The organism is Acinetobacter sp. YH01024 (assembly GCF_013420195.1).
Classification (GTDB): domain Bacteria; phylum Pseudomonadota; class Gammaproteobacteria; order Pseudomonadales; family Moraxellaceae; genus Acinetobacter; species Acinetobacter amyesii.
Genome location: NZ_VOYQ01000007.1, coordinates 1 through 57,671 on the forward strand (window position 1 = coordinate 1; position 57,671 = coordinate 57,671).

At 42.7% G+C, this 57,671-nt stretch carries 48 protein-coding genes and 1 riboswitch (1 of these 49 running past the window's edge); of the genes, 32 read left to right on the forward strand and 16 right to left on the reverse strand.

Annotated features, from left to right (window positions below; genetic code table 11):
• Both FTT88_RS05055 and FTT88_RS05060 read left to right on the forward strand, forming a co-directional pair.
• Positions 1–417: transposase (locus FTT88_RS05055; RefSeq protein WP_138742541.1), on the forward strand; the 417-nt coding region annotated here is incomplete at its 5' end.
• A gap of 737 nt (positions 418–1,154) precedes the next feature.
• Positions 1,155–2,477, forward strand: coding sequence for an ISNCY family transposase (locus FTT88_RS05060; RefSeq protein WP_180173724.1), 1,323 nt, complete (start codon positions 1,155–1,157; stop codon positions 2,475–2,477).
• Between the two features lie 37 nt (positions 2,478–2,514).
• Here the strand turns inward: FTT88_RS05060 and FTT88_RS05065 are convergent, their stop codons facing one another.
• Both FTT88_RS05065 and FTT88_RS05070 read right to left on the reverse strand, forming a co-directional pair.
• A complete protein-coding gene (locus tag FTT88_RS05065) occupies positions 2,515–2,718 on the reverse strand; it encodes a DUF3565 domain-containing protein (protein WP_180113664.1) in 204 nt (67 codons plus the stop codon).
• A gap of 125 nt (positions 2,719–2,843) precedes the next feature.
• On the reverse strand, positions 2,844–3,746 hold the full coding sequence (locus tag FTT88_RS05070) for a sensor domain-containing diguanylate cyclase (RefSeq protein ID WP_180025891.1): 903 nt from the start codon (positions 3,744–3,746) through the stop codon (positions 2,844–2,846).
• A gap of 326 nt (positions 3,747–4,072) precedes the next feature.
• Here FTT88_RS05070 and gshB point away from each other — a divergent pair, with 326 nt between their 5' ends.
• From gshB to lpxC, 8 genes are all read left to right on the forward strand, one after another.
• Positions 4,073–5,017 carry a glutathione synthase gene (gshB, locus tag FTT88_RS05075; protein ID WP_078190578.1) on the forward strand — a complete coding sequence of 315 codons (945 nt, stop codon included), beginning with the start codon at positions 4,073–4,075 and terminating at the stop codon, positions 5,015–5,017.
• 303 nt (positions 5,018–5,320) lie between these two features.
• The gene (gene murG / locus FTT88_RS05080) at positions 5,321–6,418 is read left to right on the forward strand and encodes an undecaprenyldiphospho-muramoylpentapeptide beta-N-acetylglucosaminyltransferase (RefSeq protein WP_180063030.1); all 1,098 of its coding nucleotides are present in this window, start codon (positions 5,321–5,323) and stop codon (positions 6,416–6,418) included.
• A gap of 14 nt (positions 6,419–6,432) precedes the next feature.
• On the forward strand, positions 6,433–7,881 hold the full coding sequence (gene murC, locus FTT88_RS05085; RefSeq protein ID WP_078190576.1) for a UDP-N-acetylmuramate--L-alanine ligase: 1,449 nt from the start codon (positions 6,433–6,435) through the stop codon (positions 7,879–7,881).
• Between the two features lie 59 nt (positions 7,882–7,940).
• Positions 7,941–8,870, forward strand: a complete 930-nt coding sequence (locus tag FTT88_RS05090; protein WP_180008768.1) for a D-alanine--D-alanine ligase — start codon at positions 7,941–7,943, stop codon at positions 8,868–8,870.
• A 2-nt stretch (positions 8,871–8,872) separates the two neighbouring features.
• Positions 8,873–9,727, forward strand: coding sequence for a cell division protein FtsQ/DivIB (locus FTT88_RS05095; protein ID WP_180173725.1), 855 nt, complete (start codon positions 8,873–8,875; stop codon positions 9,725–9,727).
• Between the two features lie 68 nt (positions 9,728–9,795).
• The gene (ftsA, locus tag FTT88_RS05100; protein ID WP_078190573.1) at positions 9,796–11,058 is read left to right on the forward strand and encodes a cell division protein FtsA; all 1,263 of its coding nucleotides are present in this window, start codon (positions 9,796–9,798) and stop codon (positions 11,056–11,058) included.
• Between the two features lie 159 nt (positions 11,059–11,217).
• Entirely contained in the window at positions 11,218–12,408 is a 1,191-nt protein-coding gene (gene ftsZ, locus FTT88_RS05105; RefSeq protein ID WP_168379400.1) for a cell division protein FtsZ, read from the forward strand.
• A 125-nt stretch (positions 12,409–12,533) separates the two neighbouring features.
• Entirely contained in the window at positions 12,534–13,436 is a 903-nt protein-coding gene (lpxC, locus tag FTT88_RS05110) for a UDP-3-O-acyl-N-acetylglucosamine deacetylase (protein ID WP_180063028.1), read from the forward strand.
• Between the two features lie 97 nt (positions 13,437–13,533).
• Here lpxC and FTT88_RS05115 read toward each other — a convergent pair whose 3' ends face one another.
• A complete protein-coding gene (locus tag FTT88_RS05115) occupies positions 13,534–13,974 on the reverse strand; it encodes a DciA family protein (protein WP_111884464.1) in 441 nt (146 codons plus the stop codon).
• A 106-nt stretch (positions 13,975–14,080) separates the two neighbouring features.
• On the opposite strand from FTT88_RS05115, the gene FTT88_RS05120 reads away from it, so the two are divergent.
• The 3 genes from FTT88_RS05120 to FTT88_RS05130 all read left to right on the forward strand — a co-directional run bounded on the left by FTT88_RS05120 (position 14,081) and on the right by FTT88_RS05130 (position 19,745).
• Positions 14,081–14,776, forward strand: a complete 696-nt coding sequence (locus FTT88_RS05120) for a M23 family metallopeptidase (protein WP_078193213.1) — start codon at positions 14,081–14,083, stop codon at positions 14,774–14,776.
• A 281-nt stretch (positions 14,777–15,057) separates the two neighbouring features.
• A complete protein-coding gene (aceE, locus tag FTT88_RS05125) occupies positions 15,058–17,760 on the forward strand; it encodes a pyruvate dehydrogenase (acetyl-transferring), homodimeric type (RefSeq protein ID WP_180173726.1) in 2,703 nt (900 codons plus the stop codon).
• Positions 17,761–17,762: 2 nt separating this feature from the next.
• Positions 17,763–19,745 carry a 2-oxo acid dehydrogenase subunit E2 gene (locus FTT88_RS05130; RefSeq protein WP_180173727.1) on the forward strand — a complete coding sequence of 661 codons (1,983 nt, stop codon included), beginning with the start codon at positions 17,763–17,765 and terminating at the stop codon, positions 19,743–19,745.
• A gap of 48 nt (positions 19,746–19,793) precedes the next feature.
• On the opposite strand, the gene FTT88_RS05135 is transcribed toward FTT88_RS05130, so the two are convergent.
• Complete coding sequence (locus FTT88_RS05135) at positions 19,794–20,501, reverse strand: methyltransferase type 11 (RefSeq protein ID WP_180054188.1); 708 nt, start codon at positions 20,499–20,501, stop codon at positions 19,794–19,796.
• Positions 20,502–20,559: 58 nt separating this feature from the next.
• A riboswitch (yybP-ykoY riboswitch) is annotated at positions 20,560–20,702 on the forward strand.
• A gap of 74 nt (positions 20,703–20,776) precedes the next feature.
• On the opposite strand from FTT88_RS05135, the gene FTT88_RS05140 reads away from it, so the two are divergent.
• The 7 genes from FTT88_RS05140 to recJ all read left to right on the forward strand — a co-directional run bounded on the left by FTT88_RS05140 (position 20,777) and on the right by recJ (position 28,328).
• Positions 20,777–21,355 carry a TMEM165/GDT1 family protein gene (locus FTT88_RS05140; RefSeq protein WP_078190565.1) on the forward strand — a complete coding sequence of 193 codons (579 nt, stop codon included), beginning with the start codon at positions 20,777–20,779 and terminating at the stop codon, positions 21,353–21,355.
• 194 nt (positions 21,356–21,549) lie between these two features.
• The gene (locus tag FTT88_RS05145) at positions 21,550–22,347 is read left to right on the forward strand and encodes an MBL fold metallo-hydrolase (RefSeq protein WP_078190564.1); all 798 of its coding nucleotides are present in this window, start codon (positions 21,550–21,552) and stop codon (positions 22,345–22,347) included.
• Between the two features lie 99 nt (positions 22,348–22,446).
• Entirely contained in the window at positions 22,447–22,812 is a 366-nt protein-coding gene (locus tag FTT88_RS05150; protein WP_168379406.1) for a YkgJ family cysteine cluster protein, read from the forward strand.
• 220 nt (positions 22,813–23,032) lie between these two features.
• Positions 23,033–24,499, forward strand: a complete 1,467-nt coding sequence (gene guaB, locus FTT88_RS05155) for an IMP dehydrogenase (protein WP_078190562.1) — start codon at positions 23,033–23,035, stop codon at positions 24,497–24,499.
• Between the two features lie 118 nt (positions 24,500–24,617).
• A complete protein-coding gene (glmM, locus tag FTT88_RS05160; protein WP_111884469.1) occupies positions 24,618–25,949 on the forward strand; it encodes a phosphoglucosamine mutase in 1,332 nt (443 codons plus the stop codon).
• A gap of 18 nt (positions 25,950–25,967) precedes the next feature.
• Positions 25,968–26,624, forward strand: a complete 657-nt coding sequence (gene pdxH, locus FTT88_RS05165) for a pyridoxamine 5'-phosphate oxidase (RefSeq protein ID WP_180121049.1) — start codon at positions 25,968–25,970, stop codon at positions 26,622–26,624.
• Positions 26,625–28,328 (forward strand): single-stranded-DNA-specific exonuclease RecJ, encoded by a 1,704-nt coding sequence (gene recJ, locus FTT88_RS05170; protein WP_180084431.1) that lies wholly within the window; start codon positions 26,625–26,627, stop codon positions 28,326–28,328.
• A gap of 71 nt (positions 28,329–28,399) precedes the next feature.
• On the opposite strand, the gene FTT88_RS05175 is transcribed toward recJ, so the two are convergent.
• Both FTT88_RS05175 and FTT88_RS05180 read right to left on the reverse strand, forming a co-directional pair.
• The gene (locus tag FTT88_RS05175) at positions 28,400–29,185 is read right to left on the reverse strand and encodes a putative porin (RefSeq protein WP_067761595.1); all 786 of its coding nucleotides are present in this window, start codon (positions 29,183–29,185) and stop codon (positions 28,400–28,402) included.
• A gap of 326 nt (positions 29,186–29,511) precedes the next feature.
• Positions 29,512–30,330 (reverse strand): putative porin, encoded by an 819-nt coding sequence (locus FTT88_RS05180; RefSeq protein ID WP_180022756.1) that lies wholly within the window; start codon positions 30,328–30,330, stop codon positions 29,512–29,514.
• A gap of 181 nt (positions 30,331–30,511) precedes the next feature.
• On the opposite strand from FTT88_RS05180, the gene prfB reads away from it, so the two are divergent.
• The 5 genes from prfB to FTT88_RS05205 all read left to right on the forward strand — a co-directional run bounded on the left by prfB (position 30,512) and on the right by FTT88_RS05205 (position 35,591).
• Positions 30,512–31,607 (forward strand): peptide chain release factor 2 gene (gene prfB, locus FTT88_RS05185; protein ID WP_111884474.1). Its coding sequence is split into 2 segments (ribosomal slippage): positions 30,512–30,583 and positions 30,585–31,607, totalling 1,095 coding nucleotides; the frame shifts between segments, so codons are not numbered across the junction.
• A 154-nt stretch (positions 31,608–31,761) separates the two neighbouring features.
• On the forward strand, positions 31,762–32,061 hold the full coding sequence (locus tag FTT88_RS05190; protein WP_078190555.1) for a helix-turn-helix transcriptional regulator: 300 nt from the start codon (positions 31,762–31,764) through the stop codon (positions 32,059–32,061).
• Positions 32,062–32,098: 37 nt separating this feature from the next.
• A complete protein-coding gene (locus FTT88_RS05195) occupies positions 32,099–33,187 on the forward strand; it encodes an alkene reductase (RefSeq protein WP_111884475.1) in 1,089 nt (362 codons plus the stop codon).
• Between the two features lie 87 nt (positions 33,188–33,274).
• Positions 33,275–34,555, forward strand: coding sequence for a 3-deoxy-D-manno-octulosonic acid transferase (locus FTT88_RS05200; protein WP_180105517.1), 1,281 nt, complete (start codon positions 33,275–33,277; stop codon positions 34,553–34,555).
• Between the two features lie 325 nt (positions 34,556–34,880).
• Positions 34,881–35,591, forward strand: a complete 711-nt coding sequence (locus tag FTT88_RS05205) for a 16S rRNA (uracil(1498)-N(3))-methyltransferase (RefSeq protein WP_180105516.1) — start codon at positions 34,881–34,883, stop codon at positions 35,589–35,591.
• Here FTT88_RS05205 and FTT88_RS05210 read toward each other — a convergent pair.
• Together FTT88_RS05210 and FTT88_RS05215 are read right to left on the reverse strand one after the other, a co-directional pair.
• Positions 35,577–36,548 carry a mechanosensitive ion channel family protein gene (locus FTT88_RS05210; RefSeq protein ID WP_078193200.1) on the reverse strand — a complete coding sequence of 324 codons (972 nt, stop codon included), beginning with the start codon at positions 36,546–36,548 and terminating at the stop codon, positions 35,577–35,579. The genes FTT88_RS05205 and FTT88_RS05210 overlap by 15 nt on opposite strands.
• Positions 36,549–36,671: 123 nt before the next feature.
• Complete coding sequence (locus FTT88_RS05215) at positions 36,672–37,250, reverse strand: DUF805 domain-containing protein (RefSeq protein WP_168379414.1); 579 nt, start codon at positions 37,248–37,250, stop codon at positions 36,672–36,674.
• 284 nt (positions 37,251–37,534) lie between these two features.
• Here FTT88_RS05215 and acs point away from each other — a divergent pair, with 284 nt between their 5' ends.
• Both acs and FTT88_RS05225 read left to right on the forward strand, forming a co-directional pair.
• The gene (gene acs / locus FTT88_RS05220) at positions 37,535–39,478 is read left to right on the forward strand and encodes an acetate--CoA ligase (protein WP_180173728.1); all 1,944 of its coding nucleotides are present in this window, start codon (positions 37,535–37,537) and stop codon (positions 39,476–39,478) included.
• 305 nt (positions 39,479–39,783) lie between these two features.
• Complete coding sequence (locus FTT88_RS05225; RefSeq protein ID WP_180173729.1) at positions 39,784–40,962, forward strand: acyl-CoA dehydrogenase family protein; 1,179 nt, start codon at positions 39,784–39,786, stop codon at positions 40,960–40,962.
• A 70-nt stretch (positions 40,963–41,032) separates the two neighbouring features.
• Here FTT88_RS05225 and FTT88_RS05230 read toward each other — a convergent pair whose 3' ends face one another.
• The 4 genes from FTT88_RS05230 to msuE form a co-directional block, all read right to left on the reverse strand.
• Complete coding sequence (locus FTT88_RS05230) at positions 41,033–41,647, reverse strand: riboflavin synthase subunit alpha (protein WP_180002709.1); 615 nt, start codon at positions 41,645–41,647, stop codon at positions 41,033–41,035.
• Positions 41,648–41,771: 124 nt separating this feature from the next.
• Complete coding sequence (locus FTT88_RS05235; RefSeq protein WP_180173730.1) at positions 41,772–43,190, reverse strand: deoxyribodipyrimidine photo-lyase; 1,419 nt, start codon at positions 43,188–43,190, stop codon at positions 41,772–41,774.
• Between the two features lie 493 nt (positions 43,191–43,683).
• Positions 43,684–44,790, reverse strand: coding sequence for a dimethylsulfone monooxygenase SfnG (gene sfnG, locus FTT88_RS05240; RefSeq protein WP_180002713.1), 1,107 nt, complete (start codon positions 44,788–44,790; stop codon positions 43,684–43,686).
• A 39-nt stretch (positions 44,791–44,829) separates the two neighbouring features.
• The gene (gene msuE / locus FTT88_RS05245) at positions 44,830–45,561 is read right to left on the reverse strand and encodes an FMN reductase (protein WP_078190544.1); all 732 of its coding nucleotides are present in this window, start codon (positions 45,559–45,561) and stop codon (positions 44,830–44,832) included.
• Between the two features lie 374 nt (positions 45,562–45,935).
• Between msuE and FTT88_RS05250 the strand changes: the two genes are divergently transcribed.
• Positions 45,936–46,586 carry a response regulator transcription factor gene (locus tag FTT88_RS05250; protein ID WP_078190543.1) on the forward strand — a complete coding sequence of 217 codons (651 nt, stop codon included), beginning with the start codon at positions 45,936–45,938 and terminating at the stop codon, positions 46,584–46,586.
• A 426-nt stretch (positions 46,587–47,012) separates the two neighbouring features.
• On the opposite strand, the gene FTT88_RS05255 is transcribed toward FTT88_RS05250, so the two are convergent.
• Both FTT88_RS05255 and FTT88_RS05260 read right to left on the reverse strand, forming a co-directional pair.
• Positions 47,013–47,762, reverse strand: a complete 750-nt coding sequence (locus FTT88_RS05255) for a hypothetical protein (protein ID WP_171525947.1) — start codon at positions 47,760–47,762, stop codon at positions 47,013–47,015.
• Between the two features lie 447 nt (positions 47,763–48,209).
• Positions 48,210–51,698, reverse strand: coding sequence for a PAS domain-containing hybrid sensor histidine kinase/response regulator (locus FTT88_RS05260; RefSeq protein ID WP_168379420.1), 3,489 nt, complete (start codon positions 51,696–51,698; stop codon positions 48,210–48,212).
• Positions 51,699–51,879: 181 nt separating this feature from the next.
• Between FTT88_RS05260 and FTT88_RS05265 the strand changes: the two genes are divergently transcribed.
• Together FTT88_RS05265 and FTT88_RS05270 are read left to right on the forward strand one after the other, a co-directional pair.
• On the forward strand, positions 51,880–52,212 hold the full coding sequence (locus FTT88_RS05265; RefSeq protein WP_078190540.1) for a DUF485 domain-containing protein: 333 nt from the start codon (positions 51,880–51,882) through the stop codon (positions 52,210–52,212).
• A gap of 1 nt (position 52,213) precedes the next feature.
• The gene (locus FTT88_RS05270; protein WP_180002715.1) at positions 52,214–53,929 is read left to right on the forward strand and encodes a cation acetate symporter; all 1,716 of its coding nucleotides are present in this window, start codon (positions 52,214–52,216) and stop codon (positions 53,927–53,929) included.
• A gap of 88 nt (positions 53,930–54,017) precedes the next feature.
• Here the strand turns inward: FTT88_RS05270 and FTT88_RS05275 are convergent, their stop codons facing one another.
• On the reverse strand, positions 54,018–54,392 hold the full coding sequence (locus FTT88_RS05275; RefSeq protein ID WP_180008801.1) for a hypothetical protein: 375 nt from the start codon (positions 54,390–54,392) through the stop codon (positions 54,018–54,020).
• Between the two features lie 253 nt (positions 54,393–54,645).
• Here FTT88_RS05275 and FTT88_RS05280 point away from each other — a divergent pair, with 253 nt between their 5' ends.
• A complete protein-coding gene (locus tag FTT88_RS05280) occupies positions 54,646–55,341 on the forward strand; it encodes an ion channel (protein ID WP_168379423.1) in 696 nt (231 codons plus the stop codon).
• 58 nt (positions 55,342–55,399) lie between these two features.
• Here FTT88_RS05280 and omp33-36 read toward each other — a convergent pair whose 3' ends face one another.
• Positions 55,400–56,299 carry a porin Omp33-36 gene (omp33-36, locus tag FTT88_RS05285; protein WP_180059333.1) on the reverse strand — a complete coding sequence of 300 codons (900 nt, stop codon included), beginning with the start codon at positions 56,297–56,299 and terminating at the stop codon, positions 55,400–55,402.
• Positions 56,300–57,397: 1,098 nt separating this feature from the next.
• Here omp33-36 and FTT88_RS05290 point away from each other — a divergent pair.
• A protein-coding gene (locus tag FTT88_RS05290) for a diguanylate cyclase (RefSeq protein WP_180173731.1) crosses the window boundary here: on the forward strand, positions 57,398–57,671 show its start. Its footprint extends 1,433 nt past the window's final position; only the first 274 of its 1,707 coding nucleotides appear in the window; it begins with the start codon at positions 57,398–57,400; its stop codon lies off the right edge, out of view.

Genomic DNA, 57,671 nt, shown 5'->3' on the forward strand with positions numbered 1-57,671 from the left:
CATGCCCTAAAAAGAAAAGCCCCAGTGTTAAGAAGAATTGAATATAGAGATCAGCAAAGTGGCAAGCACTTTAGCTTTCTCAGCAATAACTTTCATTTAGCCGCCTCCACCATTGCGGCGATTTATAAAGATCGTTGGAAAGTTGAGCTGTTCTTTAAGGCGATTAAGCAGAATCTCAAATTAAAAGCGTTTCTAGGTCGCAGCAGGAACGCAATTCAGACACAAATCTGGATTGCGATGATCGCCTATTTATTGGTGAGTTTCGCTCAACATTTAGGAAAAACAGGTTGGACAGTTCAACGTTTACTCAGAATAATTCAAGTGAATTTGTTTGAAAGAAGAACTTTAAAAGCTTTATTTTCACCCGATAAAATACCCATAAAACAAGAGGAAGCTCAAATGAGCTTCCTCTTGTGAAAAATTGTGGGACAGCAGTGGCTTACAGCTCCCTTTTTTGATTTCGCATAAGGTGTATTATGTTAATTTTAGGAACGCTACAAGATAGATTAGACTCGATTTTTTCTCTTTTTGAGATATAAATAACAAATCAACAGAAAACTAAGCCAAAATAAGTAGTCCAAAATAAAGTAGTGAAGAAGGAACTCATCTAAATCCCAAAAAATAAATAACACGCTTATATTGTTACCAGGTGAAGTGAAATCTCCATCAATTAAGAATGGCTTTGTTGCACAAAGATTTCATAACTATATGATTTTAAAAGTTTTGATTATTTTTTGATCTAAAATTAAATTTATTTAAATCAGATGCTTACATATTTATGCAACAAAGCCATTAAAACTTAACAAAAACCTGAACTTGTAAAATAATCTAAATATCAATTACTTAATTCTCAGAAAAATATTATTATTATTGTGTTATTAATGTTTAATATTTGTGGTTTGTATGTTTTGGATTCTTATAGCAGTTCTAGTTTTGATTAGTACACTATTAATTATTTCTATATTAAAGGAATATCTTAAAAATCCTTTCAGATAAATGACTCAATTTTAATCTATTTAACATAATGGCGATTATACGAAGTACACTTGTAAGCCCAAAGTAGAAATGTCCGGTTTCTCCAAAGTAAAAATGTCCGCTTTTAGAATATGCACTTTTGCAATTTTCTTAGCGGACGGTTTGATATGTTGGTGTCTATGTCGGATAAAGAACTTAAACGATTGTCGGTCTTGCAGGAAATCTGTGATCAACGCATAACCCAGTCCCAAGCTGCTCAGCTACTTCATATTTCAGAGCGTCAGATCAGACGTTTATTGCAAAAATACAAAGCTCAAGGCCCAGCTGCATTAGCCCATGCCGGTCGTGGTCAAATCAGCAATTCCAGGCTTCCTGAAGAGCTCAGACTCAAGTGCCTCAATATTGTTTCTGATCAACTGCATGGTTTCGGACCCACTTTAGCGCATGAAAAGCTCACCACCGTTCATGGCTTTGATATTTCAGTGGAAACACTGCGTTCCTGGATGATTGCAGCCGATTTATGGATTCCTCGCGCCAAGCGTCTGAAACGCCCGTATCAGCCTCGTTATAACCGGGACTGTTATGGTGAACTGATCCAAATCGATGGCTCACACCATGACTGGTTTGAAGGTCGAGCCCCTAAATGCTGTCTGCTGGTATTTATCGATGATGCCACAGGCAAATTACAGCATTTACGCTTCTGTGAGTCAGAATCAACTTTTGACTATATGATTTCAACACGTTTATATGTCGAACAGCACGGTAAGCCTTTAGCGTTTTACAGCGACAAACATTCAGTCTTTAGAGTGAATCAAAGCAGCAAGAAAGACACCAAGATTACCCAGTTTGGACGTGTACTCAGCACCCTGAATATCGATATCATCTTCGCCAATTCACCGCAGGCCAAAGGCCGTGTAGAACGGGCCAACAGAACCCTTCAGGACCGTCTGATCAAGGAGATGCGCCTGAAAGGCATCTGTTCGATTGAGCAAGCGAATGCCTGGCTACCCTGCTTCATTGAGCAGTTCAATCAGAAGTTCGCCAAGATGGCTTTTAATCCTAAGAATCTACATCGGCCTATCACTGAAACAGCCGAAGAGTTAGATGATATTTTTACTTGGCGTGAACCCCGCAGAGTCACGAATAGCCTGACGATTACTTATGATAAATGCGTATATCTCTTGGAAAACACCGAAGAAAATCAGAGGTTGATCGGTAAGTATCTTGAGTTCCTGGAATACCCGGATGGTACTGTAGCCATCATGCATAATAGCCGAAAGATCAATTACAGCCTCTTCGATAAATTAAGTCAGCTGAATCAGCGAGAGATTGTTGAGAATAAACGGTTAGGTTCAGTCCTGGCGCATATTCAACAGCAGCATGAAGAACTAGAAAAACAGAATAAACGTTCCCGGGCCAAGAAAAGTATGCCAAGTCGTAAAGCTCAGAAAGCTGTTGTTGAACAAAGAAACTTAAATCCTGTGCTTGACTCTTGTGGTTAAAAACAGGACATTTTAAATGGTTTATCGCATAGACATTTTAATTGGTGAATAACATCTCTTCATCACACTTCTTACATTCCAACATTACCCCTAACTTTTCGTTCCGTCCTTGCTCAGTGATAACCCAAGGACGGTTTTGCCAAGGCGGATCATGCCGGACATGCTGTGTATGGCCACAAGCTAAAATAGCATACCAATGATTTTCATCATCCAAGGCAAAATCAACAATGGCTTGCTGCATATCGGACACCTATCTAAACTGAACTTATGTTGAAAAGGGGAGAGAGCTCATGCTGAGCAATCACAACGGCTTGAATATCAAATTGCTAAATAGACTGTGAAATTTGGTTTATTTCTGCCGCACGCTTACGCCGCGACAATTCTATTTTTCCCGCCATGTTTGGCTTTATACAGCGCTAGATCAGCACGCTTAATTGTATCTTCGTAGGTACAATCTTCAGGCATGATGGTTGTTACTCCTATGCTCACGGTGACATGGGCGTTATCTATTGAAAACCGACTTAATTCTTTTCTGGAATGTTCATGAATCCGTTTGGCAAATTGAATGGCTTGTTCACAGCCCGTGTTGGGTAATGCGACCACAAACTCATCTCCACCTAAGCGGCAGGCGCAATCAGTCTTGCGCAGCGTTAAACGAAGAATATCTGCGACTGCTCGGATTGCCTCATCACCGACATGATGACCTTTGCTGTCGTTGATTTTTTTGAGGTTATCAAGATCGAACATCAAAATCGAGGTCTGTATGGAATGTCGTAGGTATGACTCATAATGTAATGCTAAGTCATGCTCTAATTTTCTTCGATTGAAAAGACCGGTTAACTGATCCGTATGGCTGAGTTCCTTCAGCTTAATTTCCAAGTTGTGACGCGCTGAAATATTACTTGCGACCCAAAGCACAACGTCTTCTTCATCTACTGAAAAACTGAGGGCTTGGATGCGCACCTCAAACCAAATGGGCTCTTCAGGACCATAATCGGGCAGACCTTTTACATCCCTATTGCTCAATTCGTACTCTTCGATGAGTAGATTTCCTGACGCTAGAGCTTGGTCGATCAGTTGCATAAACAAGTTGGCTTTATCTGGCTTGATCACATCTGAAATATAGGTACCAACAAGACCGGAACCATCGTGGTAATAGCGATTATCGCGCCCACCAAAAACCGCAACGTATTTTCTACTACGCGATATGACAAAAGCAGGGTCTGGCAAAGCATCAAGAATGATAGCCATCTGCTCAATGTTGATCATTAATTAATTCTATTTCTTTATTTACAATAATTAACACAATAGCTAAAAAAATAAAAAGCACGTGTTTTTTCACCAAAAATAATGATGGGCGAGATGTAGATGTGATGAATATCTGTCTCAATTGCTTGGCGTCGATTTACACAGGCCTAACGCCATAATGCTTTCATGGCTTATTTCCATTATTAAGATAAAGCCGATGATAGAAATGTTTTGAATTATCGCCTGCATCACACGAATCCATACATACACATGCAAAATCAGAATAAACAAAAGAAAAATCTCGGCTATACTCATTCATAAATTAATAATGAACAGAGCACTGAATAATGCGTGTACTTGTTGTGATGGATCCCATCGAAAATGTAAACCTAAAAAAAGATACCTCAATGGCCATGCTGTGGGCAGCAGCACGTCGTGGACATGAGCTAGGCTATGCATTACAGCAAGATTTATATATCGATCAAGGCAAAGCCTTTGGTTTGATTTCTCCGCTAAAAGTTTTTGAAGATTACAACCACTATTACGAACTCGGCGAAAAACAAAAAGAATCAATTGCAGCTTATGACGTGGTTTTGATGCGTAAAGATCCGCCGTTTGATATGAACTTTGTCTACACCACCTATATTTTGGAACAGGCTGAACGCGAAGGCGCATGGATTATTAACAAGCCACAAAGCCTACGTGACTGCAATGAAAAATTGTTTGCGACGCAATTCCCTGAACTTCAAGTACCGACCTTAGTGACCTCGCAGCAAAGCCTGATTCGTGAATTTTTGCAAGAACACGGCGATGTGATTGTGAAGCCATTAGACGGCATGGGCGGTATGGGCATTTTCCGTTTATACCAAGATGGCGTTAATATTGGTTCAACCATTGAAATCCTGACCAATAACGGCACACAGCCGATTATGGCGCAGCGTTACATCCCAGAAATTGTGGATGGCGACAAGCGCATCTTGATGATCAATGGCGAACCCGTACCGTATTGTTTGGCGCGTATTCCGCAAAATGGCGAAGTGCGTGGCAACTTGGCGGCAGGTGGTTTGGGCGAGGCGCGTCCATTGACCGAAAATGATAAAGCCATTGCAGCCAAAGTTGGGCCATTCCTTCGTGAAAAAGGGTTAGTGTTTGTTGGTCTGGATGTGATTGGTAATTACGTGACTGAAATTAATGTCACCAGTCCAACCTGCGTACGTGAAATTGATGCGCAATTTGGCACCTCGATTGCCGATGATTTATTTGATGTCCTTGAGGCAGGTTTAAAAGCTTAATTTTGCACTAGATTTAAAAGAGTCCTTCACGGGCTCTTTTTTTGTCCTGCGCTAAGGGGAGGGGAGCTAAAAAAGCAAAAAAACTGTAAGTGAATGCAATTAAAGTGAAAAATTGTCTGATTTTTTTTCAATTCTCATAGATTAATAATAAAACTAGTTTAAACTTTTAAAATAGTAGAAAAAAACAATCATACGCCTGTTGAAAAAAAGTAAATTACCTTTCACGGTCATGCGTTTGTGATTACAATTGTTTGCTTAAAATCGAATATCATTAGCCTCTTTTTAGAATTGAAGAATTAGACAGTGACCGAAGTAACGCAAGTAAAGCCGAAACATGTCATGATGATGGCTGCCGGAACCGGTGGTCACGTCTTTCCAGCGCTCGCTGTTGCCAAAGAGTTGCAACAACAAGGCTGTGAAGTTTCTTGGCTCGCAACGCCAACAGGCATGGAAAATCGCCTGCTTAAAAATCATAATATTCCAATTTATCAAATTGATATCCAAGGCGTACGCGGCAATGGAGTCGTGCGTAAGCTGATGGCACCGTTTAAAATTCTCAAAGCTACTTTGAGTGCCATGCGTTATATGAAACAACTCAAAGTCGATGCAGTTGCAGGCTTTGGGGGGTATGTGGCTGGGCCTGGTGGTCTTGCTGCACGCGCACTCGGTATTCCTGTGATTATTCATGAACAAAATGCTGTGGCTGGTTTTACCAATACGCAATTATCGCGTGTGGCGAAAACGGTGTGTCAGGCATTTCCAAATACTTTTCCAGCTCAAGATAAAATCGTGACCACAGGCAATCCTGTACGGAAGGAAATTACAGAAATTTTAAATCCGTCATGGCGTTACCAAGAGCGTGAAAAAGCTGGGTTGCCATTACGTATTTTAATTGTGGGTGGTTCACTCGGTGCGCGTGCTTTAAATGAATGTGTGCCAGCTGCCTTACAGCAATTAGAACAGCCCCTGAGTGTATATCACCAGTGTGGTCAAAATAATGCTGAAAGCACATTGGCTCGTTATGCAAATGCACCTGAACATATGCAAGTTGAAGTTCAGCCGTTTATTGAAGATATGGCAGCAGCCTATTCTGCAGCGGATTTGATTATCTGCCGTGCTGGTGCGCTAACCGTCACTGAAATTGCGACAGCGGGTGTAGCAGCCGTGTTTGTTCCTCTGCCAAGTGCAGTGGATGACCATCAAACTGCAAATGCCGGATTCTTGGCCAATATCAATGCTGCAAAAATTTGCCCACAAGCGGACATGACCGCAGAAAGTTTAACAGCGTTGTTGAAGCCGCTGATGAATCGCCAACGACTTATGGAAATGGCGGTTAAGGCTCGACAACAGGCACAACCCGATGCGACACAGCACGTGGTTGGTTTAATTCAAGATTTGTAAAATTCGAGTAATCTATGTCTCCATCAACGCCTGCCGATCAAGCGAAAAAGCTCATTAAAGTGCCAGAAATGCGCCGTATTAAACACATCCATTTTATTGGGATTGGTGGTGCGGGCATGTGCGGTATTGCCGAAGTATTGAAAAACCAAGGCTATAAAGTTTCAGGTTCAGATATTAAAGCGTCGAAAACCACGGCTCAGCTTGAAGAAAACGGCATTCAAGTTTTCATCGGTCATGCTGCTGAAAATATTCAAGGCGCCAATGTAATCGTGGTATCAACAGCTATTGATTCTGAAAACCCAGAAGTGAAAGCGGCGATTGAAACCCGTACACCTGTCGTGCGTCGTGCAGAAATGTTGGGTGAATTAATGCGTTACCGTCATGGTATTGCCGTTGCGGGGACGCATGGTAAAACCACGACAACCAGTCTGGTGACCTGCATGTTGGCAGAAGAAAATCTGGACCCAACTTATGTCATTGGTGGTTTGTTAAATCGTACTGGTGTGAATGCTGCATTGGGTGCAAGTCGTTATATCGTGGCAGAAGCGGACGAGTCAGATGCGTCATTCCTGCATTTACAGCCGATGGCAACGATTGTCACTAATATCGACGCGGACCATATGGATACCTATGGCGGTAGCTTCGATGTATTGAAAGATACCTTCGTACAATTCTTACAGCGCCTTCCATTTTACGGTTTAGCTGTGATGTGTGGTGATGATGCCAACATCCGTGAAATTATGCCGCGTATTGGTCGTCCTGTCGTGACGTATGGTTTCAATGAAGACAACGACATTCGTGCCGTTGATGTGGCTCAAGAAGGCATGCAATCACACTTTACAGTTTTGCGTAAAGACCGTGAGCCGTTACGTTTAACCATTAACTTGCCGGGTCTTCATAACATCTTAAATGCCTTGGCAGCGATTGGTATTGCAACGGATGAAGGCGTTTCTGATGCTGCGATTGCACGTGCCTTAGAAAGCTTCAGTGGCGTAGGTCGTCGTTTCCAAGTCCAAGGCGAATTTGAAGTTGAAGATGGCTTGGTGAAATTGGTCGATGACTATGGTCACCATCCAAAAGAAGTGGAAGCGACCATTAAAGCAGCACGTGCAAGTCATCCAGATCGTCGTTTGGTGATGATGTTCCAGCCACATCGTTTTAGCCGTACGCGTGACTGTTTTGATGACTTCGTCGATGTCTTGTCTCAAGTCGATCAACTGTTGTTATTAGAAGTTTATCCTGCAGGTGAAAAACCAATTGTCGGTGCGGATAGTCGTGCGTTGGCTCGAAGCATTCGTCTCCGTGGTGAGGTTGAGCCGATTCTCATCGATCCAGTAGAAGGCAACTTACAAGCAGTAATGAAAAAAGTGTTACAAGCAAATGACTTGTTATTAACACAGGGCGCAGGTAATGTTGGAGCAATCTCAATCGAACTTGCTCAAAACAATCTCTATGTAAAATGATCACCGCTGGGTGATCCAAAGTTTGTTTAGACCGTAGATAAAAGTTTAAGGATATAAACGTGTCAAATGCTTCAAAATTCGGCAAAGTTGCCGTGTTATTAGGTGGGAAATCTGCCGAACGTGAGGTTTCTCTCGATAGTGGTAAAGCTGTACTTGAAGCATTGGTGCGTTCGGGTGTAAATGCCGAAGCATTTGATCCGCAGCAACGCAGTGTGACTGAGTTGGTGGCTTATGACCGTGCATTTATCGTACTTCATGGCCGTGGTGGTGAAGATGGTCAAATTCAGGGTACTTTGGAATGGTTAAACATTCCGTACACTGGAACGGGCGTTCAAGGCTCAGCGATTGGTATGGATAAAGTCAAAACTAAACAAGTTTGGCAAGGTTCAGAACTACCGACAGCACCTTATCGTATTGTCAGCAAAGATTCAGATTTACAAGAAATTGTAGATTCAATTGGTTTGCCATTTATCATTAAGCCGGTGCATGAAGGCTCAAGCATTGGTATGAGCAAAGTTGAAAAAATTGAAGACTTTGCAACCGCAATTGCAAAAGCGACCCAGCATGATGCAGTTGTGATGGCTGAAAAATGGATTACCGGACGTGAATTTACCATTGTGATTTTAAATGGTCAGGCATTACCTGTGATTCGTTTAGAACCGCCTGCAGATGTGGCTTTTTACGATTACGAAGCGAAATATAACCGTAACGATGTGCAATATGGTATTCCATGTGGCTTGACTGAAGATGAAGAAAAGCGTCTACAAGCTTTATCTTTACGCGCTTTCCAAGCGGTAGGTGCGAGTGGTTGGGGTCGTATTGACGCGATGCAGGATGCCGAAGGAAACTTCTGGTTACTTGAGGTAAATACTGTTCCGGGTATGACCAGTCATTCTCTAGTACCAAAAGCTGCTAATGCTGTAGGTTATAGTTTTGAAGATCTTTGTGTTGCAATTTTGGAACAAACCCTGACAGGTGCGGCACACTAATTATGGCTCAACTTCCTGCGTCTATGCGCCGTAAACGTGCAGCAACGACATCGATACATGACAAACCACCGACACGTAAGGAAAAGCTTACCAATGTGGGTGGATGGCTGTTGTTGTTTATTGCATGTATGGTCTTGATTGCCGGAATTTGGGGGCTATATAAAGTCATGACGGATGCACGTGTGGCTGAACTTGATGTGGTGGGTGTGCGGAGCGCCCAAGAAAAACAACAAGTGATGTCATACGTTTCACCGATGATGACTCAAAATTATTTTACCTCTGATTTACGTGTCATTCGTGACCGTACTTTAGAAATCTCTTGGGTCGATCGCGTGGTGGTATCGCGTGCTTGGCCAAATGCAATTCGTGTACGGGTGATGCCGCGTCAAGCGATTGCACGATGGGGAACTGGGCGACTGTTAAGCGACAGTGGTGATGTATTTGCCGAATTAACTCCGACCAATCATCAGAATTTGCCGTTATTGCATGGGCCGACGAGTCAGTCCAAAATGATGATGCGTCGCTATAATGAAATTAATCAATTATTTATACCTGTTGGCATTCGTTTAAAAGAATTATATTTAACAGAACGAATGACTTGGTTTATGCAGTTTGATTCAGGCTTACGTGTGATTGTCGATCAGGATCAGACCATGAGTAAGTTGCAGCGTTTAAGTTATCTCGCACACAGTGACTTAAAACCTGTTTGGCCACGAATTTCTGCCATCGATTTGCGCTACCGAAATGGTTTAGCGATTCAATGGAAAAACTCTGTGCCAGCAAAGTCGGTAAATGGTCAGTTTGTTGTAACCAGTGATGACATAGGCATTGCGAATGCAGCGCCGGTAAAGCCATAATGATCGGCTTTATAAGTAGAGGCTTTAAGCCATAAATTAAACAAACATGTGAATGGTAGTAGTAAATAATGAATGAAGCTGTTCCCTCGGTTGTTGCGATTGACATTGGGACACACAAAGTTTCAGTTTTGATTGGTAAGGTACACGCGCCAGACAATATCCAAGTGGTAGGGATGGCGACCGCTCGTAACCGCGGCATGAATAAAGGGAAAATTGTCAGTCTCGATAAAGTTGTTACCGCAATTAAAAATGCAGTGCAGGAAGCGGAAGATATGGCGGAATGTCGTGTACATTCTGCGTGGATTTCCATTCCAAGTGCTGAACTAAAAAGTTTTTATGCCTCTGGTCGCACTCCAATTGAAAATAATGACCATGCGATTACCACCAATGAAGTGGTGCGTGCATTAGAACTGGCCAAAGCCAGTCATTTAACGTCTGACCACTATTTGGTGAGTGCTGTACCTTTAGGTTTTGAACTAGATGATGAACCTGAGTGGGTATTAAACCCGATTCGCATGTCAGCACGGAGTATGACAGGGCATTATCATTTGATGATGTTGCCCATCAGCACCATGCAGAATTTGGATCGTGCATTAAAAGGCGCCAATATTGGTGTTGAACGCATGGTCATTTCATCATTAGCAACAGCTGAAGCCAGTTTGCTTAAAGATGAAAAAGAATATGGTGTGTGCTTGGTTGATATTGGTGCAGGTACGACCAATATCGCGGTGTATTTAGATGGTCGCTTGGCGATGACACACACCTTGCAACGTGGCGGCGAGCATGTAACACGTGATATTGCTGCTGTATTGCAAACCACAACAGAAGAAGCTGAACGCATTAAGCTGTTGTATGGTTGTGTTGACCTGAAAGTGGTTAAACCTGAAAGTATGATTCAGTTCCAAGGGATTGATGGTCCACAAACCATTAGCCGAATTGAACTGACCGAAATTATTATTGCGCGCTATGAAGAAATCTTTAATCAAGTGCGTAATGAATTGGTCGATCATGGTGCGATTCATGGTTTATACCATGGTGTTGTACTCACAGGTGATGCCTGCCAAATTGAAGGGATGGTGACATTTGCACGTCGGATTTTAGGTGTCTCTGCACACTTAGGTAATCCACCTATGCAAGTATATGCCGATGATCAACAGCAAGCCGCTTTACGTCGTTCACAATACGCGACTGCCGCAGGTCTGTTAATTTTCAGTCAAAGCGAAACACAAGATACGATCGTTGAGCCAGAAGATACGGAAAAACTTTCAGTATTGAATCGGGTAAAACGGGCATGGTCGGGCTTCAATGACACCTTGAAGTCGATCTTTTAAGTTGAAATATTTGGGAATATTGTTGGGAAGTTGTACGGATTATTGCTTGTACTTGACAAGCTGGAACTTGGACAGCATTCTAAAAAACAATTTTTATTAAGATCAAGGCAGTATACGGGCTGAAGTGTCTGCCAATTATGGATTAGGAATTTTTTAGGCATGGCCTCATTTGAATTTTTAGAAGATGATCAAAGCGACAGCAACGGTCAAGCCCGTTTCACAGTATTCGGTGTAGGTGGTGCTGGCGGTAACGCTGTGCAACACATGTTGGAATCAGATATCGAGGGTGTGAAATTTGTTTGTGCCAATACAGACAAACAAGCACTCGATCGCATGAATGCACAATTTAAAATCCAACTGGGTGAGCAAAGTACCCGTGGTTTGGGTGCAGGTGCAAATCCACAAGTGGGTCAAACTGCTGCTGAAGAAAGCCGTGAGTTGATTCGCCAACACCTTGAAGGTACGGACATGGTGTTCGTGACTGCAGGTATGGGTGGTGGTACAGGTACCGGTGCTGCGCCAGTTGTTGCTGAAATTGCCAAAGAAATGGGTATCTTAACTGTAGGTGTGGTGACGACTCCGTTTAACTTTGAAGGTAAACGTCGTCAGCAATCTGCTGAGAAAGGTATTGAAGCACTTGAGCAACATGTTGATTCTCTGATTATTATTCCGAACCAACGTCTACTTAAAGTATTCCGCGATATTTCAATGAAAGATGCTTATAAAAAGGCAGACGATGTATTGTTAAATGCGGTACGTAGTATCTTTGATCTTGTCGTGCGTCCGGGTCATATCAACCTTGACTTCGCCGATTTGAAAACTGCCATGAGTACACGTGGTTACGCAATGATGGGTGCAGGTTCTGGTCGTGGTGAAAACCGTGCGCGTCAAGCCGCTGAGCAAGCGATCCGTAGCCCGTTGTTAGATAACGTGACCATCATGAATGCAAAAGGCATTTTGATTAACGTTACAGGTGGCGATGACGTAACTTTCGGTGAAATTGAAGAAATCACTGATGTGGTGAACCAAATTGTGGATCTTGATGAAGGTCAAGTGTTCTACGGTACGGTATTTGATCCAGATGCACGTGATGAAATTAGTGTAACGGTGATCGCAACGGGTTTAACTCGTAATTCTGCCGATTCTGCTGAGCCAGTGAAACGCCCTGTCGCACAAGCAACGCGTACAGTCGCTTCTGCACAAGCACCTGTAGATGAAGATGATGTACCAGCGATTCAACGTCAGCACAATGAAGCAGCTGCTCCGGCGGCTGCGGCGGCGTCAGCATCGAATTCACGCCCTACGCCAATGAGTATTCAAGACTACTTGAAAAATCAGCAACGTAAATAAAACAAATTCAATGACTTAAGTGTCTATTGATTACAAAAGGTAGCTGATCAGCTACCTTTTTGTTTTTTATCAATGGCTAAATATGCTAACGTATAGCGGTTTTGTGAACTGATGATAGAAGACACATGTTGAAACAACGTACCCTGAAACGCATCGTGAAAGCGAGTGGCATCGGACTGCATAGTGGGCAAAAAGTGATGATTAACTTTGTGCCACATCATGCCGATGGGGGCATTGTGTTTCGTCGTATCGACTTAAATCCACCGATTGATATTCCAGCTGATGCTATGCTGATTCAAGAAGCATTCATGTGTTCTAACTTGGTGCAAGAAAACGCCAAGGTGGGCACAATTGAGCACATTATGAGTGCGATTGCTGGTTTAGGGATTGATAACCTGATTGTGGAAGTGTCGGCATCTGAAGTGCCAATTATGGATGGGAGTGCCGGCCCGTTCATTTATTTGCTTATGCAAGGTGAACTACAAGAACAAAATGCACCTAAAAAATTCATAAAAATACGCAAACCTGTCGAAGCACTGATCGATGATAAACGTGCTGCCTTCCAACCCCATGACGGTTTCCAATTAAATTTTACGATTGATTTTGACCATCCTGCATTTAAGAAAGAATTTCAGTCGGCAACAATCGACTTTTCAACCGAAACATTTGTCTATGAAGTTAGTGAAGCGCGGACTTTTGGCTTTATGAAAGATTTGGACTACCTAAAAGCTAATAATTTGGCTTTAGGGGCGAGTCTCGAAAATGCCATTGGTGTAGATGACAATGGTGTGGTCAATGAAGAGGGCTTACGCTTCTCGGATGAGTTTGTTCGTCACAAAATATTAGATGCTGTGGGTGATTTATACTTGCTCGGTCATCAAATTATTGCGAAATATGATGCCTATAAGTCAGGTCATGCATTAAATAATCAGTTATTACGCAATGTCAAAAGTGATCCAGATAGCTATGAAATTGTAACATTTGATGACATTAATGATTGCCCAATTAGTTATGTGAATGTGACATAAGTCATTGTCTTATAATGGTGATGTTATATTGTATCATTTGTAAGTGTTAAGTCCGTCACATTCTGAGCATTCAAATTTGTCTGTTATAACTGGGTGGTTACTTTTTATTGCTTGCCAAACGCAGCATTGCTTGGCTAAGCTTAGGGTCGCTCACAAAGTCAGCAGCATTACGGAGTAAATCCTGAGTTTCTGTACTGAGGGTTCTTGAAATTTTTTCAGGGGAATGGGGTGTTGGAGACGGAGTTCTCAGACGGACTTGAATCTTGTGCAAATCCTTGAATTCGTATATTTGTGATAACTGTGCAATATATTGCTTTTGTAAATAGGCCAACTGACTTATCAGTGCCTGATTTTCTCCAGTTAATATAAGTACACCATTTATATAACAAACGACTTGCCATTGATCCGGTTGGGGCAATAGCGGTTGGACAATTTTCGTAAGCTTCTGCCATGCAGCAACTTGCGTTGAGAGAAACGAAAAGTTTCCTGTTTTTATGTGTTTTCTTGTTGGTTGAAAGACGTTGACAGGTTCTGACATACATATTTCCTACATGTTTATGTCTTAATCTTATGCGCTCCTTTTGGCTGATATCAAGGACGAAATCACACAAGGAACAAAAGAGAACAGTTTATAGAGGTTTTTTATGCATTTACGACGTATTTTATTGGCGTTTTCATTGGCTGCTTCGGCCGCTTCAGTCGCTTTTGCAGATTTAGTTGAATTAAATCAAGCAGATTCATCATCAGATCGTATTGAACAGTTAACTCGCACTTTGTCTCAAGGTGCTTACTCTGAAAGCAATGATATTGATATTCCAGCAGAAACTAAGTTGAATGTTAAAATTCGTGAAAAATCAATTGAGCTCAACAATGCGACAATCGCAAAAAAATACGGTTCAAGCAATTCCTCTAAAAACTATTCAGCAAGTTCAAATAATCCATATTCATGGTTAATTGCCCACCCACTTCCAGACATGAAGCGTGTAAGTTCAAACTATGGTGGTCGTACCATGGGTGGCCGTGCAGAAAATCATTCAGGTTTAGATCTTTCTGCGGCTAGTGGCACACCTATTTATGCAACGGGTCCAGGCATTGTAACAAAGTCAGGTTGGGGCACAGGTTATGGTCAATATGTTGAAATCAACCATGGTAATGGTTACCTGACACGTTATGCACATGCATCACGCTTAATTGCACGTGTAGGCGACCGTGTTGCTGCGGGTGAGCATATTGCTAACGTTGGTTGTACTGGTCGTTGTACTGGCCCACATTTGCATTACGAAGTAGTGAAAGATGGTCAACGCAAAAACCCATCGACGTATTTAGCGATGTTGCCATAAGCGCATACAACATCTGTATACGAAGCCATTGTCTGAACCTCTACAGACAATGGCTTTTTTATTTATCGCTAATAACTATAAAATTATCATTCTAAAAAATATTGTCTGTATGAAATATGGCGAAAATTGACCCAAAAATGTAAATTTGTGTAATTGTTAATCAATAAGTATTTAGTAAATAAATAATAGAGCTATTTCGTATTCATCTGTGGCGATAACTGAGCCTAGCCAAAATATGGTACTAATAGAGCCATATATTTAGCACATAGGATAGGTGAAGTATGGCGTTTTATGGCGATACAGATGCGCAAGAAACCCAAGAATGGCAGGACGCATTTGATTCAGTTTTACAGCACATGGGAACTGACCGCGCTGCATTTTTGCTTGAAAAACTCTATCAACAAGCGATTGCTAAGCACGTTCCCATTCAGCGACTAAATACTCCTTACTTAAATACCATTTCAGTTGAAGAACAACCGCCTATGCCGGGTGATTCGGATATGGAGCGCCGTATTCGTGCGCTGATCCGCTGGAATGCCTTAGCGATGGTACTGCGTGCCAATAAAACAGGTGACGATTTAGGTGGTCACTTGGCAAGTTTTGCATCATCTGCCACTTTATATGACGTGGGTTTTAACCACTTCTTCCGTGCCAATAGCGACAGCTTTGGCGGTGACATGATCTATTATCAAGGTCACTGTGCGCCAGGTATCTATGCACGTTCGTTCTTAGAAGGTCGTTTGACTGAAGAACATTTAAATAATTTCCGTCGTGAAGTTGGCGGTAAAGGTTTACCTTCATACCCACATCCGTACTTGATGCCAGATTATTGGCAGTTCCCAACCGTATCGATGGGTCTAGGCCCGATCATGTCGATCTATCAAGCACACATTCAAAAGTACTTGATGAACCGTGGCCTGATCAAAGAAGAAAACCGTAAAGTTTGGGCTTACCTCGGTGATGGTGAGATGGATGAGCCTGAAAGTACAGGTGCCATTTCACTTGCAGGCCGTGAAAAGCTAGACAACCTGATTTGGGTCGTGAACTGTAACTTACAGCGTCTAGATGGCCCAGTTCGTGGTAACGGTAAAATTATTCAAGAACTTGAATCATTGTTCCGTGGTGCAGGCTGGCGTGTGATTAAAGTGGTATGGGGTCGTCATTGGGATCCGCTACTGGCAAAAGATGATACAGGTGCCTTAAAAGCTGTGATGGAAGAAGCAGTTGATGGTGACTTCCAGCGCTACCAAGTGAAAGGCGGTGCGTATACGCGTGCGCATTTCTTTGGTAAATATCCTGAAGCTGAAGAGTTGGTTCGCAACTTAAGCGATGAAGATATTGATAACCTGAACCGTGGTGGTCATGACCCATTCAAAGTGTATGCGGCTTATGCCGAAGCGATGAAGGAAACAGGTCAGCCAACAGTTATCTTGGCAAAAACAGTCAAAGGTTATGGTTTGTCGGAAGAGATTGAAGCAGTCAACAAGACGCATCAAATCAAGAAAATGCAGCTTGAGTCGTTGAAATACGTGCGTAACCGTTTCAACTTGCCATTTACCGATGAACAGCTTGAAGAAGTGCCATTCTATCGTCCGAGTGAAAACTCGCCTGAATTGAAATACATGAAGGCGCGTCGTGAGGCATTGGGTGGTTATTTACCTGCACGTCGTAAAGAAAGTGAACAGCTGGCGATTCCTGAATTGTCTGTGTTTGATGCGGTACTGAAAGGCAGTGGCGGTAAAGAGCAATCGACGACCATGTTGATGGTACGTTTGATTTCATCATTATTGAAAGAAAAAGCCATTAAAGATCGTGTCGTACCAATTGTGCCAGATGAAGCGCGTACTTTCGGTTTGGAAGGTATGTTCCGTCAGTTGGGGATCTATGCTGCGCATGGTCAAAAATATACCCCTGAAGACCAAGAACAGTTGATGCATTACCGTGAAGCTAAAGATGGTCACATGTTACAAGAAGGGATTAACGAAGCGGGTGCGATGAGTGCTTGGGCTGCGTTAGGAACCAGTTATTCAACCAATAACTTGCCAATGATTCCGATGTATATGTACTACTCGATGTTCGGTTTCCAGCGTATTGGCGATATTGCATGGGCTGCAGGTGATGCGCAGGCGCAAGGCTTCTTGCTCGGTGCAACTGCGGGTCGTACAACACTGAACGGTGAAGGTTTACAGCACCAAGATGGTCATTCACATATCTTGGCAAATACGATTCCAAACTGTATTTCTTATGACCCATGTTTTGGTTATGAGTTGGCAGTGATCGTACATGATGGTTTAAAACGCATGTACGTGAACCAAGAGCGCGTGTTCTATTACTTAACAGTAATGAATGAAAACTACGAACACCCTGCTATTCCTGAAGGTGCTGAAGAAGGCATTAAACGTGGTATGTATCTCTTCGAAGAAGATGAGAAAGCAACGGTTCAGTTGATGGGTTCAGGTGTGATTCTGCGTGAAGTGATTAAAGCGGCGAAAATCCTTCGTGATGAATATCAAATTCATTCAAACGTGTGGAGCGTCACTAGCTTTAACGAATTAGCTCGTGATGGTATGGCGTGTGAAGAATACAACCGCCTACATCCATTGGCTGAAGATACGAAAGAAGCTTGGATCTCTCAATTACTTCGTGAAAAAGACGGTATTGTGGTATCGGCAACCGATCACATGCGTGCTTATAGCGAACAAATCCGTGCTTATCTTCCAGACAATCGTCCGTTCGTTGCATTAGGTACAGATGGTTATGGTCGTTCAGATACACGTGGCAACTTACGTAGCTACTTTGGTGTCGATGCCGCACATATTGTGGTAGCAACATTGAAAAAACTCGCGGATGAAGGCGAAGTTGATGTGCGTTTAGTCAAAGATGCTATCTCAAGCTTTGAACTAGATACTGACCGTCCAGTGGCATGGGCTCCGCAGGAAACGCCGGAACTGCATGCTGTGGCTGACTACAAAGAGGAGAACTAATCATGCAAATTACGACTCCTGATATTGGTGTAGATAAAGCAACGGTCGCTGAGATTTTAGTGAAAGTCGGCGACAGCATTAGCGTCGATGACAGCATTGTGTTGTTAGAGTCTGATAAAGCCTCTGTTGAAGTACCAAGCACTTCGGCAGGCGTGGTGAAAAGCATTGCAGTTAATCTGGGTGACAGTGTTGCTGAAGGTGCTGTGCTGATCGAGTTGGAAGCAGAAGGTCAAAGTACTGCTACAGCTGAGCCAGTACAAAATGCAAGTGAAGACGAAGCAGCAGAACCAACTCCGGTTGTGGAAGCAGAACAAACTGCAGCAGCATCTGTTGCAGCCAATGCTCCTCAGTCGCAAAGCATCGATGTGCAAGTTCCTGATATTGGCGTAGAAAAAGCTACGGTAAGTGAGATTTTGGTCTCTGTTGGTGATGAGATTGATGTCGATCAAAGTATTATCGTGGTGGAATCAGACAAAGCGACAGTCGAAGTCCCAAGTACTGTATCAGGCCGTGTTGAATCGATCACAATCAGTGCTGGCGATGTAGTGAAAGAAGGTGTAGTGATTTTAACGGTGAAAACGGCGGCTTCATCTGCTGCGGTTGAATCGGCTGCTGTGCAAGAAACTGCACAGCCTGTTGCTGCACCTGTTGTTGCAGAAGCAACACCAGCGCCGTCTACGGCTGCGGCGTCTGGACCTGTTGATATTGCAGTGCCTGACTTAGGTGTTGATAAAGCAGCAGTGGCTGAAATTTTAGTCGCTGTGGGTGATGTGGTTGAAAAAGACCAAAGCATCATCGTGGTGGAATCAGACAAAGCAACGGTAGAAGTGCCAAGCTCTACCGCTGGTAAAATCACCGCGATTCATGTCCAGTTAGGGCAAAGTGTCTCTGAAGGCGTCGCTTTAGTGACGATTGAAGCTGAAGGTCAAGCTGTTGCAGCACCCGCGCCAGCAGCGAAACCTACTCCAACTGTAGCACAGCCTGCGACAGTTGCTCCAAAAGCTGAAAGCAAAGTTGAAGCAGCACCGCAACCACAAGGCGCAGATAAGCTCACCAAAGAGCAAAATGCGGCGAATGCTAAAGTGTATGCAGGACCTGCCGTTCGTAAGCTTGCACGTGAATTGGGTGTGGTTTTAGCAGAAGTCAAAGCATCGGGCCCGCATGAGCGTTTAATGAAAGAAGATTTATTCGCTTATGTGAAAACCCGTTTGACCACTCCGCAAGTTGCACCTGCAGCTCAAGCTGTGGCACAGGTTTCAGGCTTGCCGAAATTGCCAAGCTTTGATGCTTTTGGTGGTGTGGAAGAGAAAGTTTTGACACGTTTACAACAAGTGTCGATTCCGCAATTGTCTTTAAACAATTTTATCCCGCAAGTGACGCAATTCGATGCTGCGGATATTACCGATCTTGAAGCTTGGCGTAATGATTTAAAAGCTAACTTTAAGAAAGAAGGTATTGGCTTAACCATTATGGCTTTCATCATCAAAGCAGTGGCTTATTTGTTGAAAGAAGAGCGTGAATTTGCAGGTCATTTGTCTGATGATGGCAAGTCAGTATTGCTACGCAATGAAATCCATATGGGGATTGCCGTTGCCACGCCTGATGGTTTGACCGTGCCTGTACTGCGTAATCCAGATCAAAAATCGATTAAGCAGATTGCAATTGAGCTGGGTGAGCTGAGTCAAAAAGCACGTGACAAAAAACTATCGCCAAAAGATCTACAAGGTGCGAATTTTACCATTACCAGTTTGGGTTCAATTGGTGGCACGGCATTTACACCGTTGGTCAACTGGCCACAGGTGGCGATTTTGGGTATTTCACCTGCAACCATGCAGCCAGTATGGAATGGTGAAAGCTTTGATCCACGTTTGATGTTGCCGCTGTCATTGTCATACGATCACCGTGTGATTAATGGAGCGGACGCTGCACGTTTTGCCAATAAACTGACGAAGCTGCTCAAAGATATCCGAACTTTATTGATCTAATCTGACCTGTTTAAGTTTCAAAATGAACCCTGCTTTGGCAGGGTTTTTTTATGGCGTGGTGGTGGACTGACAAAGCCAATCAGGAAGTTCAATGGGTGAAGGGTACAGCTTTAATGCCGAGTTTGCGTTGAGGTTGTAGGTGAGTGGAAGCGTACGATGCGGGTGCGCCGTCGGCCAAAGCTTGTGCCTTAAATGTTCAAAGCGTTGGAAGTCTTTTAAAAATAAGCCCCAAAACTTTTCATAATGCTCCAGTTCTTGCACATGTTGATGCTGATAAGCATGTGTTTGACCTTGTTGGTGTTGAAAGTCATAGCCCATCAGCCAAATACGATGCGGTTGAAAGAGATGTGCGAGTGAATAGGCTTGAAGGCCGCAATTATTACCATAAACAAAGTACGGTGAATGAAATAACTCCGCTTGCGTATCGATGCGCACGGTTTTGAAGTTAATCACTTCATGTTCAGGATATGGCCGGTTGTGACCTAAACCACATCCGCTAATGATGTCACCTTGAAAGCAGGCTTTGAGCATGGGCTGATACTGTAACCACCATGCATAGTCTGAATGATGAGCAATTTGAGCCTGAGGAAGTTGAAGAAAACTTTGATTACAGCAAATGATCAGCAGTTTTTTTGAGGGCTGAATGGTGGTTAAGTCGAAATTGAGCTGAGATGGACCACCTGCAATGATTAATACATCCTGCACATGCATATAGTGTTGAATAAATTCTTGAAATTTTTGATTATTGTTTTGCATATCAAATTGAGTCATCGAAAATTAAAATTGCGAAAACATGCATTCCTCGCTAGAATAGCATTACTTCATTGGGGAGTAGCCGCTTTTTACGCAAAGTAAAAAGGTGATGGTCAACATATTTGCTCTAAAACGAGCATGGTCATCATAGCAAAGAACCAAATGAGCTCTTCGTAGCTTTCTTTTGTTGGCAAGACCTTTGATTTATCACTCTGCACATTGGCTAGCAGGAGGGATAAGTCATCGGTATATGTTATTGCTAGCCAGAGAAATGCACCATGTTAACCGCTTTCTTCATTTCCCTTGCTGTTGTTGCCCTGTCAGAAATGGGTGATAAAACACAATTACTTGCCTTACTGCTTGCTGCACGTTTTCGTAAACCCGTTCCGATCTTAATTGCAATTTTCCTCGCGACTGTGGTCAACCACGGGGTTTCTGCTGTGCTGGGTCAATGGATTACCACCGTTTTAAGCCCAACCGTTTTATTGTGGATCGTTTCTCTGGGCTTTATTGCTATGGCGGTGTGGATGTTGATCCCCGATCAATTGGATGATGAATCTGAAAGTATCAATAAGTGGCAAAAATATGGGGTTTTCGGCGCCACTTTCGTTTTGTTCTTCTTGGCTGAAATTGGAGATAAAACCCAAATTGCTACAGTTGCACTGGCAGCACGCTTTGACAGTATTGGCTGGGTGACTTTGGGGACGACACTAGGCATCATGTTGGTTAATGCGCCTGCGGTATTTATTGGGAACAAACTAGCAGAAAAACTACCGATTTCACTGATTCATAAAATTGGCGCCCTAGTATTCTTGGTGATTGGTTTGGCTGCGTTGGCACAACACTATTTATTTTAAATAATGATCTCACCATATTAAAAATACATGAAATCCTGAGTTAAAAACTCAGGATTCTTTGCCAATAAATGAGACCCAATTCACTGATATTTCAGATAATATTGACTGAATATTTATTGTAAGTTTCCCTAAATAAATATATGTTATTAACCTATAGAATATATTTTTTTTGATAAAAAATTTGGGGAATGGGAATGGCTTTCGAACGCACAACATCACAGGTACTTTATGATGATGGAAAGCATAAATGTATTAGCTTTACCAGCTTGGTAAAAGGCGAGGGCGTACAGGCGAACCAGTTCCTGATTTTGGATAATGAGCGCGCAGCGGTGCTCGATCCGGGTGGTGACTTGACCTATGTCCCACTGACTATGGAACTGAATAAATATACCCGTTTGACCAATCTTGACTATGTGATGGCCTCGCATCAGGACCCAGACATTATTACCTCGATGCCGCGTTGGTTGGTTTATACTGACGCCAAAGTGGTGGCATCTAAGCTGTGGGCGCGTTTCTTACCGCATTTAAACTCTGCATTTATGAGTGACCGGATGAAAGGCAACTGGTTGGATCGTCTGATCGAACTGCCAGATCATGGTCAGGTGATTCCATTAGGCAATAGTCATTTGGTGGCTGTTCCTGCACATTTCCTACATTCGGTTGGTAACTTCCAATTTTATGACCCGATTGCCAAAATTTTATTCTCAGGGGATATGGGCGCATCTATGGTGGATGATGCCTCTAAACCTTTAGAAAATTTTGCCGCTCATATTCCTAAAATGAAAGGCTTCCATCAGCGCTACATGTGTTCGAACAAAGTGATCCGTCTGTGGGTCAACATGGTACGGACGATGGATGTGGAAATGATCGTACCGCAGCACGGCACGCCATTTATTGGTAAAGAACAGATCAACCAATTCTTAGATTGGATCGAAACCTTGCAGTGTGGTGTCGATTTAATGGATGAAACAGTCTTTACTTGCCCAGTATAATGACTTGAAAATTCAGAAAAAATAATTGAGTTTGCAGATAACATTTTTTAGTATTTTTCGTCCATAAAATAAGCTTTTAGATGACGAGAATAGATAAAAATGTTGTCTCAAATACCGACTCAGGATGCATGTTTAACCTGTGGAGCATGTTGTGCCCACTATCGCGTTTCTTTTTATTGGGCAGAAGGGCTGAATATGCCCGAACATTATACTGAGCCGGTTAATGCCGTGTATTCATGTATGGCGGGCACCAATCAAACACAGTCTCGTTGTATCGCTTTGGGTGGGAAAATTGGGCAAGCAGTGAGTTGTAGGGTGTACGAGGCTCGGAGTTCCACATGTAAAAGTGTGCAGATAGCTGATGAGCAATGTAATAAAGCACGCATCGCGCATCAAATGATTCCATTGATCAGTATTCCACTGCATGACGCTGAAAATGACGAAGATTTCGATCAAGTCAGTTAAGGCTTTATTTCCAGAATAAATTTATTGAAATCTAAGAGGTAGAGTCTTCGGATTCTGCCTGTATTGCACTGGATGCTGACTAACCCTCAGAGTATTCTTGCTGAAAACAGCATATTCGATGGTAAATATTGAAAACTCCGTAAAGAATTGCCGCAATTAAAATGAAAATTGAACGGAAATTTGTATATAATGGCTCACGGAAATTACCAGCGAGACTGTTATGTTGACCATCGTTCAAGAAGCCCTAACCTTTGATGATGTCTTATTACTCCCTGCCTATTCTACTGTTCTCCCAAAAGATGTCTCTCTTAAGACACGTTTCACACGTGGCATCAATTTGAATATTCCACTTGTTTCTGCTGCGATGGATACTGTGACTGAATCACGTATGGCGATTGCAATGGCGCAAAACGGTGGTATCGGTATCCTGCATAAAAACATGGATATTGCTGCACAAGCTGCAGAAGTTCGCCGCGTGAAAAAATTTGAAGCAGGTATGGTGAAAGACCCAATTACCGTTACACCAGAAACGACTGTACGTGAGCTGATTGCTTTAACTCAAGCAAATAACATCAGCGGTGTACCAGTGGTGAAAGACGGTCAAGTGGTGGGTATTGTTACTGGTCGTGACACTCGTTTTGAAACCAATCTTGAGCAACCTGTTAGTAACATCATGACAGGTCATGATCGTTTGGTGACTGTTCGTGAAAACGAATCAAAAGAAAATATCCAAGCATTACTTCAAAAACACCGTATTGAAAAAGTCCTTGTTGTAAATGACAACAACGAACTGAAAGGTTTAATCACGGTTACTGATTTCCGTAAAGCTGAAAACTATCCAAACAGCTGCAAAGATGACTTAGGTCGTTTACGCGTTGGTGCTGCAGTTGGTACAGGTGCAGAAACACCAAGCCGTGTAGAAGCATTGGTAGAAGCGGGTGTTGATGCGATTGTTGTTGATACTGCACATGGTCACTCTGCAGGTGTAATTGAACGTGTACGTTGGGTTAAAGCCAACTATCCACAAGTTCAAGTGATTGGCGGTAACATCGCGACTGGTGATGCAGCTCTTGCATTATTAGATGCTGGCGCAGATGCAGTGAAAGTGGGTATTGGCCCAGGTTCAATCTGTACTACACGTATTGTGGCTGGTATTGGTATGCCGCAAATCTCTGCGATTGACAGCGTTGCCAATGCACTGAAAGACCAAATTCCATTGATCGCAGACGGTGGTATCCGTTTCTCTGGTGATATGGCAAAAGCGATTGGTGCAGGTGCGAGTACCATCATGGTAGGTTCATTGATGGCGGGTACTGAAGAAGCACCAGGCGAAGTTGAATTCTTCCAAGGTCGTTACTACAAAGCTTATCGTGGTATGGGTTCATTGGGTGCGATGGCAGGTGCAACAGGTTCTGCTGACCGTTATTTCCAAGACTCAAAAGCCGGTGCTGAAAAACTTGTACCAGAAGGTATTGAAGGTCGCGTACCGTACAAAGGCCCAATGGGTAACATCGTTCATCAAATGATGGGTGGTTTACGTTCATCTATGGGTTATACCGGTTCTGCGGTGATCGATGACTTACGTAAAAATGCACAGTTTGTCAAAATTACTGCGGCAGGTATGTCTGAATCTCACGTACATGACGTGACTATTACTAAAGAAGCACCAAACTACCGTGTTGGTTGATATTTAGTAGCTTTTAGCCGAAAAGGCCGTCATTAATATGACGGCCTTTTTGTTTTTGGTGTAAAGTATTTGCAGTAAAAAGTGATGATTAAGATCACCATTAAGAAGTGAGTACAACATGAGTTATTTTGGTACAGATGGCATTCGTGGCAAATTCGGTGAATTGCCTATTACCCCTGAATTTGCATTAAAACTAGGATTTGCCGCAGGTAAAGTATTAAAACAATACAGTAAAAAAGCAAAGCCCATCGTTGTACTAGGTAAAGATACCCGATTATCGGGCTATATTTTAGAGTCAGCATTACAAGCCGGTTTAAACGCAGCAGGTGTTTATGTTCATTTGCTGGGTCCATTACCTACACCCGCAATTGCCCATTTAACCCGTGCATTACATGCCAGCTTAGGCATCGTGATCTCGGCGTCGCATAACCCTTATTTTGATAATGGCATTAAGTTCTTCTCGAGCGAAGGTAAAAAATTGCCGGATGAAATTCAAGAAGCTATTAACAAAGAACTTGAAAATGACTTGGTGATCGAAGACCCAGCAAACTTAGGTAAAAGTGTGCGTGTGAAGGATGCCAATGGTCGTTATATCGAGTTTTGTAAATCAACCTTCCCGTACCATTTTGACCTGACAGGCTTAAAAATTGTGGTGGACTGTGCCAATGGTGCAGCCTATAGCGTCGGTCCTTCGGTATATCGTGAACTGGGTGCAAAAGTGATTGCGCTGTTTAACGAACCGGATGGTTTGAACATCAATAAAGACTGTGGTTCGACGCATCCTGAGTTTTTACAAAAAGCAGTTGTTGAACATCAGGCGGATTTAGGGATTGCCTTTGATGGTGATGCTGACCGTGTGATTATGGTCGATAAAAATGGTCAGCAAATTACCGGTGACCATATTCTCTATATTTTAGCCACTCAAGCGAGTCAAAAGCCTGCGGGTATTGTGGGTACCGTGATGAGCAATATGGCGCTTGAAATTGCTTTAGATCAAGCCAAAGTGCCGTTGCTTCGTGCCAAAGTTGGTGACCGCTATGTTTTACAAGGCCTAGAAGAAAAGGGCTGGGTAACGGGCGGTGAGCCATCAGGTCATATTCTGACTTTGGACAAGAGCACCACAGGTGATGCGATCATTGCTTCACTTCAGGTGTTAACGGTGATGGTTGAACAAGGTAAAGCCTTACATGAATTGGTGGAAGGTTTTGAATTATTACCAAACGTTCTGGTAAATGTTCGCTTGGCTGCGATGTTTGACCCCTACGCCGTACCTGCACTGGTGAGCGAGTTTGAAAAAGCTGAAGCGCAGCTCAAAGGACGCGGTCGAATCTTGATTCGTAAATCAGGCACAGAGCCGGTGATTCGAGTCATGGTTGAAGGTAATGACCTTGAAGAAGTCACCGCATTGGCAAATCATTTGGCCGATGCTGTTCGTGCCAATGCAGCTTAAATCAAGAGGGGAAATTGCATGAATGATGTGATTAAGGACTTAAGTGAACTGCGTTTAACTTATCAAAAAGGTGAGTTGCATGAAGATCAGGTGAACCGTGATCCACATGAGCAGTTTTTATTATGGTTTAACCATGCCTTAGCAGCACAATTGCATGAACCCTATGCTATGTCATTGGCGACGGCAAATGCCCAAGGTCGTCCGCACGTGCGGACGGTCTTGTTGCGCGGTGCGACCCATGCAGGTTATGACTTCTATACCAACTATGACAGTCAAAAAGGTAACGATCTGCTCAATAATCCTTATGCAGAGTTATTGTTTTATTGGCAAGAGCAGGAACGTCAAATTCGGGTCAGTGGTCGTGTGGAAAAGATTTCTCTGGAAGAATCTACGGATTATTACCATAAACGACCGCGTGACAGCCAAATCGCAGCACACATTAGCACTCCACAAAGTGGTGTTATCGCCAGTCGTGAAGAATTACAACAGCGATTCCAAAATTTGCATGATCAAGTGGAAAGCAAAGACGTATTGGCGAAACCTGAGTTTTGGGGTGGCTATCGTTTAGTTCCGGATTATTATGAATTTTGGCAAGGCCGTCCAAATCGTTTACATGACCGCTTGAGTTATAAACTACAGGATGGTCAATGGGTTTTACAGCGACTGATGCCATAAATGTCTAAACTTTTAATTCAACAAAGACCCCATTTGACGCGCCCTGAAGATATTCAGGGCGTTGCCCCGTTTATTGCTGATTTATTGGCACGTCGTGGGGTTTCTTCCGCACAAGAACTGGAATTGAAGCTTAAGCACTTACATGCGCCAAACTTAAAGGGTTTAGAGCAAGCGATTGAAATAATCGATCAAGCAATTGATACTCAAAAGAAAATCGTCATTGTTGGTGATTATGATGCCGACGGTGCGACCAGTACTGCATTGATGGTCTTGGCACTGCGTGATATGGGTGCGGATGTTGAATATCTGGTTCCAGATCGGTTCAAATATGGTTATGGCCTGACACCCGCCATTGCCGATTTGGCCTTCGTGAGTTTTACCCCAGATGTGCTGATTACAGTCGATAATGGTATTTCGAGCCATGCTGGTGTAGCACAGGCACAGGCGCATGGTATGCAGGTGATCATTACCGACCATCACCTGACCACTAAGGAAACACCACAAGCAGAAGCGGTGGTGAATCCGAATCAGTTGGGATGTGAATTTCCAAGTAAAGCCTTGGCTGGCGTAGGTGTTGCATTTTATGTGTTGGCCAATTTGGCCAGTATGCGTAAAAAAAATGCTAAATCCACAGCCAACCTCAGCCAATATTTGGATTTGGTGGCTTTAGGCACTTATGCCGATGTTGCAAGTCTAGATCTGAATAATCGGATCTTGATCGATGCTGGTTTGAAGCGGATTCAGCAAGGACTATGTCGTCCAGGGATCAGTGCATTATTGGATATCGCTGGTCGTGATCCCGCACAGTTAAAAGCACAAGACTTGGGCTTTGTAGTTGGCCCACGACTCAATGCAGCTGGGCGTATGGAGACTATGGATATTGGGATTGAGTGTCTGATTGCGGCAGATTTAAGTACGGCTTATCCGATTGCGCAGCAGTTGAATCAACTCAATATTGAAAGACGCCAAGTCGAAGGGCAGATTAAACAGGAAGCTCTGGCTGAGTTAGAACATATTCAGCTTGATCAGGATAACTTACCTGCAGCCTTGATCATGTTTGAACAGCATTGGCATCAAGGGGTGATTGGGATTGTTGCAGGGCGTTTGAAAGAACAATTTCATAGACCTGCAATCGTCTTTGCCGCAGATGAGGATGGCGTACATATTAAAGGCTCTGCGCGTTCTATCGAAGGTATTCATATTCGAGACAGTATTGAGCGTATTGCTGAATTACATCCGCATTTGGTGAGTCATTTTGGCGGGCATGCAGCCGCAGCAGGACTAACCATTCAAAAGCAGCATTTTTCTGAATTTAAAACCGCTTTTGAAGCACTCATCGCTGCGCAAGATGAAAGTTTATTTCAGGCCACTATTTGGACAGATGGCGAATTGCCCGATTCGGCCATTAATGTCGAAACCGTCGATCTTCTGCAAAATTTAAGTCCATGGGGACAAAAATTCCCTGCACCGGTCTATGAAGGCCTATTTAAAATTTTAGATTATCGTTGGTTGAAAGACCTACATTTGAAATTAAAACTTGCTTTAGATAATGGTTTAATGGTGGACGCAATTGCATTTAATGCGGCAGAAAAATATGAATTTAATCCTATGCAAGATAAAATCCGCTTGGTCTACGAACTCGATAAAAATGAATTTAGAGGAAATGTCAGTGTTCAATTGAGAGTTTTACACTTGGCTCAATAAATTCCATTTTTACAGGCAAATAAAAAACCGCTCAGAAGAGCGGTTTTTTTTATGGTTTTGACTTCAATGGATTAGAAGCGGTATTTCGCTGCTACACCAAATGAATTGTAGTCATTGTTGCCAACTTCACCGAAACCAACACGACCTTCAAGGCTCACTTGTTGGTTGAAGAATTTACGTGCATTGATCCCTACTTCGTTACGATCAGTGACATCGTTGTTGTAGTAGTCAGCACCAACACTGAATGTTTTGTCGATGAAGTAATCCGCTGCTAGATTGAATTCATCTAGATCACCGAATGCTGCACCCGCTTCAAGGTTGATGTCTTTACCATTGCTTAAAGTTGTTACGTATTTAGCACGTAAAGTTGGATCTACACCGTCGTCATCGTCATTGTCCCAACCTTTTAGACCGGCAGCAACTAAGAAACCAGGTGCAGGAAGGTAACCCACTTCAGCTGCATAATAAGTTGTATCGTTGTCTATTGTGCCGACTGCAGTGTCAACTTCGACATTATTACGGCTTACATCACCAGATACATAGAAATCTGAGTTTGGTACGAAGTATTCGATACCAACGCCATAAGTATTGTCGTCAACATTGCCACGGTCAGCGAAAGTTGCGTGTGCATTGACGTTACTTGCACGGTTTAAGAATGCAGCTTCTGCAAGAGGAGCGTTACGCGTTTGAACAGGGTTGAAGTAATAAGTACCGTTTACACCAAATTCACTGCCAGAGCTTCCATTATCTGGGTCGATGTAACCAGCTGAAGCGCCCACTTCTGCTTGATAAGCATGAGCTGTACCTGTAATAGCAAGTGCAGAAAGAAGTGCTGAAGCAATTGCGAGTTTTTTCATGGAAACTACCCCTCTAAATTGTTTGGCTAAATTTAATACATTTTTTGTTACAAGTTTTAGTCTAGAGAATTTTTAAAGATGGTCAATTGCTGCAAAGTTGCAGAACTGTGTATTCGGTAATTTTATGTAATTTTAATTATTTAAGATATTGAAAAATATATAATTATTATTAATGTTTTGTTTTATTAAAACTGTGTAGATATTATGAATTTGTAGATTATTTGGTCAACAATTGGACTTTTTTTAAAGTAAATATTACATCGAAAAGAAAAAAGCACCTCAAATTTGAGGTGCTTTTTTAATGCACATTCCTAATTCAAACGAAATTAGAAACGTAAAGTTGCATTGATGTTGAACGCTTGAACGTCATCGCCAAAACCAACTTGACCACCGATTGCTAGGTTCGGGTTAAGGAAGTATTTTGAACGAATAGCGAAGTAATCTGTATCTTCTTCACCGTTATCAACGATGCTATAAGCAGCGCCAACGCTAAATGCTTGGTCGAAGTAGTAGTCTGCACCAATCGTAACAGCATCTACATCACCAAAAGCACCATCTGCTTCAAGGTTGATGTATTGACCATTGTTCAACGGCGCAACATATTTTGCTTTTACAGCAAAACGGTTGTCTTCGTCTTCATCGTTGTCGCCTTGATAGCCATCAATACCTGCAGCAAGTAATAGGTTTGATACAGGAAGATAACCCACTAATGCACGGTAAGTAGTCACATCGTAGTCTTCATCATAAAGAGTTTGACCAAATTCAGTTTCTTTTTGATTGTATTGACCAAGACCAATTTCACCATTGATATAGAATTGATCGACAAAATATTCAATACCTGCGGTTAAGTGGTGAGTATCAGATTCAAGTTTTGAACCAAAAACTTCATTACTTTCCCAAGTGTTATATGAATAACCAAGATAGGCATTGCTGTTATGACCTAGAAATGCAGCTTCATTTAATGGACCATTACCAGTTTGTACTGAGTCAAAATACAAAGTACCTTTTAGGTTGAATGTATTATCAGTATCAGTAAAATCATCATCCCAATCTGTATAAGTAAAACCGCCATCAATTTGGCCGTCATAAGCAAAACTTGAAGATGCGATTACAGCTAAGCCTAGTGCAAGTAATGTCTTTTTCATAAAACCCTCGAAACATTATTGTTGTAAAAAAAATGTAATAAATAGTAATGCGAGCGTATTGTTCATATTATGTGTATTGAAGTCAATGATTTGGATGATCAATCTGGCTGAAACTGTGCAAATTCTCTGTGATATAATAGGCGGCTATTTAAGCCAAATTTTTTGATTGAGAGTAATTCACGTGGAAATTAATCCGTATCTATTACAGCTAAAAGACTTAAACGACCGTGGTCAAACATTACGGGGGTATCTTTGACTACGATCTGAAAAAAGAGCGTTTAGAAGAGGTTCTACGTGAGCTGGAAGACCCAGCAATTTGGAATGATCAAAGCCGTGCGCAAGCAATGGCAAAAGAAAAAGGTGAACTCGAAAACGTCATTAACGTGCTCGAAGGGCTTTCAACTCAACTAGAAGATGCCCAAGCGATGCTGGATCTTGCGGTTGAAGCAGAAGAAGAAAGCTTACTTGCAGATGTGCAAGCAGAGTTAACTTCAGCGGAAGCAGAACTTGCGAAATTAGAATTCCGTCGTATGTTCAGTAATCCGATGGACCCGAACCCATGCTATGTCGAAATCCAAGCAGGTTCAGGTGGTACTGAAGCACAGGACTGGGCATCGATGTTACTGCGTATGTATCTACGTTGGATTGAACGGCATGGCTTTAAAGCAGAAGTGATGGAAGAGTCTGATGGTGATGTGGCAGGGATCAAGTCTGCAACGATCCGTGTAGAAGGTGAGTATGCATATGGTTGGTTACGTACAGAATCTGGCGTACATCGTTTAGTCCGTAAGTCACCTTTTGACTCAGGTAATCGTCGCCATACTTCATTCTCAGCGGTTTTTGTATCGCCTGAAATTGATGACAATATTGAAATTGAAATCAATCCAGCTGATGTACGTACTGATACCTATCGTGCATCTGGTGCGGGTGGTCAGCACATTAACAAAACAGACTCTGCGGTACGTTTAACTCACGCTCCAACAGGGATTGTGGTGGCATGTCAGAACCAACGTTCACAGCACGCCAACCGTGACCATGCATGGAAACAATTACGTGCAAAACTCTACGAATTAGAGATGCAAAAACGTAATGATGCGGCACAAGCGTTGGAAGATACCAAGTCAGATATCGGTTGGGGCAGCCAAATTCGCTCATACGTTTTAGATGACTCGCGTATTAAAGACTTACGTACCAGTGTGGAAAGTTCAAACACCGGCGCGGTACTTGATGGTGATTTAGATAAGTTTATTGAAGCCAGCCTCAAACAAGGTTTGTAATTTAAATTTATATAGAAAACAAAGTTCTATCTGTTTTTGATCATCATATCTAAAAAAATCGATATAAAAATCGAAAAAATACGATATAGTGTATTCAAGATGCTGAATAGAACTTTGTTGTCCAAATTTTTATTTAATTAAACCCGTTTAAATTATGGATATTGATTTAATTTTTAAAGCACTTGCCAATCCGACTCGACGTCAAATCTTGGAATGGTTGAAAACACCTGAACAATTTTTGTCAGAAGAACAATGTGGCGGCTTTAATCGTGGTGTATGCGCTGGCAATATCGAAAAACTCGGTAATGTTTCGCAGTCTACGATGTCTAATCATTTGTCTGTGTTACAACAGGCGGGCTTAATTCAAGCCGAGAAATATGGTCAATGGTCGTATTTTTCGCGCAATGAAGAACTCATTCAGCAATATATTGATTATCTGCAGAACTCACTTTAAATCATTTTTCGCATTTGAAGTGTTAGGCGAGACATATATGGCTGAACTTAATACTCCTCTCATTTTGGGTGATTTACACCTCAAAAATCGCGTTGTAATGGCGCCACTAACCCGTAGTCGTGCAACCATTGACCGTGTTCCAACGCCGATGATGGCTGAATATTATGCACAGCGTGCAAGTGCTGGATTAATCATTTCAGAAGCAACAGTCATTTCAGAAGCAGCTAATGGCTATTTGCAGACGCCGGGTTTATTTACCGATGCTCAAGTTCAGGGCTGGAAATTGGTGACCCAAGCCGTACATGAACAGCAAGGTTTAATTGTGGCACAATTGTGGCATGTCGGACGTGTCTCACATCCCGACCTTTTGAATGGTGATACACCAGTTTCTGCCAGTGCGGTACAACAGGCGGGTTATGTCAGTCTGCTTCGCCCAAAACGCGAATATGTCGTGCCACGTCCATTAGAGATTGCAGAAATCAAAAGCATTGTAGAACAATACAAACAGTCTGCGATCAAAGCCAAAGAAGCCGGTTTTGATGGTGTGGAATTGCATGCGGCCAATGGTTATTTGATCGATCAATTCCTACAAAGCAAAACCAATTTACGTGAAGATGAGTATGGTGGTTCTGTCGAAAACCGCGCACGTTTATTGCTTGAAGTGGTGGATGCGCTGATCGAAGTGTGGGGTGCAGGTCGTGTAGGTGTACATCTTGCGCCGCGTGGTGATGAACACGATATGGGCGATCATGATCCACGTGAAACCTTTGGCTATGCTTTAGAGCAGTTGGGGCAACGGAAGATTGCATTCTTCTTTACCCGTGAATATCTGGCGGATGACAGTATTAGTGACTATCTGAAACAGCGCTCAAATGGAGTGCCGTACATTGCCAATATGCGTTTAAGCCGTGAAGATGCTGTTGATTTATTGGCCTCAGGTAAAGCCGATGCGGTGTCTTTTGGTAAAGCCTATATTGCCAATCCAGATTTGTTTGAACGTTTGCTAGCGAATGCTGCACTAAATGAATTGCAGTTGGAAAATATGATTGGGACAGATGTTGCCGAAGGCTATATTGATTATCCAAGCATGAAAAATAAATTTGGTTCAGGACGTTCAACGTATTAATCGACACTTGAATACGCATTATCCATTAACATGTGGATAATGCTCTGATATATTCTGCCGATTCAAACCGTTTTTGAGCGTAATAATTTGACTACTCCTTTTTGGTATAACGCAGCTTTGGCGCTGATTAAGCCGCTATATCAATGGCGCATCAAAAAACGTGCTGAAGATCTCCAACTATATCAGCAAGAGTGTCTTGAGCGCTTTGGGCCATTTCAGCAGGTTAAAAACCGCAATGCAATTTGGTTTCATGTGGTTTCCGTAGGAGAAACCAACGCTGCACAGCCGCTGATTGAACATTATCTCAAAGCAGGTCATCCGGTCTTGGTTACCAATACGACCAAAACCGGACAAGCGCGTGCGAAACAATTATTTTTAAAATCACCATATGAATCGCTGTTTCAGGCCGTGTATTTGCCAGCAGATCAAAAAAAATTAGTCTGTCGTTTTATCGAAAAATATCAACCGAAAATGTTGGCTCTGGTCGAAACAGAACTCTGGCCAAATTTGATGATTGAAGCCGATCAGGCTAACGTTCCGTGTTTATTGATTAATGCCAGATTATCTGAAAAATCGGCGAAGGGTTATAGCAAAGTCCCGAGTTTGACGCAGCCGATGCTAAAGAGTTTGAAACAATTATTGGCGCAAGATCAGGCAACTTTAGCGCGATTTATTGAGTTGGGTGCAAACCCGCATACCAGTCAGGTCGTGGGAAGTATCAAGTTTGATATTCATGCGCCCGATAGCTTTGTGCAACAAGCAGCGCAGTTACGTCAAGATTGGGCTTTGCAAGGCCGTAAAATCATTACCATTGCCAGTACACATGCACCAGAAGAACAAAAACTGCTCGCAGCACTGCAGCCGATTTTGCAACAACAGCCTGAGCTATTATGTATCGTCGTACCACGGCATCCCGAACGCTTTGATGAGGTTTTTGTAGAAGCGCAGAAACTGAATTTACGCACACAGCGCCGCAGTTTAAAGCAAACGATTCAGCCTGAAACGCAAGTGTATTTAGCGGATAGTATGGGTGAATTATGGCTTTGGCTGGCACTGAGTCAGGCTTGTTTTGTTGGCGGGTCTTTAAATGTACCGGGCGGTGGACATAATATTTTGGAACCTATCGCGCTGCATGTCCCGACAGTATTAGGTCAGCATTATTTTAATTTTCAAACCATTGTGGATGAATTTGTAGCGGCCCATGCGGTTGTGGTTGTGCAGGATTTTGAGCAGGCGGCTAGTGCATTGGTTGAGATCATTCAAAATACTGCGAAAGCGCAGGCTTTAAATGATGCAGCTCAGCTGATTATGCAAAAGAATACTGGGTCGCTGCAAAAGCATATTCAGGTGATTGATCAATACCTTTGAATTTACAACCATGATTTAAATTGGTTGATGCTTTAAACAGATGAATGAATAGGCTCGACAGAGTCTTACATTTAAGATTTGAAGAAAGGGCTTAGCCTTCGGTTGGAGGTACTCTTACGAAACGTTGTTTCTCATTCGGCAAAATGGAATGCGAAGCTTCGCAAGGAAGCCATCTTGCGGTGCAGTGCAGCTCACCGACAAAACGCGTCGAATTTTTATGTCTAACAAATAATCGCTGAAACTTGAGTGATTCTATTGAGTGTTGCCTTGAACCGTTGTGGATGACGTTTTCGCGTATCCAATTGAACTGGGTAAGAGAATTTTTATGAACATCGTCCTGCTTGACCCACGTCAAACTGAATCTGAACTGTGGAATATCAGTGCCAAACGCCAAATTGAGCATTTAAAAACCCATGTCGATGTACAAGTGGGCGATACCCTCAAAGTCGGGATTCGGGAAGGAAAGCGTTATTTAACCCAAATCGTCAGTATTACGGATAACGGCATTCAACTTAAACCCTTACAAGAAGAAGAAGTACCAGCAAAGCATCCGGTGACTTTAATTGTGGCAATGCCTCGTCCGAAAGTGTTGCGCCGTCTGATCATGGATGCCGTCACCTTAGGTGTAGAAAAAATCATTTTGCTGCACAGTTATCGCGTGGATAAAAGCTATTGGCAGACCCCATTTTTACAGCAGCTCGATCACTATGTGACGTTGGGTTTGGAGCAGGCAGGTGACACCATTGCGCCCAAAATTGAATTATATAAACGCTTTAAACCCTTTGTGGAGGATGTTTTACCGAGCATGATCTCCTCGGACTCTCCGGCTTATGTGGCGCATCCTTATGTCGAAGATGTGATGCCTACAGGGATTCAACATGGATGTACGATCATCATTGGACCTGAAGGTGGATTTATTCCTTATGAGGTAGATTTACTCATAAAAAACGGTTGCCAAGCAGTCAGCTTAGGCAACCGAATTATCCGGACAGAAACTGTGATTCCATACGTTTTAGGGCGATTATTTAGCTGTTGACGCTTCTGTCTCAGCTTGATCACCACGGTAAACTTTCACTTCCTGTACAGGGTACGGAATTGAAATACCATTTTGATTGAATGCTTGGATAACGTGTTCTTGCACTTCACTGATCGAGTTCGCAGTGGTGGTTTCAGTGGTATCAACCCACCAACGGACATTCAGATTGACCGAGAAATCAGCCAAAGCATTCACGTTTACGGTAAACGCAGGTTGGCTCAAAATGGTCGGGTCTTTGTCTAAAATGGCCAAAACAATGTTTTTAGCTTTTTGAATGTCATCTTCATAACCAATACCCACCACAAATTCACAACGACGACGTTGATAAGCGGTATTCACCGTTACCGCACTGGTGTAAACCGTCGCGTTTGGAATCACGATACGACGACCATCGGGAGAGCGTAGGAAGGTTGCACGAATTTGAATATCTTCAACTGTACCTTCCATTCCTGACACAATAATGTCGTCACCGATTTTGAACGGTTCACCGAGGAGAATCAAAATACCCGACAGTAAGTTCTGGAAAATATCTTTAAACGCGAAACCGATTGCAACCGAACCAATCCCCAAGGCACTCATGAGCTGACCCGGTGTGAAACCAGGGATCGCAATGACCATTGCAATCAGGAAACCGAAGAACATAATGGCTGAGCTACCGACACGGTTCAGGACCAAAACTAGATTTTGTTTTGAATAAGAACGGTCAGTGAGCGCTTTACGAACAAAGAATCTAAAGAGTTTTGACAGTAGATAGAAGATCGTAAAAACAATTAATGCGATACAAATATAAGGCAGGCGTTCCCAAAATCCATCGACAAATTTATCGATCGTTGAGTATGCGTCATTATATTTAGAGGTATGTTCCAGCACGGTTTGTGCGGTTTTTTCTGTTGCCTCTTGCAAAAGTTGAGTCGTGCCTTGAGTGACATCACTCAAGGCATTTTCTTTTTCAGCCACGAGTTTTCCAAATGTTCAGATTTTTCGCTATTTTGCCTGAAATTAGTGGCGAAAATAACCCTCATTTACAGGCTTGCGAACAGATGTATCAAAATTCAGACAGGCTCAAATTCGGTCAGTGGCTTAGAAGTATTCAGTACCTTGTTGAATGATTTCTGTAGGCGATTCAATTTCTCCGCTACCCATCATATACGAGGTGATGCTACCTGTAGCCAAGAGCGACAAGACACTGATTAAAATCATCAACCATGCCAGAATTTTTTCCCAAACTGCAGCAGGGCGTGGCGCGCCGTATTGATTTACGGTCGGTGTGCCTGAGGCCAATAATAAATACAGGATAAAGAACAGATTGATCACGGGGATAAATAATAATAGTAGCAACCAACCGGCTTTATTGAGGTCATGCAGCCGACGCACGACAAAGACACAATAAAAATAAATGTAGAGAATAATAATCGCCAAATAGGCGAGGCCAGATACCCCGGTGAATATGCCAACAAATTGCTCATTTAACGCCATGGTATTGATGTTGAAAATACCCACAGCAAGGCTTAAGGCGATCAAGGCAAAAAAGCTGATGATATTGAGAAAGCCATACCAACCAATCATGCTCAGTCGACCAAAACGTCCATCTGGTTTCAAGGGATTGTCCGATGTAGTGTTCGTCTGACGGGAAAAGAAAGAAGAGTCTTGGGTATTCATGCTTGGGTCAACTCAACGTGTATGGAAGAATAAAAATGCGGAATGCTGAGTAAAATTACCTTTGCATTATAGGTTCAAATGAACTGATCAGATACTGAATTGAAACATATTTTTGTTGAAATTTTGCTCAAAAATATGCTTTAAATGGGAAAGAATAATACGACCAAAGCATGATTGCTGCGATTAAAAATTAATAGTCATACTGCTGTGATGCAGAAATTATAAAAGTAGAAATGTGGCATGGCATCTCGTGATGAGATGAATCAGATCAAGGAAAATACAATATGAAAGAGATCTATCCAGTACCTGAAAGTTTTAAAAAAACCGCGCGCATCAATGAGTCGGAGTACTTTGAGCGTTATCAAAAATCGATTGAACAACCAGATGAGTTTTGGGCGGAGCAAGCGCAAAAGATCGATTGGATCAAACCGTTTACCCAAGTTAAAAATACCAATTTTAAGCAAGATGATTTCAAGATTGAGTGGTTTGCTGACGGTGAACTGAATGTCAGTGCCAACTGTCTCGATCGACATTTAAAAGAACATCCACATAAACCAGCCATTATTTGGGAAGGAGATCATCCTTCACGGCATAAAATTATTTCTTTTGAAGAACTGCATGATGAAACTTGCCGTTTTGCCAATGTGTTGAAAAAACATGGTGTGGGCAAAGGTGACCGTGTGGTGTTGTATATGCCAATGGTGCCAGAAGCGGCAATTGCGATGTTGGCCTGTACCCGAATTGGTGCGGTACACTGCGTAGTTTTTGGCGGTTTCTCACCAGACTCATTGGCAAGTCGTATTGATGATAGTCAGGCGAAAGTCGTGATTACTGCGGATTGTGGGATGCGTGGTGGTAAGCCCATTCCACTCAAAGAAAATGTCGATCTTGCACTCGACATCGAAGGCACATCTTCGGTTCAAAATGTCATTGTGGTGCACCGTACAGGTAATCCGATCGAAATGAAAGCGGATCGTGATTTGTGGTATCACATGGAAATCATGTCGGTTAATGATATCTGCCCACCTGAACCCATGAATGCCGAAGACCCGCTGTTTATTTTATATACATCAGGTTCAACTGGAAAACCGAAAGGCGTATTGCACACCACGGGTGGCTATTTGACCTATGTGAATTGTACTTTCCGTGAGGTTTTTGACTTAAAACAAGATGATGTGTTTTGGTGTACCGCAGATGTCGGATGGATCACTGGGCATTCATATGTATTGTATGGCCCATTGTCGAATGGTACTACGACCGTGATGTTTGAAGGTGTACCACAATATCCAAGTTGGGCTCGGACCGGACATATTGTAGATAAACATAACGTCACTATTTTATATACGGCACCGACTGCAATTCGCGCCATGATGCGAGAAGGGGATGCCTTTGTCCGAGAAAGTGACCGCAGTAGTCTGCGTTTACTAGGTTCGGTGGGTGAACCCATTAACCCAGAGGCATGGAATTGGTACTACACCGTGGTAGGTGAAAGCCGCTGCCCAGTGGTGGATACATGGTGGCAAACAGAGACGGGTGGTTTCATGATTACGCCATTGCCGGGAGCAACCGATTTAAAACCGGGTTCGGCGACGCGTCCATTCTTTGGTGTACAACCTGCGATTGTCGATGCTGAAGGCAATGAGCTTGAAGGTGCCGTAGAAGGCAATTTGGTGATTAAGGATTCTTGGCCGGGACAAATGCGAACCATTTGGGGTGATCCTGAGCGCTTTATTGAAGCCTATTTCTCCACTTATCCGGGGACGTATTTTACAGGTGATGGCGCACGTCGTGACGAGTCTGGCTATTATTGGATTACGGGTCGTGTGGATGACGTCTTGAACGTTTCAGGGCATCGATTGGGAACGGCTGAAATTGAAAGTGCGCTGGTTGCACATGATGCTGTGGCAGAGTCTGCTGTGGTGGGTATGCCACATGATATTAAAGGGCAAGGGATTTGCGCCTTTGTGACCTTACAAGCAGGGACAGCAGAGACGGATGAGTTACGTCAGGAACTGGTGGCTTGGGTACGCAAAGTCCTTGGACCAGTGGCAACGCCAGATGCATTGCATTGGGCGCCGACCTTACCGAAAACCCGTTCTGGTAAAATCATGCGCCGTATTTTAAGAAAAATTGCGGCCAATGAGTTGGACTCTTTAGGTGATACCTCGACCTTGGCAGAACCTCAAGTGGTTGAACATTTGATTGCTACGGTTTATCCGAAGTCATAAGAACAATTTGAGCGTGAGTGATCACGTTCTGATGAAAGTTCACTATGGCTTATATGAAGGATTATTAAAGCAATAATGAACGTCCTTTCTCCTATAAAAGTTGATTAGGATGAAGGGACGTTCATGATGGATTTTATCCATCCTAAATACGACGTATAAAATGATCAAATTATAAGTCGCCTGAATCTTGGTGACTTAGATTTCATGAGATATAGATTTTACAGATATAGACTGCAGGCATTGAGATAAGCTGAATGCCTCTACTTTGTTAAGCTAAAACGGTAACAGAATAATCAGACAGATATATGAACGCTTCAATTCCATTGACTCAAGATCCGATCGACATTGCCAAAAAACTGGCGGCAGAATTTGCCACGACGGCTGCTCAGCGTGATAAGCAGGGGGGAAATCCCAAAGCTGAACGTGATTTGATTCGTCAAAGTGGTTTGCTTGCACTTTCCATTGGAAAACAATACGGTGGACAGGGGGCAGATTGGCTGACGATTTTTAAAACCATTCAAACCATTGCTCAAGTGGATAGCTCATTGGCGCATGTTTATGGTTTCCATCATTTATTGATTGCAACGGTACAGTTGTTCGCGCAGCCAGAGCAATATGGCCCGTGGTTTGAACAGACTGCACGTGAGCATTTATTTTGGGGCAACACCTTAAACCCTTTGGACCGTCGTACGACAGTGACGCAACTGTCTGAACATGAATATGTGTTTCATGGCGATAAAAGTTTTTGTTCGGGTTCCATGGATTCTGACATTTTGCTGTGTTCTGGGTTCAATGATGACGGAAAATTATTGATCGGGGTGATTCCTACAGCACGTGAAGGCGTCAGTTTTCTCGGCGATTGGGACAATATGGGACAACGTCAAACCGACAGTGGAAGCAGTCATTTTGAACAGGTAAAAATTTCCAAAGATGAATTACTACTGAACCCGGGGCCTTTGAGTACGCCGTATTCCAGCTTGCGTCCATTGATTGCACAGTTGATCTTTGTGCATTTGTTTTTAGGGGTGGCAGAAGGAGCTTTTGAAACAGCAAAACAGACGGTTCAAAACCAAAAGGCGTGGTCAAAATCATTGGCTGAAAATGCAGTGAATGACCCATTTATTCAAAAGCATTTTGCTGAGTTTTATGTGCAATTAGAAAGTGTACGTTTATTGGCAGATAAAGCGGTTCAGCGTTTGCAAGGGGCTTGGGAGATTGGTGAAGCTTTGACGGCGGAACAACGTGGAGAAGTCTCTATTGCGATTGCAACAGCCAAAATTGCGGCCACCAATAGTTCGCTGTACATTACGCAAAATATTTTCCAAGTGATGGGCGCACGTGCCACGACGGCCAAACTGAATTTAGACCGCTTCTGGCGCAATGTGCGTACCCAGACCCTGCACGATCCGATTGATTATAAATATCAGGAAGTTGGTGAATGGGTGCTCACAGCCAAAGTGCCAGATCCAAGTTTTTATTCTTAAACGTATATTGCAAATGAGCCAATAAAAAGCCTCCGAAAGGGAGGCTTTTTGCAATGTGCTGTCAGTCGATTTAACGCTGATGAATACTTTCTAAGGTATCGACTAAGGTTCGCGTTGTTTGATCAATTTCATAATTCACGGCATCACCGACTTGGACATCTTTCCATGTAGTGAGGCGCAGTGTTTCAGGAATGAGATCGATTGAAATTTCACTATTGGCACGATCAACACGGTTCACAGTCAAACTGCAACCATTGAGTCCAATAAAACCTTTGAGAAAGAAATATTTAATATTGCCTGCCGGAATGTGAATATCGAGATGAAAGGTTTTCCCACGATGTTCTAAGTTTTTGATCGTGGCTGTGCCTTCGATATGTCCATATAGATTGTGACCACCATTTTCTGCGCCAACTTTGGCTGAGCGTTCGACATTGACCTCATCACCGGCCTTGAGAGCTTTTAGCGTGGTGAGTTGATTGGTCAAATCTGAGACATCAAAATGTACTTGGTTGGCTGCCAAATCAATATGTGTGGCCGTTAAACACACGCCATTAATCGCCACACTTGCCCCGATAAAGACATCATGAAAAAAATTCTGATGATTTGAAATCACCAAGGTTGTGAAGCCATTGCCTTGACGAATGTCTAAGACTTTTTCTAAACCTTGCACGATGCCTGTATACATGTGAGCGTCTCTAAAATGATTTGCGTTTTCTGTATTGTAGGGACAAAACGACCGATCGGCTATGCCTTAGAGTGACCATTTCAGTACAGCGTTTTGATCCCTAGCAGTTCGATCTTGGCAGTCTCTACAATGCTCGGAATGTTTCAATTGCCGCTAGGCGAGACTGCTTTAAATCGACAATCGGCTGAGGGTAGTTCAATTCTAGTTGAGGATTTTTGGCAAAGGGTTGGTGAATTTGTTTGGCATCCAAATCTGCGAGTTCAGGTAGCCATTGACGTAAATAATCCCCGTTCGGATCAAATTTCTGAGATTGGCTGATCGGGTTAAAAATCCGAAAATAAGGTACAGCATCTGTACCCGTCGAGGCGCACCATTGCCAACCGCCATTATTGGCCGCTAAGTCGCCATCGACAAGGTGCTGCATAAACCATTGCTCCCCCAACCGCCAATCGATCAGTAGATTCTTACTGAGGAACATGGCACAAATCATCCGCACCCGATTATGCATCCAACCCGTAGCCAGTAGTTGACGCATCCCTGCATCGACAATTGGAATGCCTGTCTGACCTTGCTGCCATGTAGCCAAGTCTTGTGGTGCATGGCGCCATTTTATTTTTAAGGTTTTGGTTTGAAACGGCTGGTGCTGAGATACCTGCGGGTAGTCAAATAAAATGTGTTGGTAAAATTCACGCCAAAGTAGCTCATCGAGCCACGTTTGTTGCCCTCTGTGGTCGATCTGGAAATAGCCACCTTGTTCACGAAACAGGGCTTGCAGACATTGGCGAATAGACAAGATGCCCAAGTTGAGATACATGCCAATTCGACTGGTAGCATTGAGCGCTGGATAGTCCCGATCATCAGCATAACGACTCAGATGTTGTTCTATAAATTCATCTAAGCACTGCTGTGCATGATTTTCCCCAATCGGCCAAAGCTCGATTTGAGCTGCTAACAGCCCTGCGGGATAAAAAGGACGAAGATCGAATTCGGTTTGCCACAGCGGATGCGAGGCGAGAGCCGCTTGGGCTTCAATAGCGGGATAACAAGTAGGCAGACTGATGCTTAATTTTTCGTAGCAATTTTTCTTAAATGCACCGAAAACTTGATAAGGATGTCCAGATTGATTGCGAATACTGCCAACAGGAAACAGGGTGCGGTCATGGTACAGCTCAACAGAGATGTGCTGCTGTTCTAATAACTGTTGTACTTCGCGATCTCGTTTAAGTTCATTCACACCATGTTCAATATGTGCATGAACAGTGTGTATATTGAGCTGAGTACATAGGGTTAATAGCTCATTGGCGATGTCTGACCAATGGGGAATATGCTGAATAATCAGTGGAATATTTAGTTCAGCCAATTGCTGTCGCAAAAGTTCCAGTTGGGCAAGATAGCGATGGATTTTAATGGGGGCATCGTCATGCCTTGCCCATTGTTCAGGAGAAAGCGCAATAAAGGCAATCGTTGGACCAGACTGTGTCGCCTGCCACAGTGCGCTATGGTCATGTCGTCTTAAATCTTGTCGAAACCAAACCAGTTGCATGTTTATTGCCTCGTTTTTGTTGGAAATATCACCAGAATTACGGGGGTATCTATTGGTAATGAAATTATCTAAAAAATCGATTTCTATAAAAAACCATATAATATCTATCGTTTAACTTAACCGATTGCGCACAATTCTGTCAGCTTAAGCGTACAAGCAACGAAGTTTTTGACGCTAGGCGCACTTTTAAATTTTACCTAAGATGAACTCATACAGGAACAGGACGTTCCGGAACATAAAACAATAACAAAGTGTTCACCATCAGGACTGTGAAGCAAGACAGGAGTCATGCTTAAGTATCCATATAGAAAAAGCCCGACAGGATGTCGGGCTTTTTCTTTGTCTACAGGTCAGCTCATTTTCTAGAATCAGAGCATGTCTTTAAATGGTACTCGAGATAAAAAATCCCCTAAGCCGAGCCTTAGGGGAGGAAAGTGAAGTGAGCCGGTTGTGATTATTATGCTGATTACATGAGCTGTGACTGCATCAACAATTATGCTGATTTAGCCTGCACAACTTGCTGCTGTTGAGCTTCCAGTTCACGAACCAGTGGCAACACTTTTTCGCCAAAGTATTCCACTTCTTCAATGAAGTGGAGAAAACCTGAGAGAACCAAATCGACGCCTACACTTTTGAGTTCCACAATGCGTTCTGCAATTTGTTGTGGCGTGCCAATCAGATTGGTTTTAAAGCCGTCGTTATATTGAACCAAATCTTCAAAAGTAGATTTTGCCCAGTTTCCTTCGCCTTCTTTGGTGGATGCACCTGCTTCACGAGTTGCATCGCCAAAGGCATTGACCGCTTCGGTATTGGCATTGTCGATAATCGCTTGAAGCACCGCTTGGGCTTCTTCCCCCGTATCTCGGGCAATAATGAAGGCATTCACCCCGATTTTGACCTGATGGTTGTTGGCTTTGGCTTTTTCACGAATATCATCGATTTGCTTTTTCAACTCAGCAGGGCTATTGCCGTTGGTGAAGTACCAATCGGAAACACGGGATGCCATGTCACGTGCTGCACGTGAACTGCCACCTTGAAAGATCTCGATATGCGGTTTTTGCACCGGTTTTGGAGATAGGGTGTAGTCTTTAAATTGATAGTATTTACCATCAAAACTAAAGTTATCCTGCGTCCACACGCCTTTTAAGCTACGAATGAATTCTTCAGAGCGCGCATAGCGTTGATCATGCTCGGGCCATTCTTCACCAATCGCATCAAACTCACCACGGAACCAACCACTCACGACATTAATCGCGATACGGCCATTGGTAAGATGATCGATGGTCGCCAATTGTTTCGCAGCCAGAGCTGGTTTCCAAGGGCCGGGTAAAATCGCTGCAATGACTTTGAGCTTTTCGGTTTTGGCCAAAATACCATGACTGAAACTAACCGATTCATGTTGATTTTCCGCGTTATAGCCTGCGGTAAAACGAATTTGAGTCAGCGCATAATCAAAGCCACTTTTTTCTGCAGCTTGTGCCAAACGCACGTTATAGTCATAGCTCCAATCGGTACGCTGTTCAATATTACTGACCACCAAACCACCACTGACGTTTGGTACCCAATACGCAAATGTAATGTTTTTTTCTTGTACTGACATTTTGCAAACCCTCGGGATCGAATTGTTATGCTGTGGTGTTTAGGCCACTTGCGTTTTTGGCTTTTTACTATGCAGTCGAGCTTCAGCGGCATCCAAACTTGGAACAGCTGCAGAAGGAAGGACTTCTTCTTGCTCGATTTGCTTATTAATGCCCAAGTTTTGGTTGGCTTGTTGAGACTTGGCTTTCACCACTTCAGCACGCTGACCTTTGGCTGGAGCCCATTCCAAAATCGGCAGAGCACGTGCTACAGCTAAAGTAATGCGGTCACGGAGTAATTCACTATGAATGGTGTATTCAGGGGTGAAATCACGATCTGTTGCATAGACCCCAATCGGCAATGTTTGCGCTTGGAAGAAACTGAACAATGGACGCAGTTGATGTTCAAGCACTAAAGCATGGCGTTCAGAACCACCCGAAGCTGCAAGCAAGACAGGTACATCGACCAATGCAGTTTGTTCGACAAAGTCAAAGAAGTGTTTAAATAGACCTGTAAATGAAGCACGGTAAACTGGCGTTCCAACAATCAGTGCATCAGCAGCTTCAACGGCAGCAAGGTCATCTTGTACACGTTGTGGCAATTGGTTACGGTAAATCGCGCCACCTAATAAATTGCCAATTTCACTAAACTTAATAAAATGCACATTGATTGGAGTCGCATCACCGAGCTCATCAACAATGGCTTGTACCAAAGCTTCAGTTTTAGATGGATTGTTTAGACCACCTGACACAGCAACAATATTCAGGGGTTTTTGTAGATTAACTTGAGACATTTTTTAAACCTAAAAGTGTGGTTTCTCGGAATGCCTTTTATTAATCCCGATGCGTGGATCACTGTAAAATAACGAAAATCAGAAAAGTTATCTGATTTTTAGATATGTTGGAAAAACCTCAAGATTCGTGAAATTTCAAATTTTAAACTGTTGATATTTCAACATATAATGCTTAGATATAAGCATTTTTACTGTGTTGATAAAATTTATATGAAAATATGATTAGATTTAAAGATTTATAGAAAATGCGAAAAAAGACGCATTTTAGGTGAAAATCTACATTTTAAATGCAAAAAAATAAGTTCTTGCATATCCTTCACATAGCATGTGTGGTTAGAATAGGGTCATTGTGCACAAGATCTCTCACGTTGCTTATGAATATTTTAATCGTTGATGATCACCCGCTGTTTCGTCATGCTTTAATTCAGGCGGTTCGTTATAGTTTGCCTCAGGCGCAAATTCATGAGACTGCAGCAGTCAATGAATGCTATGAACGTCTTGAAAATGGCCCTGAGCCTGATCTTGTGTTATTGGATCTAAACTTGCCAGGCGCTTCAGGCTTTTCTGCCTTGGTGCATATTCGCGCACAATATCCATCGATTCCTATCATTGTGGTCTCTGCGCATGAAGAAGCGTCGATTATCCAACGTGCGATTGCACATGGCGCGATGGGCTATATTCCAAAATCTGCACATCCGAGCCACATTGGTGAAGCGATTCGTCAAGTCTTAGAAGGCGAGATTTGGTTACCACCAAATTTACCTGCCAACATGAACTTTGACCCACGTGCTGCAGATGAAACAGCATTGGCAGAACGTATTCAGTCTTTAACACCGCAACAATTCCGTGTGTTAATGATGGTGGCGGAAGGTTTGTTGAATAAGCAAATTGCCTATGAGTTAGATGTATCTGAAGCAACTATTAAAGCGCATGTAACGGCGATTTTCCGTAAGTTAGGCGTACAAAACCGAACTCAAGCTGTATTGGCAATTAATGCATTGAATATTGAAGAAAAGAAAATCTAAGGATTTTTTCCAAAAAAAAGACCTCCATCGTGGAGGTCTTTTTTTATGCTGTTTAAGCGATAGAACAATGCGAATTAAACCAATAACTGATATTACGCACCTAAAAGTAATTTCGCATTTTTAAAATGATTTTTAAGTCAGTTCGACGGAGTCTTACATCTAGGGATTAAATAAAGGGATCAGCCTTCGGCTGGAGGTACTTTTGTTTCGGCAAAAGTACCCAAAACCATTGTCATCCGCAAAACTCGTTCACTTGCGCCAAATTATTCAAAGTATCGCAAAAACATTTGTGATTAGAAGTTGTCCTGTCTCAAACACTTGCGGATGACGTTACCGCGTATCGTTCTTTTATTTGAATCAAATTGTGCTTCTGATGTTACTGCGTAACATCAGTTAATACCTTATATAAACAACTTCAACAATAACTTAAGCAATATAGTCTTGCTTAGGCGTCAGATCGGTACAGTACAAAGGGTTGAGCGCACATTGTAATTCATCAATTTGTTCATCGGACACATAGCCGCGCGCTTTGAGATAATCCGCGACACGGTCATCACGTAAACTCAGGAAAGCCGCATCATAAACACCCAAATCCACAAATAGGGCTGCAGTTTCTAAGCTGTTAAAACGATCCAGATAAACATCATTGTCATACATCAGGAAGATATGGTCTTGCTTGGAGTTGGCATCGACATTCAAACGTTGTGCCAATTCAAATGGCGCTGTTTTAATAAATAGTAAATCAGATAATTCATCAAACTGTGTTTTATCCAGCTGGTTTTTGTCGGTTTTGACTTTACCGAGCCACGCTTTAAACACCAAAACCGCACCACCACGCAGTAGCATGCTCCAAATCTGATGACGGGTGTCCAAACCCAAGCCATTGGATTCTGCTTCTAAATTTTGCAGCAGTAGGTCTTCTTGCTCTGCCAGTCGATCGAATAAGCCAAGGCCTTGAGGTTTGTAGGCATTCGGCGCAAAGACATCAAAATTCAGTTCATCAAACACTTGTAACGCGAGAGGAACGGCACTGCGATAGAGCGTTTCCAGCGCTTCGACTTGCACATCACTTAATTTGCTGAACTTAAATAGCTGACGCCAATCGATCTCTGGCAAAATAGCATTGGCACCATACTGACGATGAAACTGTAGATTTTGATCAAAACCATGCGGCATTGTTTCTGAAATATTCACAAGATCACTCCTAATATGCGGGGGAGATCAGCTTCTCAAGTGTTGAGTTATGACGCTTCTTGAATTGGCTTGAAACTGATCAACTTCTTATGAATATTTTTAAAACGAACGGCCGCAGCTAAATATACGACTAAAGTTTTAGTTTTTATTTTTGGTTATAAAAATATGATTTAAATCAAATAGATTTTTAATTGTAACTAAGTGTACAAGTGTTCACTCACGCATTCGATATCTTTTGCCATAGGCAATGTTAATTTGATATTTATGGCTAATAAATAGACGAAATATCGGGGCTATTTTGAATGGTCTTGCCGTTGAGACAAATTTTTTTGCCAGTTAGGTAAGTTTAAGTAAAAGCAAGGTAAACAAAAGCCCATTTCATGTGAATGAAATGGGCTACTTTTCACAGAGCGATGTCCTGTAACAACGCTACTGATTTGAAATTTTTAAACCAGATAACCATGAACGCAGTGAAGCCGGTTTCAATGGTTTTTTCAGTAAGACGATGTTTAACTCTTTTAGACGTTGCGGTAGTTCAGGATCAGAATCTGCGGTAATCAGCGCCACAGGGACATTTTCCTGACGGTTATCTAAAATAAAGTCGAGACCGATCTTGTTGTTATTCAAGTGTTGGTCAACCAACCAAACTTGAATATTTTCTTGTTGAATCAACTCCATGGCCTGTTCAGGTTCAGTGGCTTTAAAGACTTGATAGCCCCATTTGGTCAGTAAGGTCGACATCCCTTCCAAAATGGTTTCATCATTGTCTAAGCACAGAATCTTATAGGCTTTGGTCTTCAGCGGAACCGCTTGAGTCGGTGCAGCGACCACTTTTGGCGCAGCGACCACAGGCACTTCAATCATAAAACACGAACCATGACCAAGTTCTGAGAACACATGCACTGGGTAGTCGAGTAGGCTGGTCATGCGTTGCACGATGGCTAAACCTAAGCCCAGACCCTGTTCGCCCCAAGGAGAGGTATGTCCACAGCGTTCGAACTCTTGGAACAACTTAATGCGCTGTTCTTCCGCGATTCCAGGACCCGTATCCCAAACGCCAATACGAATATGTCCTGGACGTGCTGAACGTAGCACACCCACCACAACACGACCACGCGCCGTATAGCGTAGGGCATTGCTGACGAAGTTTTGAATAATACGACGAATCCACTGTGGGTCGGTGTCAATCCAAAACTGAGCATCGTGTACGGTCAGTTTGATATTACGCTGTGCCGCAATCGATTTAAATTGCAGTTCAAGATCACTGAGTAAGTCATGCAGCGGATAAGGCTGACGTTTTGGTTGAATGGTTCCACCTTCGAGTCGTGCAATGTCCAATAGGGCAGAGAGCATACTTTCCGCACCATGCAGCGCACGATCTAGTTGCTGAAGCGTTTTAAGATCATCGTCATTTTGTACGCTTTGCTCGAGGGCGGTACTAAACAGACGCGCAGCATGCATCGGTTGCAATAAGTCATGGCTTGCGGCAGCGATAAAGCGGCTTTTCGACATATTGGCTTTATCGGCTTGCTCACGTGCCAATTGTTGTTCAGACAGGGCATCTGCCAACTGTTGGGTACGGTCTTGCACACGGCCTTCAAGCAAGGCTTCATTTTCACGGAATGCAGTAATATCGGCAAAGGTCGTCACGAAACCGCCGCCTTCGATTGGGTTCCCGCGCATCTGAATTACACGGCCATCTTTACGGATCCGTTCAAATTCGTGTGCGCTGCCGACTTGCATCCAATGCATACGTTTACGCACATGTTCTTCGACTGAACCAGGACCACATTCGCCGCGTTCAGCGTTATAACGAATCAAGTCTGAAATTGGGCAACCGACATAGACAATGTCTTTTGGATAATCAAACAGTTTGAGGTATTGATTATTCCATGCTACCAAACACATATTTTCATCAACCACGGACACACCTTGAGTCATATGGTCGATCATGGTCATGATCAGGTTTTGGTTAAAGCGCTGCCACTGTGAGGCTTGGTCAAGAATATTGGCGACCTGACCGAGTGCTAAACCATTATTGACCATGGCTGTGGTGAGTAGGGTACGGGCAGATGCCGCACCGATGGTGCCGGCAAGATACTGTTCGGTAAAACGCCACCACATGCCGTTGGCGCTGCTATTTTCATTCAAAACCACATTGTTTTGTGCGCAGAACTGGTTGAAGGCGCGCATAGTTGGACCTTCACCGGTAATGCGTTTTGCCAAAGTAATCAGATCACCTACTTTTAAGCGTGCCACATCATGGTGAATATAGCTGATGTCGTTTGATGTACTTTGAGCCGGGAGGGGCTTGGTTTCATAATAAAAGAAACTTTCGGCCTGAATTTGCTCGGCAACACTTGGACGGAAGACGCGGGAAATCCAAATATAGAGGGTGATATTTAAACCGAGTGCCCAAACTACGCCATGGGTAAGTGGATCGAAAGATTCAAACCCTAACAGTGCTTCAGGACGTAACCAACTCAAGCCTAGCGGACCCTGACTTAAAAGATTTTCGGTAAATGTTTTAAATTGTTCAGGCAGGCTACGCAATACGGTTGGTAATAACAGGGTATAAGCCCACATGCCAAAGCCGACCAACAGACCTGCATATACGCCTTGCTTACTTCCGCCGCGCCAATATAAACCACCAATTAACGCCGGTGCAAACTGTGCCACAGCACTGAAGGCCAATAGGCCAAATACCGATAATTGGTCAATGTCATTGAAGAAATGGAAGAACAAGAAGCCCAATAACATGACCGCTAAAATACATACACGACGTGTGAATTTCAGTACGAGTGGTAGGCGTTTGTCATGACGTGACAATAAGCGTGTACGCCACAGTGCAGGCATGATCAAGTCATTACTGAGCATAATCGACAAGGCCACTGACGACACCAACAGCATACCTGTCGATGCTGAAAAACCACCGAGAAACGCAAGTAAGGTCAACCAGTCTTGGTTATAACTCAAAGGCAGTGAGAGCACGGCAACATCGGGGATTGCCAAGTAGGCAGGTGCTGCATGCAGCGCCCAACTGGCAATCGGGATGATCGCGATAATGGTTAAAATCAGATAAATGGCAAACCAACGACGAGCACCACGGATATGCTTTTCATCTCGCAGTTCAACCACCGCGACATGGAACTGACGTGGTAGACAAATAATCGCTAATGCAGCCAATAAAGTTTGAATCCAAAAGCTTTCTGGCACACCTTTGAGCTGAACATCTTTAAAGGTGGTGTTGATGTCATGGCTGATTTGAGCCATGTTTTCAGGTGATTCAAAAACAAAGAAAAATGCGACTGCAAGTAGTGCAAACAGCTTGACGAAAGACTCAAATGCCACAGCCAACATTAAGCCGCCGTGCTGTTCAGTATTGGCAATCTGTCGTGTCCCAAACATCATCGCCAAAATCGCCAATACACCAGTCAAAAACAGCACACTATTGGTGGTGCTGGTCAGACCAGCGGTCGGTTCTAAAATGACCGTTGCACTTAGGGCAATTGCACGTAGTTGCAAGGCTAAATAGGGAATAATGGCAATCACGGCAAGGATCGTGACTAATGACGCTAAGGGGCCACTTTTACCATATCGTGCTGCTACAAAGTCGGCAATCGATGAAATGGCATGATGCTGACGGACACGGCCTAAACGTCGCCAAATATCATAGCCGAGCGCAACAAATAGCAGCGGTCCTAGATAGATCGGCAGGAAAATAATGCCCTCACGAACCGCGGCACCTGTTGCGCCATAAAACGTCCAAGATGAACAGTAAACCCCTAAAGTTAGACTAAAGAGAAGCATTCTGCCGCGAGTACTGAGCCTGCTGGCATGCTTTTCACCAAAGAATGCACATACAAAGAGTAATGCGATGTAAAGGGCCAATACCCCGACGATAAGCCAACTATTCATAGAGCCTGCAGCATATTAATTCTCGCTTAATGATAACGCATCCATAGGCTTAGGGAGGTTATTGCTCAAAATTTAACGACCAAAGTCTAAATTACAAGAGATAAGGAACATTGGTAAGTTTAGCTTCGAAATAATTCGAATTAGAAAATTGCGCGCCAAGGTTCGGCGTAAGGAGAACATTATGGATGAGAGACAGGTAGAACAAATTCTACAGAATCCAAAATTTAAGGAAATGGTTAGCCGTAAAAGTAAGTTGAGCTGGACTTTGACGATCATCATGTTGGTGGTCTATGTCGGCTTCATGCTACTTGTGGGCTATAACAAAGAGTTCTTGATGCAATCCGTGAGTGGTGGTGTAACCACGATTGGTATGCCATTAGGTTTGAGCATTATTGTATTGTCATTCCTACTCTGTGGTGTGTATTCGTACATTGCAAATAATAAATTAGATGCATTAAACGAAGAAGCAATGCGTGAAGTAGAAGCAATTACTCAAGAAAAAGGACTTCACTAAGATGAAATGGAATTCATTGAAAGCAACAGCACTGGCGGCTCCCGCTCTGCTCATGTCAAGCATGGCAATGGCAGGACCAGATTTAGGTGAAGCACAGCAGCAAGCGACCAACTGGCACGCAATTATCATGTTTGCCATCTTTGTAGGTTTTACGCTGCTAATTACTAAATGGGCTGCAAAACAAACTACCAACACTGCAGATTTCTATACTGCTGGTGGTGGTATTTCAGGTTTCCAAAATGGTCTAGCGATTGCCGGTGACTATATGTCAGCAGCATCGTTCCTCGGTATTTCCGCAATGGTATTCAGTTCAGGCTTTGATGGCTTGCTGTATTCATTGGGCTTTATGGTGGGTTGGCCAATTGTATTGTTCTTAGTAGCAGAGCGTCTGCGTAACTTAGGTAAATTCAACTTATCTGACGTTGTATCGTTCCGTTTGGCTGAAAAACCAGTACGTACATTGGCAGCAATGAGCTCGCTGGTGGTTGTAGCGTTCTACCTAATCGCACAGATGGTAGGTGCAGGCCAGTTAATCAAATTGTTATTCGGTCTAAACTACAACATTGCGGTTGTGATTGTTGGCTTGCTGATGATGGCGTATGTAATCTTCGGCGGTATGTTGGCAACGACTTGGGTACAGATCATTAAAGCAGTGATGCTACTTTCTGGCGCAACGTTCATGGCATTCATGGTCATGAAGGGCGTGGGCTTCAGCTTCTCTGAAATGTTCTCACAATCTATTCAAGTTTTCTCTAAAGTTCACGAAGTGACTTTGGCAGAAGCGGGCAATATTATGGGGCCTGGTAAATTGGCTGCGAACCCAATTGATGCGATCTCTCTAGGTCTGGCATTAATGTTCGGTACAGCAGGTTTACCACACATCTTAATGCGTTTCTTCACGGTTAAAGATGCCAAAGAAGCGCGTAAATCAGTGGTTGTAGCAACAGGTTTCATTGGTTACTTCTACCTACTGACTTTCATCATTGGTTTTGGTGCGATCCTTTACGTTTCAAACAACCCACAATTCCTTGATGTTGCAAAAATGGCGGTAACTGGCAAGCTAGAGCTTGTTGGTGGTAACAACATGGCTGCGGTGCATTTATCTGATGCATTAGGCGGTGATTTGTTCATGGGCTTCATTTCAGCGGTGGCATTCGCAACGATTCTTGCAGTTGTTGCAGGTCTAACATTGTCTGGTGCTTCAGCTATTTCACATGACTTGTATGCAAACGTATTCAAGAAAGGTCAAACAACGCCAGAATCTGAACTTCGTATGTCTAAAATCGCGACTTTAGGTCTTGCGATCTTCGCGATGATTTTAGGTATCTTGTTCGAGAAACAAAACGTTGCATTCATGGTTGGCTTGGCGTTCTCTGTAGCAGCATGTGCAAACTTCCCAGTACTTGTATTGTCTATGTTCTGGAGAGGCTTGACCACTCGCGGCGCAGTGATTGGCGGTTTAGTAGGTCTGCTTACAGCAGTGACCCTAATTATCTTATCTAAAGCAGTTTGGGTAGATACATTCGCAATCTCTGAAACACCAATTAACCCGTTCAATGGTCCTGCAATCTTTGCAATGCCATTAGCATTCATCTGCTGCTGGTTGTTCTCTGTGACTGATAATTCAGCACAAGCACAAGCTGAGCGTAAAGCATTCGATGCACAGTATGTACGTTCACAAACTGGTATTGGTATCTCTGGTGCTTCAGATCACTAATCTGAATCGCCTAAAAAGCCCCTAATAAGGGGCTTTTTTTATATTTAGTGAATGATATGACGCAGAGGTTTGTAGACAAATCTCTGTCCTATTTGCGTGTATAATTTTCTCCATTGATCGACATTTTCCAATGGCCTTGATCATCTTGATAAGGCGAGCGCTGAATGGTGAATTGTTGAGAGAAATTATCCTGACCGATGCTAAAGCTCTGATCACCAAAACTGCTCAAATGGGCTTTTATTCGCGACTGTTCAGCACCACTGAAGGTTTGGTTGGCAATACTTTTTTCAGTATGTTCTTGATGGTAATACGTCACTTCGCCCGACGATTTGATCACTAATTCACTGTGGTTGTTTTGCCAAGTCCCCACATAATTTTCATGGCCTTTGAGGAGCGGACTGTTTTGTGTACAGGCAGAGAGCATGAGCAGACAGAGGGGTGCAAATACGAGATGTTTTTTCATAATGAAATCTACCACGTAGGAGATTCCTTTGAATATGTGCCTGAAAACTGAAACTTACAGTAGGTTTTTTGAACCTCTTTGGTAATAAGAAACCCAGCTAGAACAGTGCTCATATGGATGCTTTTTCAGATTAAGATCAACAAATTTTTGCAATAAAAAAAACTCACTTCGTGCTAATTTAAAATCAATCAGTTGATGATGCTTCAGATCGATCATTTCAGCGCATGATAAAAAAATATAGAGATTGAAAATAATGCAAGGATTCGTGGATTTTTGGAAAAGCTTTAGACTTTTGCCCTCAGCATGGCTGTTACTGGTGCAGTTTCTGATCTTGGTTTTAACTGCGATTACCCGAGAAAGTCTGTCTTTTCGTGCGCTGATTTGGGTGCTTGGGGTATTGGTATTGTTGATCATCGCCAAAGTAATTCGCCAAACTCCAATGTTTACGATTCTTGGGCTGAGTTTTGTTGGCTGTGCAGTATTGTTTTCTACTTTGATTATGCTGGGTGTAAATCATCCGAATATTCAAATTATTGCGCATGGTTTTGAAGCCTGTGCGTATTTTAGTGCCGCTTATGGCGTATTGCGTTATATGTTCGCAGATCGCTATTTAACCAAAGATGAACTCTTTGCAGCAGGAGCAGTTTTTACCCTCATCGCATGGGGTTTTGCTTTTCTCTATAGTATTTGTCAGCTGATTTATCCGGATAGTTTTGTAAATCCTGCAGAGCCGGGCATGCAGTCGTGGTTAGATTTATTATTTTTAAGTTTTAGTTTGCAGTCTGCCACGGGCTTGTCGGATCTCATGCCTGTGAGTGCGCCTGCACGGGTCTTGGCTATGCTTCAAATGTTCTGTGGGGTGATGTATTTGGCTCTCATCGTTTCACGTTTAATAGCATTGCAATATATTGCCCATTTACCGGAACGCCATGAGCCCAAAGACAAATAATGGCAGGAAAAAAAAGGACGCAATTGCGTCCTTTTCTATATTCAGTATCTAATATGAATTAGAAACGGAATTTAGCATTTACGCCAACAGTTTGAGTGTCAAGCGCTACAGCATCTTCAAATGCATCGTTTTTAGCTTCATAGTTAGCATTTACATAGCTAGCACCAACTGAAACAGCTGGAGTAACGAAGTAGTTTACGTTAGCAGCTAAAGCTTTGTCAGGAGAACCAGCATAGCTAGATTCCATGTAAGAAACGCCAACGCTTAGTTTAGGGTTAAGGTAAAGTGTAGTGCCTAGGTTGTAAGCAGTGTCATCACCGTAGATGATGCCTGATTCGAAACCAATTGCCATGTTAGTGTCGTCGATTGCGCCAACATATTTAGCACGTGCAGTGATTGCATCTTGGTCTTGGCCAATAGTTGTAGCTTCAGCAGCAGCTTTAGCAACACCGTTGCCCATAACGTTGAACGCGTCAACAGCAGCTTGGTCAGCAACGCTAGTGTAACCAACAGCAACTAAGAAGTTTTGAGTTGGAAGTGCACCAACTTCTAAAGCATAACGGTCGCCATTGTTGTCAGCGAATTTTTGGTTTTTGCTGTCAAGAATAGTGTGGCTGTAAGACGCGCTTGCATATACAGGAACAACTTTAGTTGGAACATAAGCTTCAGCTTTAGCACCGAAGTTATGAGCAATTACGTCAGTACCTTCTGAACCAACTTCACCGTAGTTGTAAGCAACAGCTACGTTAGAAGCTTGGTTTAAGAATGCAGCTTCTGCTAAAGGACCTTTTGTAGAGTCAACATTTTTGAAGTAGTAAGTACCTTGAACACCACCAATGAAATCTTTGTCATTTGCAGTTGTGTCGATGTATTCTGCTTGGCCTTGAACTTCAAATTGGTAAGCTTGAGCACCGGTCATGGCTAATAATAAAGCAGTGGCTAAACCGAGTTTTTTCATGATTTTCTACCAGTTGTTACAAATGGATTAAACATTGAGCATTGTATTGTAACAATATATTAAGTCAATGATCCTAAAGGTTATTATTCAGTCTCTGACTCAGATCTTTATTTCATAATAAGAAATTCAGTTTTTACTCTAACTAATAAGTCACTGAAAAAAAATCATTGAGAACAATTAAGTAAGTTTGATTAAATTCTTAATTAAAAAAATACACTTGAAAAAATACACAACTTTTCAATCTGAAATAACAATTATTATTGTTATTTTAATTCAAAATAACATTTATTGTAGTGGGTAAATTCTAACGCTTTTCACGCATTTGAAGCGATAAATTGCGGCTTTGACTGCCGAATTGTTGGGCAAAAACTGTTTATTTGCATAGTAAATGGACGTTTTTGTTTTAAATCTGAGGTCTACTTCACTTAAATGAATATCTTAGTGATAAATTTAATATCCTTGTGAAATACTTGGCTTTACATCAGGTTTTATTTGATTCATAATTTGCCAATCGAGTCGTCACACAGTTTAAAAGTGTGACTTTGACCCTGATTCTCCATCATTTGTTTTTTATTCGCCCAGCTTTCCCCAAGGTTGGGCTTTTTTTTGTCTAAAAATGGAACTTTACCGCAAAGATTATAGATAAAACGGAGATGGAATAAAAATAAATGCCCTTTTATGGTGCATATATTATTGAATTTATCATCGAGTTCAGTAGGTCCAGACAAAAAAAATCCTGATTTTCATGGAAAATCAGGATTTTTTAGCCAAAATTTTCGGGAAACTAAAATATTCTGCTGAGGAAGAAATTTAGTGTGCCCTAATACGGTGCATTCTGCACCAATTTATTGCAATTGTAAATATTTATTTAAGCAAGTTCATAAAAAAATTTATTCCTTTCAAATATGTTGCTGTTTTTTAGCAAATTATCTCGTTTTAAAATGATAAAAATGTGACAGATTCAACACATTTGTATAGAATTTAGCTGTATAAATGTTCATTTTATAAATTAATAAATTATTGATCATTAATTTAAATATTCCCGCGTTTAGTTGATAAGTGGGTTGGGGTATGCAACAAGTGTGGGGCATAAAATAGATGGAAACATTACGAACAGAGCATATTAGTAAGCGCTTGCAACTTGCGATGCTAGTAATCGTCTTGTCTATCGTATTTATTAGTGTTCCACTGATTGTGAGCAGTTATCAAAACTACCTCAAAAATGCTCAAGCGCTGAAAGAAATTCAGATGCTAAAAATGGTGGCAGATTTAACCAACCAAATTTCTCGTGAACGTGCGCCAGCTAACAGTGCAATGTCGAGTCAAGGTCTTCAGCGTGAGCAAAAAATTATTGAGTTGGCTGAATATCGTC

Bases quoted from the DNA above. Each gene is read 5' to 3' on its own strand.
- FTT88_RS05060 (WP_180173724.1), top strand. From the start codon at position 1,155: ATGTCGGATAAAGAACTTAAACGATTGTCGGTCTTGCAGGAAATCTGT.
- FTT88_RS05065 (WP_180113664.1), bottom strand. From the start codon at position 2,718: ATGCAGCAAGCCATTGTTGATTTTGCCTTGGATGATGAAAATCATTGG.
- FTT88_RS05070 (WP_180025891.1), bottom strand. From the start codon at position 3,746: ATGATCAACATTGAGCAGATGGCTATCATTCTTGATGCTTTGCCAGAC.
- gshB (WP_078190578.1), top strand. From the start codon at position 4,073: ATGCGTGTACTTGTTGTGATGGATCCCATCGAAAATGTAAACCTAAAA.
- murC (WP_078190576.1), top strand. From the start codon at position 6,433: ATGTCTCCATCAACGCCTGCCGATCAAGCGAAAAAGCTCATTAAAGTG.
- FTT88_RS05095 (WP_180173725.1), top strand. From the start codon at position 8,873: ATGGCTCAACTTCCTGCGTCTATGCGCCGTAAACGTGCAGCAACGACA.
- ftsA (WP_078190573.1), top strand. From the start codon at position 9,796: ATGAATGAAGCTGTTCCCTCGGTTGTTGCGATTGACATTGGGACACAC.
- ftsZ (WP_168379400.1), top strand. From the start codon at position 11,218: ATGGCCTCATTTGAATTTTTAGAAGATGATCAAAGCGACAGCAACGGT.
- lpxC (WP_180063028.1), top strand. From the start codon at position 12,534: ATGTTGAAACAACGTACCCTGAAACGCATCGTGAAAGCGAGTGGCATC.
- FTT88_RS05115 (WP_111884464.1), bottom strand. From the start codon at position 13,974: ATGTCAGAACCTGTCAACGTCTTTCAACCAACAAGAAAACACATAAAA.
- FTT88_RS05120 (WP_078193213.1), top strand. From the start codon at position 14,081: ATGCATTTACGACGTATTTTATTGGCGTTTTCATTGGCTGCTTCGGCC.
- aceE (WP_180173726.1), top strand. From the start codon at position 15,058: ATGGCGTTTTATGGCGATACAGATGCGCAAGAAACCCAAGAATGGCAG.
- FTT88_RS05130 (WP_180173727.1), top strand. From the start codon at position 17,763: ATGCAAATTACGACTCCTGATATTGGTGTAGATAAAGCAACGGTCGCT.
- FTT88_RS05135 (WP_180054188.1), bottom strand. From the start codon at position 20,501: ATGCAAAACAATAATCAAAAATTTCAAGAATTTATTCAACACTATATG.
- FTT88_RS05140 (WP_078190565.1), top strand. From the start codon at position 20,777: ATGTTAACCGCTTTCTTCATTTCCCTTGCTGTTGTTGCCCTGTCAGAA.
- FTT88_RS05145 (WP_078190564.1), top strand. From the start codon at position 21,550: ATGGCTTTCGAACGCACAACATCACAGGTACTTTATGATGATGGAAAG.
- FTT88_RS05150 (WP_168379406.1), top strand. From the start codon at position 22,447: ATGTTGTCTCAAATACCGACTCAGGATGCATGTTTAACCTGTGGAGCA.
- guaB (WP_078190562.1), top strand. From the start codon at position 23,033: ATGTTGACCATCGTTCAAGAAGCCCTAACCTTTGATGATGTCTTATTA.
- glmM (WP_111884469.1), top strand. From the start codon at position 24,618: ATGAGTTATTTTGGTACAGATGGCATTCGTGGCAAATTCGGTGAATTG.
- pdxH (WP_180121049.1), top strand. From the start codon at position 25,968: ATGAATGATGTGATTAAGGACTTAAGTGAACTGCGTTTAACTTATCAA.
- recJ (WP_180084431.1), top strand. From the start codon at position 26,625: ATGTCTAAACTTTTAATTCAACAAAGACCCCATTTGACGCGCCCTGAA.
- FTT88_RS05175 (WP_067761595.1), bottom strand. From the start codon at position 29,185: ATGAAAAAACTCGCAATTGCTTCAGCACTTCTTTCTGCACTTGCTATT.
- FTT88_RS05180 (WP_180022756.1), bottom strand. From the start codon at position 30,330: ATGAAAAAGACATTACTTGCACTAGGCTTAGCTGTAATCGCATCTTCA.
- FTT88_RS05190 (WP_078190555.1), top strand. From the start codon at position 31,762: ATGGATATTGATTTAATTTTTAAAGCACTTGCCAATCCGACTCGACGT.
- FTT88_RS05195 (WP_111884475.1), top strand. From the start codon at position 32,099: ATGGCTGAACTTAATACTCCTCTCATTTTGGGTGATTTACACCTCAAA.
- FTT88_RS05205 (WP_180105516.1), top strand. From the start codon at position 34,881: ATGAACATCGTCCTGCTTGACCCACGTCAAACTGAATCTGAACTGTGG.
- FTT88_RS05215 (WP_168379414.1), bottom strand. From the start codon at position 37,250: ATGAATACCCAAGACTCTTCTTTCTTTTCCCGTCAGACGAACACTACA.
- acs (WP_180173728.1), top strand. From the start codon at position 37,535: ATGAAAGAGATCTATCCAGTACCTGAAAGTTTTAAAAAAACCGCGCGC.
- FTT88_RS05225 (WP_180173729.1), top strand. From the start codon at position 39,784: ATGAACGCTTCAATTCCATTGACTCAAGATCCGATCGACATTGCCAAA.
- FTT88_RS05230 (WP_180002709.1), bottom strand. From the start codon at position 41,647: ATGTATACAGGCATCGTGCAAGGTTTAGAAAAAGTCTTAGACATTCGT.
- FTT88_RS05235 (WP_180173730.1), bottom strand. From the start codon at position 43,190: ATGCAACTGGTTTGGTTTCGACAAGATTTAAGACGACATGACCATAGC.
- sfnG (WP_180002713.1), bottom strand. From the start codon at position 44,790: ATGTCAGTACAAGAAAAAAACATTACATTTGCGTATTGGGTACCAAAC.
- msuE (WP_078190544.1), bottom strand. From the start codon at position 45,561: ATGTCTCAAGTTAATCTACAAAAACCCCTGAATATTGTTGCTGTGTCA.
- FTT88_RS05250 (WP_078190543.1), top strand. From the start codon at position 45,936: ATGAATATTTTAATCGTTGATGATCACCCGCTGTTTCGTCATGCTTTA.
- FTT88_RS05255 (WP_171525947.1), bottom strand. From the start codon at position 47,762: ATGCCGCATGGTTTTGATCAAAATCTACAGTTTCATCGTCAGTATGGT.
- FTT88_RS05260 (WP_168379420.1), bottom strand. From the start codon at position 51,698: ATGAATAGTTGGCTTATCGTCGGGGTATTGGCCCTTTACATCGCATTA.
- FTT88_RS05265 (WP_078190540.1), top strand. From the start codon at position 51,880: ATGGATGAGAGACAGGTAGAACAAATTCTACAGAATCCAAAATTTAAG.
- FTT88_RS05270 (WP_180002715.1), top strand. From the start codon at position 52,214: ATGAAATGGAATTCATTGAAAGCAACAGCACTGGCGGCTCCCGCTCTG.
- FTT88_RS05275 (WP_180008801.1), bottom strand. From the start codon at position 54,392: ATGAAAAAACATCTCGTATTTGCACCCCTCTGTCTGCTCATGCTCTCT.
- FTT88_RS05280 (WP_168379423.1), top strand. From the start codon at position 54,646: ATGCAAGGATTCGTGGATTTTTGGAAAAGCTTTAGACTTTTGCCCTCA.
- omp33-36 (WP_180059333.1), bottom strand. From the start codon at position 56,299: ATGAAAAAACTCGGTTTAGCCACTGCTTTATTATTAGCCATGACCGGT.